At 71.0% G+C, this 54,095-nt stretch carries 47 protein-coding genes and 2 pseudogenes; 27 read left to right on the plus strand and 22 right to left on the minus strand.

Annotation, left to right across the window (positions count from 1 at the left end; translation table 11 throughout):
• Positions 1-208 precede the first annotated feature (208 nt).
• On the minus strand, positions 209-1,285 hold the full coding sequence (locus Q8S40_RS03465) for a DUF2125 domain-containing protein (RefSeq protein ID WP_305669293.1): 1,077 nt from the start codon (positions 1,283-1,285) through the stop codon (positions 209-211).
• A gap of 40 nt (positions 1,286-1,325) precedes the next feature.
• Here Q8S40_RS03465 and Q8S40_RS03470 point away from each other — a divergent pair, with 40 nt between their 5' ends.
• A complete protein-coding gene (locus Q8S40_RS03470; RefSeq protein ID WP_304810102.1) occupies positions 1,326-1,931 on the plus strand; it encodes a gamma-glutamylcyclotransferase in 606 nt (201 codons plus the stop codon).
• A 298-nt stretch (positions 1,932-2,229) separates the two neighbouring features.
• Here Q8S40_RS03470 and Q8S40_RS03475 read toward each other — a convergent pair whose 3' ends face one another.
• The 4 genes from Q8S40_RS03475 to Q8S40_RS03490 are packed head-to-tail and all read right to left on the minus strand — an operon-like array spanning position 2,230 to position 5,342.
• Positions 2,230-2,949 (minus strand): 1-acyl-sn-glycerol-3-phosphate acyltransferase, encoded by a 720-nt coding sequence (locus Q8S40_RS03475; protein WP_304810100.1) that lies wholly within the window; start codon positions 2,947-2,949, stop codon positions 2,230-2,232.
• Complete coding sequence (locus Q8S40_RS03480) at positions 2,946-3,569, minus strand: YdcF family protein (protein ID WP_304810098.1); 624 nt, start codon at positions 3,567-3,569, stop codon at positions 2,946-2,948. Before Q8S40_RS03480 ends, Q8S40_RS03475 begins: the two co-directional genes overlap by 4 nt.
• On the minus strand, positions 3,566-4,432 hold the full coding sequence (locus Q8S40_RS03485; RefSeq protein WP_305669294.1) for an ABC transporter permease: 867 nt from the start codon (positions 4,430-4,432) through the stop codon (positions 3,566-3,568). The genes Q8S40_RS03480 and Q8S40_RS03485 overlap by 4 nt, the downstream gene beginning before the upstream one ends.
• Positions 4,425-5,342: a cell division ATP-binding protein FtsE gene (locus Q8S40_RS03490; RefSeq protein ID WP_371136795.1), complete on the minus strand. Its 918-nt coding sequence runs from the start codon at positions 5,340-5,342 to the stop codon at positions 4,425-4,427. The genes Q8S40_RS03485 and Q8S40_RS03490 overlap by 8 nt, the downstream gene beginning before the upstream one ends.
• Positions 5,343-5,459: 117 nt before the next feature.
• On the opposite strand from Q8S40_RS03490, the pseudogene Q8S40_RS25135 reads away from it, so the two are divergent.
• Together Q8S40_RS25135 and Q8S40_RS03495 are read left to right on the plus strand one after the other, a co-directional pair.
• Positions 5,460-5,558: pseudogene (locus Q8S40_RS25135) on the plus strand (zinc-ribbon domain-containing protein); the annotation flags it as partial.
• A gap of 144 nt (positions 5,559-5,702) precedes the next feature.
• Positions 5,703-5,939, plus strand: a complete 237-nt coding sequence (locus tag Q8S40_RS03495; protein ID WP_305669295.1) for a hypothetical protein — start codon at positions 5,703-5,705, stop codon at positions 5,937-5,939.
• Positions 5,940-5,994: 55 nt separating this feature from the next.
• On the opposite strand, the gene Q8S40_RS03500 is transcribed toward Q8S40_RS03495, so the two are convergent.
• From Q8S40_RS03500 to Q8S40_RS03520, 5 genes are all read right to left on the minus strand, one after another.
• Positions 5,995-7,629 carry a diguanylate cyclase gene (locus Q8S40_RS03500; RefSeq protein ID WP_305669296.1) on the minus strand — a complete coding sequence of 545 codons (1,635 nt, stop codon included), beginning with the start codon at positions 7,627-7,629 and terminating at the stop codon, positions 5,995-5,997.
• 235 nt (positions 7,630-7,864) lie between these two features.
• Entirely contained in the window at positions 7,865-9,463 is a 1,599-nt protein-coding gene (locus tag Q8S40_RS03505; RefSeq protein WP_304810090.1) for an ABC transporter substrate-binding protein, read from the minus strand.
• A gap of 26 nt (positions 9,464-9,489) precedes the next feature.
• Complete coding sequence (locus Q8S40_RS03510) at positions 9,490-10,308, minus strand: polysaccharide deacetylase (RefSeq protein ID WP_305669297.1); 819 nt, start codon at positions 10,306-10,308, stop codon at positions 9,490-9,492.
• 22 nt (positions 10,309-10,330) lie between these two features.
• Positions 10,331-11,068, minus strand: coding sequence for an SDR family NAD(P)-dependent oxidoreductase (locus Q8S40_RS03515; protein ID WP_305669298.1), 738 nt, complete (start codon positions 11,066-11,068; stop codon positions 10,331-10,333).
• On the minus strand, positions 11,061-11,825 hold the full coding sequence (locus tag Q8S40_RS03520; protein WP_305669299.1) for an SDR family NAD(P)-dependent oxidoreductase: 765 nt from the start codon (positions 11,823-11,825) through the stop codon (positions 11,061-11,063). The genes Q8S40_RS03515 and Q8S40_RS03520 overlap by 8 nt, the downstream gene beginning before the upstream one ends.
• A gap of 99 nt (positions 11,826-11,924) precedes the next feature.
• Between Q8S40_RS03520 and Q8S40_RS03525 the strand changes: the two genes are divergently transcribed.
• The 3 genes from Q8S40_RS03525 (at position 11,925) to Q8S40_RS03535 (ending at position 14,060) form a co-directional block, all read left to right on the plus strand.
• On the plus strand, positions 11,925-12,287 hold the full coding sequence (locus tag Q8S40_RS03525) for an OB-fold domain-containing protein (protein WP_305669300.1): 363 nt from the start codon (positions 11,925-11,927) through the stop codon (positions 12,285-12,287).
• Positions 12,284-13,429, plus strand: coding sequence for a thiolase family protein (locus Q8S40_RS03530; RefSeq protein ID WP_305669301.1), 1,146 nt, complete (start codon positions 12,284-12,286; stop codon positions 13,427-13,429). The genes Q8S40_RS03525 and Q8S40_RS03530 overlap by 4 nt, the downstream gene beginning before the upstream one ends.
• Positions 13,430-13,490: 61 nt before the next feature.
• The gene (locus tag Q8S40_RS03535) at positions 13,491-14,060 is read left to right on the plus strand and encodes a hypothetical protein (protein ID WP_305669302.1); all 570 of its coding nucleotides are present in this window, start codon (positions 13,491-13,493) and stop codon (positions 14,058-14,060) included.
• A 3-nt stretch (positions 14,061-14,063) separates the two neighbouring features.
• On the opposite strand, the gene hemN is transcribed toward Q8S40_RS03535, so the two are convergent.
• Entirely contained in the window at positions 14,064-15,404 is a 1,341-nt protein-coding gene (gene hemN, locus Q8S40_RS03540; protein ID WP_305669303.1) for an oxygen-independent coproporphyrinogen III oxidase, read from the minus strand.
• A gap of 45 nt (positions 15,405-15,449) precedes the next feature.
• Positions 15,450-16,937, minus strand: coding sequence for a phospholipase D-like domain-containing protein (locus Q8S40_RS03545; protein WP_305669304.1), 1,488 nt, complete (start codon positions 16,935-16,937; stop codon positions 15,450-15,452).
• A 268-nt stretch (positions 16,938-17,205) separates the two neighbouring features.
• On the opposite strand from Q8S40_RS03545, the gene Q8S40_RS03550 reads away from it, so the two are divergent.
• The 5 genes from Q8S40_RS03550 to Q8S40_RS03570 all read left to right on the plus strand — a co-directional run bounded on the left by Q8S40_RS03550 (position 17,206) and on the right by Q8S40_RS03570 (position 22,649).
• The gene (locus Q8S40_RS03550; protein ID WP_305669305.1) at positions 17,206-18,519 is read left to right on the plus strand and encodes an NAD(P)/FAD-dependent oxidoreductase; all 1,314 of its coding nucleotides are present in this window, start codon (positions 17,206-17,208) and stop codon (positions 18,517-18,519) included.
• Positions 18,520-18,537: 18 nt separating this feature from the next.
• A complete protein-coding gene (locus Q8S40_RS03555; RefSeq protein ID WP_305669306.1) occupies positions 18,538-18,903 on the plus strand; it encodes a DUF5368 family protein in 366 nt (121 codons plus the stop codon).
• A gap of 90 nt (positions 18,904-18,993) precedes the next feature.
• Positions 18,994-20,070, plus strand: a complete 1,077-nt coding sequence (locus Q8S40_RS03560) for a tartrate dehydrogenase (protein ID WP_305669307.1) — start codon at positions 18,994-18,996, stop codon at positions 20,068-20,070.
• Between the two features lie 226 nt (positions 20,071-20,296).
• Complete coding sequence (locus Q8S40_RS03565; protein WP_305669308.1) at positions 20,297-21,778, plus strand: SulP family inorganic anion transporter; 1,482 nt, start codon at positions 20,297-20,299, stop codon at positions 21,776-21,778.
• Between the two features lie 16 nt (positions 21,779-21,794).
• On the plus strand, positions 21,795-22,649 hold the full coding sequence (locus Q8S40_RS03570) for a universal stress protein (protein ID WP_305669309.1): 855 nt from the start codon (positions 21,795-21,797) through the stop codon (positions 22,647-22,649).
• A gap of 49 nt (positions 22,650-22,698) precedes the next feature.
• Here the strand turns inward: Q8S40_RS03570 and Q8S40_RS03575 are convergent, their stop codons facing one another.
• Together Q8S40_RS03575 and Q8S40_RS03580 are read right to left on the minus strand one after the other, a co-directional pair.
• Positions 22,699-24,015: an NtaA/DmoA family FMN-dependent monooxygenase gene (locus Q8S40_RS03575; protein ID WP_305669310.1), complete on the minus strand. Its 1,317-nt coding sequence runs from the start codon at positions 24,013-24,015 to the stop codon at positions 22,699-22,701.
• A 34-nt stretch (positions 24,016-24,049) separates the two neighbouring features.
• Positions 24,050-25,354: an LLM class flavin-dependent oxidoreductase gene (locus Q8S40_RS03580; RefSeq protein WP_305669311.1), complete on the minus strand. Its 1,305-nt coding sequence runs from the start codon at positions 25,352-25,354 to the stop codon at positions 24,050-24,052.
• Positions 25,355-25,556: 202 nt separating this feature from the next.
• Here Q8S40_RS03580 and Q8S40_RS03585 point away from each other — a divergent pair, with 202 nt between their 5' ends.
• Positions 25,557-26,801, plus strand: a complete 1,245-nt coding sequence (locus tag Q8S40_RS03585; protein WP_305669312.1) for an FAD-binding oxidoreductase — start codon at positions 25,557-25,559, stop codon at positions 26,799-26,801.
• Between the two features lie 139 nt (positions 26,802-26,940).
• On the opposite strand, the gene Q8S40_RS03590 is transcribed toward Q8S40_RS03585, so the two are convergent.
• The 3 genes from Q8S40_RS03590 to Q8S40_RS03600 are packed head-to-tail and all read right to left on the minus strand — an operon-like array spanning position 26,941 to position 30,996.
• The gene (locus Q8S40_RS03590; protein WP_305669313.1) at positions 26,941-28,524 is read right to left on the minus strand and encodes an ABC transporter substrate-binding protein; all 1,584 of its coding nucleotides are present in this window, start codon (positions 28,522-28,524) and stop codon (positions 26,941-26,943) included.
• 16 nt (positions 28,525-28,540) lie between these two features.
• On the minus strand, positions 28,541-30,064 hold the full coding sequence (locus Q8S40_RS03595; protein ID WP_305669314.1) for a serine hydrolase: 1,524 nt from the start codon (positions 30,062-30,064) through the stop codon (positions 28,541-28,543).
• 53 nt (positions 30,065-30,117) lie between these two features.
• A complete protein-coding gene (locus Q8S40_RS03600) occupies positions 30,118-30,996 on the minus strand; it encodes an SDR family NAD(P)-dependent oxidoreductase (RefSeq protein WP_305669315.1) in 879 nt (292 codons plus the stop codon).
• A gap of 23 nt (positions 30,997-31,019) precedes the next feature.
• Between Q8S40_RS03600 and Q8S40_RS03605 the strand changes: the two genes are divergently transcribed.
• The 13 genes from Q8S40_RS03605 to mnhG all read left to right on the plus strand — a co-directional run bounded on the left by Q8S40_RS03605 (position 31,020) and on the right by mnhG (position 44,601).
• Positions 31,020-31,811, plus strand: a complete 792-nt coding sequence (locus Q8S40_RS03605; RefSeq protein WP_305669316.1) for an IclR family transcriptional regulator — start codon at positions 31,020-31,022, stop codon at positions 31,809-31,811.
• A gap of 105 nt (positions 31,812-31,916) precedes the next feature.
• A complete protein-coding gene (locus Q8S40_RS03610; protein WP_305669317.1) occupies positions 31,917-33,116 on the plus strand; it encodes a CaiB/BaiF CoA-transferase family protein in 1,200 nt (399 codons plus the stop codon).
• A gap of 13 nt (positions 33,117-33,129) precedes the next feature.
• Positions 33,130-33,915, plus strand: a complete 786-nt coding sequence (locus tag Q8S40_RS03615; protein WP_305669318.1) for an enoyl-CoA hydratase — start codon at positions 33,130-33,132, stop codon at positions 33,913-33,915.
• Positions 33,915-34,796 (plus strand): alpha/beta fold hydrolase, encoded by an 882-nt coding sequence (locus tag Q8S40_RS03620; protein ID WP_305669319.1) that lies wholly within the window; start codon positions 33,915-33,917, stop codon positions 34,794-34,796. Before Q8S40_RS03615 ends, Q8S40_RS03620 begins: the two co-directional genes overlap by 1 nt.
• A gap of 48 nt (positions 34,797-34,844) precedes the next feature.
• Positions 34,845-36,416 carry an ABC transporter substrate-binding protein gene (locus Q8S40_RS03625; protein ID WP_305669320.1) on the plus strand — a complete coding sequence of 524 codons (1,572 nt, stop codon included), beginning with the start codon at positions 34,845-34,847 and terminating at the stop codon, positions 36,414-36,416.
• Entirely contained in the window at positions 36,413-37,852 is a 1,440-nt protein-coding gene (locus Q8S40_RS03630) for an amidase (protein WP_304810032.1), read from the plus strand. Before Q8S40_RS03625 ends, Q8S40_RS03630 begins: the two co-directional genes overlap by 4 nt.
• Positions 37,853-38,024: 172 nt before the next feature.
• Positions 38,025-38,504 (plus strand): PTS sugar transporter subunit IIA, encoded by a 480-nt coding sequence (locus tag Q8S40_RS03635; protein WP_304810030.1) that lies wholly within the window; start codon positions 38,025-38,027, stop codon positions 38,502-38,504.
• A 9-nt stretch (positions 38,505-38,513) separates the two neighbouring features.
• Complete coding sequence (locus Q8S40_RS03640; protein ID WP_305669321.1) at positions 38,514-41,498, plus strand: monovalent cation/H+ antiporter subunit A; 2,985 nt, start codon at positions 38,514-38,516, stop codon at positions 41,496-41,498.
• On the plus strand, positions 41,498-41,842 hold the full coding sequence (locus Q8S40_RS03645; protein ID WP_304810027.1) for a Na+/H+ antiporter subunit C: 345 nt from the start codon (positions 41,498-41,500) through the stop codon (positions 41,840-41,842). The genes Q8S40_RS03640 and Q8S40_RS03645 overlap by 1 nt, the downstream gene beginning before the upstream one ends.
• Positions 41,839-43,446: a monovalent cation/H+ antiporter subunit D gene (locus tag Q8S40_RS03650; RefSeq protein WP_304810024.1), complete on the plus strand. Its 1,608-nt coding sequence runs from the start codon at positions 41,839-41,841 to the stop codon at positions 43,444-43,446. The genes Q8S40_RS03645 and Q8S40_RS03650 overlap by 4 nt, the downstream gene beginning before the upstream one ends.
• Complete coding sequence (locus tag Q8S40_RS03655; RefSeq protein ID WP_305669322.1) at positions 43,443-43,961, plus strand: Na+/H+ antiporter subunit E; 519 nt, start codon at positions 43,443-43,445, stop codon at positions 43,959-43,961. The genes Q8S40_RS03650 and Q8S40_RS03655 overlap by 4 nt, the downstream gene beginning before the upstream one ends.
• A complete protein-coding gene (locus Q8S40_RS03660; RefSeq protein WP_305669323.1) occupies positions 43,958-44,239 on the plus strand; it encodes a K+/H+ antiporter subunit F in 282 nt (93 codons plus the stop codon). The genes Q8S40_RS03655 and Q8S40_RS03660 overlap by 4 nt, the downstream gene beginning before the upstream one ends.
• Positions 44,239-44,601: a monovalent cation/H(+) antiporter subunit G gene (mnhG, locus tag Q8S40_RS03665; RefSeq protein WP_305669324.1), complete on the plus strand. Its 363-nt coding sequence runs from the start codon at positions 44,239-44,241 to the stop codon at positions 44,599-44,601. The genes Q8S40_RS03660 and mnhG overlap by 1 nt, the downstream gene beginning before the upstream one ends.
• Before the next feature lie 116 nt (positions 44,602-44,717).
• Here the strand turns inward: mnhG and Q8S40_RS03670 are convergent, their stop codons facing one another.
• The gene (locus Q8S40_RS03670; protein WP_305669325.1) at positions 44,718-47,450 is read right to left on the minus strand and encodes an HAD-IC family P-type ATPase; all 2,733 of its coding nucleotides are present in this window, start codon (positions 47,448-47,450) and stop codon (positions 44,718-44,720) included.
• A gap of 94 nt (positions 47,451-47,544) precedes the next feature.
• Here Q8S40_RS03670 and Q8S40_RS03675 point away from each other — a divergent pair, with 94 nt between their 5' ends.
• On the plus strand, positions 47,545-49,821 hold the full coding sequence (locus Q8S40_RS03675) for a xanthine dehydrogenase family protein molybdopterin-binding subunit (protein WP_305669326.1): 2,277 nt from the start codon (positions 47,545-47,547) through the stop codon (positions 49,819-49,821).
• Positions 49,822-49,830: 9 nt separating this feature from the next.
• On the opposite strand, the gene Q8S40_RS03680 is transcribed toward Q8S40_RS03675, so the two are convergent.
• From Q8S40_RS03680 to Q8S40_RS03690, 3 genes are all read right to left on the minus strand, one after another.
• Positions 49,831-50,514: an endonuclease V gene (locus tag Q8S40_RS03680; RefSeq protein WP_305669327.1), complete on the minus strand. Its 684-nt coding sequence runs from the start codon at positions 50,512-50,514 to the stop codon at positions 49,831-49,833.
• A gap of 48 nt (positions 50,515-50,562) precedes the next feature.
• On the minus strand, positions 50,563-51,534 hold the full coding sequence (locus tag Q8S40_RS03685; RefSeq protein WP_305669328.1) for a metal ABC transporter solute-binding protein, Zn/Mn family: 972 nt from the start codon (positions 51,532-51,534) through the stop codon (positions 50,563-50,565).
• Positions 51,535-51,632: 98 nt separating this feature from the next.
• Positions 51,633-52,385 carry a hypothetical protein gene (locus Q8S40_RS03690; RefSeq protein ID WP_305669329.1) on the minus strand — a complete coding sequence of 251 codons (753 nt, stop codon included), beginning with the start codon at positions 52,383-52,385 and terminating at the stop codon, positions 51,633-51,635.
• Positions 52,386-52,502: 117 nt separating this feature from the next.
• Here Q8S40_RS03690 and pip point away from each other — a divergent pair, with 117 nt between their 5' ends.
• Positions 52,503-53,453 carry a prolyl aminopeptidase gene (gene pip / locus Q8S40_RS03695; protein ID WP_305669330.1) on the plus strand — a complete coding sequence of 317 codons (951 nt, stop codon included), beginning with the start codon at positions 52,503-52,505 and terminating at the stop codon, positions 53,451-53,453.
• Between the two features lie 6 nt (positions 53,454-53,459).
• Here pip and Q8S40_RS03700 read toward each other — a convergent pair.
• A pseudogene (locus Q8S40_RS03700) lies at positions 53,460-54,095 on the minus strand (hypothetical protein); the annotation flags it as partial.

The raw sequence follows: 54,095 nt of genomic DNA on the forward strand, positions 1-54,095 counted from the left end.
GGCCGCGGGCCAGGGCGGTCAGGGTCATACGGGACATTTCGGGCATCATTTCCGTGGGGAGGACCGATCATCGTTCCACTGCGAAACGAAACCTAAGGGTGAGTTGAAGGCATCTCCAGATCGCGGAATCTATTTCCGCGATAGGCGATGCCAGGGGGGGGCATTGCCAGGGGGGCATTGCCAGGGGGGGCGTTGCCAGCGGGCGTTCTCAGCGCGGCGCGGCGCTGGCCACCGGCCAGTCCCAGGCCGGGAAGCGCAGCACCGGGATGCGGGCGATCGCCAGGGTGCGGTCCTCCACCGTCACCGGCACCTCGATCTCGGTGCCGCCGCCGGGGGCGGGGCGGGACATCAGCGGCAGCATGATGCGCGCGGTGCCGGCGGCGCGCCGCCCGACCACGCCGGCATCCGTCAGCGCCTGAAGCGCCTCCGCCGCGCCGGTGACGCGGAGTGTGCCGGCGCCCATCGGCTGAAGCGCCTCATCCAGCGCCAGGGTGGCCGCCGCGGCGACCTCCGCCGGGCCCCAGCGCAGTGCCACCTGGCGCAATTCCAGCGATCCGCCGGCATCGCGCCAGGCTTCCGCCCGCCGGGCCGGCTCGCGGCCGGGCGGCACCGGGCCGCTCAGGGACAACTCCGCCAGCAGCGCCTCGATCCGGCGGCCGAAGCCCCGCGTGGCATCCGCGGCGGCGGGCAGGTCGATCGCCTCCGCCGCCAAGTCGAGCGTGATCGCCGGCTCATCCTCCGTGGCGGTGGAGGAACTGGCGACGGCAAGCCGGGCGCGGGCCACCTCCATCGGTCCGGCCGGGCCGGCCAGGCGCAGCCGCTCTGCCAGCAGCACGGCCTCCCGCGGCGGGGTGTCCGGCTCCAGCGGCACCAGGGCCACCAGTTCATCCGCCGCGAAGCGCCATTCGCCGCCGGCCAGGCGCAGGCGCTGGGCTCCGGGCATCTCGACGCGCAGGCGATTGAGCCGCGGCAGGGTGACGCGCAGCACCACGCGTTCCGCATCCAGCGCCAGGCCGCCCGGCAGCGTGGCGCCGCCGCCTTCCAGCCGCACCGTGCCCAGGGTCAGCGTGGCGGAGAAGGGCCAGCCGCCGCGCACCGGTGCGGCATGGTCCACCCGCCAACCCTGCGCGCGCCGGATCTCGACCCAGGTGGCGAGCCCAGATTCAAGCTGCTGGGCCATGGTCCGCCACAACAGGGTGTGCCCGGCGCCCAGGGCGAACAGCAGCAGCAGCGCGCCGAATGCGAGCCGGGGGCCGAGGGGGCGGCCACGCCGCGGGGTCTTCATTTCCATTCTGGGTGAGGGTATAGCCGGTTCCGGTCTTCCCGTGCAGGCACCCCCGATTTTCCCCACCGCCGATCCGCCGCCGCTGCATGATGGGGCGCTCTGGGTCTTCGGCTATGGGTCCTTGATCTGGCGGCCCGGCTTCGACCATGCCGGCTGCCACCCCGCCCTGCTGGGCGGCTATCATCGCCGCTTCTGCCTGTGGTCGCACCGCTACCGCGGCACGCCGGAGGCTCCGGGCCTGGTGCTCGGGCTGGACCGCGGCGGCGCCTGCCGGGGCGTGGTGTTCCGGGTGCCGGCGGCCGCGGCGGCCGAGGTGCTGCACTATCTGGACGAGCGTGAACTGCCGGACGGGGCGGAGGTGGTCTATCACCGCCGCGTGCTGCGGGTGCGGCGGCTGGATGCGCCGGACAGCCCGGCGGTGCCGGCCGTGACCTATGTCGCCAATCGTGGCTGCCGGCTTTACGTGCGGGGCCTGGCCGATGCGGTGGCGGCGCGGGCCATCGCGCAGGGCGTCGGCCAGATGGGCCCGAACCGCGACTACCTGCTGAATACGCTGCGCCACCTGGCCGAAATGGGGGTGCGGGACCGGGGCCTCGCGCGCCTGGCTGCCCTTCTGCCCGAGGCAGCGGATCTTGTTCCGTTATGACAACAGGCCGTCCGGAACATGCCGCCCCGCGGCCGCTGCGCCAAGTTTAATCCACCGCGCCTTTGGCGCCTAAGTCCTTGTCCGGCTTTGCGAAGCGGCCCCCGGACCCGGGTGAACCCTGCATTCGGCGTCGAACGGATAGATGAGGGAAATCAATGCGTTGCGCGAAGGCCGTTGCGGCTTATTTGACGTATGATCAATGGTTTGGTCGGATTTAGGAACGCCTCGTATCAGAACCGCCCTTCGGCCTGGGGACAACCGGGACTGTCAACCCACAGATTTATCCACAGGGTCGGAGTCAGCCGAATTGTGGCTCGGCCATCAATCGATCCGTGGTTTCTTCGATCTGGCTTTGCAGGGATTCGAGCATCCGCGCCCGGTTCAGGCCCGCCGGCAGCGGCGGCAGGATGGCGATGCGGATCACGCCCGGCCGCTTCAGGAAATGCCGGCGGCCCCAGACCCGGCCGCTATCGGTGGCCACCGGCACCACCGGCGCCCCGGTGCCGGCGGCAATCGCCACCACCCCGGGCTGGTAGGCCACGCGCTGGCCCACCGGGGTGCGCGTGCCTTCCGGAAAGATCACCACCTGGGCCCCCGCGGCCACCGCGGCGGTGGCGGCCCGCAGCATGCCACGCAGCGCCGGGCCGCCGCCCTCGCGGTCCACCGGGATCATCCCGGCATTGCGGGCGTGCCAGCCATAGACCGGAATCGCCAGCAATTCCTTCTTCATCACATAGGCCGGCTTTTCCAGCAGGCTCAGCCAGATGATGGTGTCGAAGGCCGATTGATGCTTGGCCGCGATCACCACGCCGCCGGGCGGCAGGTTCTCCCACCCCCGCACCTCCACCCGCACGCCGACGCTGATGCGCAGCGCCAGGATGACGAGTTGTGCCCAAAGCCGGGTCACCCGCAGCGCCGCGCCGCTCGGCAGCAGCAGGGTCGGGATGGCGATGATGCCGACCACGGCGGTGATGCCGAAGAACAGCAGGTTGAATACCAGGGACCGTAGCCAGATCATCGCAGCGCCCGCTCCTTCGCCGGCAGGAAACGCGTCAGCCCGGCGGCTGCGGCCACATACTTCAGATACTCGCCGGACAGCAGGGTCCATCGGCGCAATCCGGACAATGCGCGGCCATCGGGGCTGCCATCCGCGCGCAGCCCTGGCGGCACCACCGGATGAGGCACCACCTCCAGCCCCGGCGCCGCGCGGCGCAATTCCAGCAGCGCCCGCGGCATGTGGTAGCCCGCCGTCACCAGGCGGACGGAGCCGATGCCACGGCCGCGCGCATAGGCCGCCACCTCCACCGCATTGCCCAGCGTGGTCGCCGCCGCCCAGCCAAGGGTGACGCGGCCGGTGAGCGCCGCCGGGTCCCGCCCATGCGCGCGGGCCAGTTCGGGCAGGGTCAGGCGGGCATGCGCGCCGGAGACCAGCAGTCGCGGCGCCGCACCCTGTTCCAGCAGCCGCAGGGCGGTCTCCACCCGGTCGGCGCCGCCGGTCAGCACCACCACCGCCTCGGTCGGCCGCACCGGGTCCTCCACCGCGGCGGTGGCGCCGGCCAGGAAGCGCAGGAATCCCCAGCCGAGCAGCAGCAGCCCGGCCAGGCCAAGCCCGCCGATCAGGACCAGCAGGCGCTTCACGGCAATTGGTGCAGCCAGCGCCGCACGGTGGCCTGCGCGGTGGCCCAGCCAACCAGATAGGCCACCGGCGGCAAGGCCAGCAGCCCCGCCCAGGGCAGCCCGGCCAGGCTGTGCAGGCGGCTTTCCGCGCCCACCCAGGGGCCGGCGAGGTCCACCAGCAGCGCCAGCGCCGGCACCGATATGCCGGCACCGACCAGCGCCCCGGTCGCCGCCAGCAGGCCAACCCGCCGAGCGAAGCGGCCGGCGATATCGCCATCCCGCGCGCCGAGGCCGTGCAGCACCTCGATCGCGTTGCGCCGCGCTGACAGCCCGGCGCGGGTGGCCACCGCCACCACCGCGGCGGCCACCACCGCCACCAGCAGCAGGACGCCCAGCGCGATGGCCTGCAGGCTGCGCGCCAGCGCCGCCAGCCGCTGCACCCACAGCCCATGCGCCTCCACCATCGCGCCCGGCACCACATTGGCCAGCCGGTCGCCGATCAGCACCGGGTCGGTGCGCTGGTCCCGCAGCCGCAGCTCGATGACGCCGGGCATGGCGATGGCGGGGCTTTCGCCGAGCCAGGGGCGCAGCAGCGCGGCCAGCCGTTCCGGCTCCATCGCCTCGGCTTCGGCCACTTCCGGCATCTGCCGCAGCGCCGCCACCGCGCGGTCCAGCCGCACCGCATCGGCATCGGGAATCTGCACCGTGACCGCCGCGGCGGCGCCGCGCTGCCAGCGCTCGGCCAGCGTCGCCGCGCCCTGCGCCCCGGCCAAAGCGAGCGCCGCGAGCAGCGCCATGGCGGCGACCAGGCCGGGCAGCAGCAACCCGGACAGCGCCCGGCGCAGCCCCAGCGGGTCCCGGGAGTAACGGCGGCGCCTAGCCATGCGGCGGCGGTCCCCGGCGAGGGTCCCGCGGGCGGACGATGTAGGGCGGCGGGCGGTTGGCGTGGCGCGGCGGCTCGGGGAACTCGGCCGGGTCGGAATACGGCTCCGGCGGGGTTTCCGCGGGATAGGTATCCTCGGCCGGCGGGTCATCGGCCTGCGGCGCCTCCGGCCAGGCGCCGGGATGCCCCTCCGGATCATAGCCTGCGGCCGAGTCGACCCCGCGCGCACTGTCCACGTCATGCAGCCGCCCATCGTGCAGCAGCAGGGACGGCGCCGGGAAGCGGGAGACGAGGTCCTCGTCATGGGTGGCCACCACCACCGTGGTGCCGAGCCGGTTCATCTCCCGCAGCAGGGCCAGCAGGCGGCGGGCCTGGTGGTTGTCGAGGTTCCCGGTCGGCTCATCCGCCACCAGCAGGGCAGGGCGGTGCACCACGGCGCGGGCGATGGCGATGCGCTGCTGCTCGCCGCCCGAAAGCTCCGGCGGCAGCGCCTCCGCCCGCTCCGCCAGGCCGACCCAGCGCAGCATCTCCGTCACATCGGCGCGCAGCGAGGCCTCCGGCCGCCCGGCCAGGCGCAGCGGCAGCGCCACATTGTCGAAGGCGGACAGATAGGGCAGCAGGCGGAAATCCTGGAACACCACGCCGATGCGCCGCCGTACCGGCGCCAGCGCGGCACGCCGGGCATTGGCGGTCCGCAGGCCCAGCACCTCCACCTCGCCGCGCGTCGGGCGCAGCGCCAGGTGCATCAGGCGCAGCACCGAGGATTTGCCCGCCCCGGAGGGGCCGAGCAGCCAGGTGAAGGACCCCTGGGGCAGGGCGAAGGTCACATCGACCAGCGCCTCCGGCCCCCATGATCCGGTATGTGGGCCACCGCCGGGGTAGCGGAGGCCGACCGCCTCGAAGCGCACCATGCGCCCTGTCTGCCACGCAGCGGGCGTGGCGCCAAATGATGCTGCCGTGGCGATGCATCATTCGGCGCCGGATGGTGGCTGGACGCGGGGCGCGCGGCGCCGCAAAACTGCGACGACATGCGAATTTCCTGCCCAAAATGCAGCGCCGAATATGATGTGCCGGACCAGGCGCTGGCCGCCGGACCGCGGATGCTGCGCTGCGCCCGCTGCGGCCACAGCTTCCGGGCCGCGTTACCGGAGCCGCCGGCGGACGCACCGGCGCCCGGCCCCGCCCCCAGATTGCGCCCCGAGTCGCGGATAAATGCCCCGGCCGGGCCGACCGCCGGGGCGGTGGCGCCCGAGGTCCTGCCCCCGCCGCCGATGTCCCCCCCGCCGCCTCCTCCATCGCGCACCCCGCCACCGCCGCCCGGGGCCGCGGCGGAGGACCGGCTGGGTCATGCCCCCACCAGCCCGCCGGACCGTTTCGCGGTGGCCGGATGGGTGCTGACGGTGCTGGTGCTGGGGCTGGCGGCCTATGCCGGCTACGCCTTCCGCGCCGAGATCATGGCAGCCTGGCCGCCCGCGCAGCGGCTTTATGCGCTGCTCGGGCTGGCCTAGTGACCGTTTGAAAACGCCAACGGGTCCTTAGCCGCCGGCATTCTCGAACGATTGTTCAGCGCGACAGGTTGCTGGCGCGCATTTCCTTCGGCACCTCGCTCACCATCCGAAGTTCCACCCGGTTGCGCCCCTTGGCCTTGGCCAGGAACACCGCCGCATCGGCCCGCTGCAACAATTCCTCGGCCGAGCTATCGCCCGGCAGCAGGCCGGTGACGCCGAGGCTGGCAGTCAGCCGCGCCGGCACCTCGTCCCCGTTCAGCATGAAACTGTGCCGGGCAATGGCGGCGCGCAGGGCCTCCGCGAGCGATGCGCCTTCCGCCGCACCGGCGCCGGGCAGGGCAATGGCGAAGATCTCCCCGCCCAGCCGGCCGAAGCTGGCGGGCCAACCCTCAAGCTGGTCGCGCCCGATCTGCGCCACGGCCTGAAGCGCGGCATCGCCGGCGGCGTGGCCGCGCATGTCGTTCAGCGGGCGGAAATGGTCCAGATCCATCACCACCAGCGCCAGCTTGCCGCCCTGCCGGCGCGCCTCGGCGAAGGATTCGCGCAGCCGGCACAGGAAATGGCCGCGATTGCCGATGCCGGTCAGGTCGTCCGTCTCTGCGCGGCGGCGCAGTTCCGCGGTGCGGGCGGCAACCTCCGCGGTCAGGCGGATGTTGCTCGCGGCCAGAAGCGTCTCCGCCTCCCGCCGCTCGCTCAGCAGGGCCATCAGCACCAGCGCGTTGGTCGCCATCAGCACGATCATCATGCCCACCGCCCGCAGCGGATTCGGCACCAGATCCGGCTGGAACGGGCCGAGCCCTGCCAGCGTGCCCACGGTGGCCACCACCGAGATCAGCGTCAGCAGGCTGTAGGCGGCGCGCAGCGAGATGCGGAGCGTGATCCAGGTGACGGGAATGGTCAGCAGCACCACCGCCTCCGGCTGCACCAGGGCGGCGGCCGGGGGCGGCAGGGCGAATACCAGGCCGGCGAGACCGGCCGCCGCCGCCAGCACCACGCTGTCGCTCGTGGCGGGGGCGGCCCGCGTGCCATCGTCCGGCATGCGCCGCGCGGGGGAGGCCGGGGTGCGCTCGATCCCCATCCACAGCAGCAGCGTCGGCGCGAAGAAGAACACGCCGCCCGCCTCGCACAGCGCCCAGCGGGAAAACGCCGAATAGGCGGCCTCCACCGGCAGGCCGCCGGCCACCAGCAGCCCCGCGGTGCCGCCCGCGGCGGTCAGCAGCGCCTGCAGCACGACGCAGCCGGCGACGAAGCCGAGCACGCCGCGCAGCCGGGTGAACAGGCCGGTCGGCGGCCGCAGCGCCCGCGTCAGCAGCGCACCGGCCAGCGGCCCGAGGCTGTTGGACAGCGAGATCAGCACGGAGGTTAGCAGGCTGGCATCCAGCAGCAGCCAGTTGACCGCGAAGGAACCGAGGAACAGCCCCGGCACCAGCCGCGCGCCGCCCAGCAGGCAGGCCACTGCGGCGATGCCCGCCGGCAGCCAGATCGGCGCCGGGAACAGCCCATATTGTGCGAAGAAGGTGCCGACCGCCGCCCCGAGCCCGGCATAGAGCAGGGCGGCCACCAGATTGCCCAGCAGCAGGCGGCCAGGCCCTGCCAGAAGCTCCGGTACGGCTGGCCGGGGCTTGCGCGACGCCAGGGGCGAGGCTGTGGCGGCACTGGGGCCAAGGCCGCCCTGGGCTGGGTATGGCATCGGGTCGGTGGATCTCACTCGTCGCTGGATGCGGGCAGGACGTCGAGCTGCGCCAGACCCGCCATGCATGACGGGTCCAAGGATCACGCACAGCGCAAATCAGACTGCCACCACCGGCCCTGCGCCGCAACATCCGGTTGTCCAGCGGATCGTAGCGCGACGGGCTGCGTGCATTGCGGCGTGCGCCGCAATGCCAGGCCGCACGCCGCGCCGGAAGACGGTCGCGCTGCGTGGATCAGCGCGCCGGCTTTTCGATGTTCCAGATCACCGGGAAGCCGAAATCGATCACGCCGCGCAGCTCCGCCCGCCAGACGGCCGGGCTGCGGAACTGGCCGGCGATCGGGAAGGTGGCATTCTCGAACGAGATCTTCTGCAACTGCGCCGCCAATTCGCGCCGCTTCGCCGGGTCGCCTTCTGCCTCGAACTGCGCCAGCACGGGGGACATCTCGTCCACGCAATAGCCCCAGGGCTGGTTGTCCGTGCAGTTGAAGCCGACACCCATGTTGGACAGCGGGTTCGCCAGGTCGAAGCCGGTATAGACCACCGGCACGATGTTCCAGCCGCCCTGGTCCAGCGGCTGGCGCTGCACCCAGCGCTGCGCGATGGAAGCCCAGTCGCTGGCCTGCACATCCAGGTTGAAGCCGGCGCGCTTCAGCCGGTCGATCATCACCAGGCCGTAGGGGTTCAGCAGCGGGCTGTCCGCCGGGTGCAGCAGCACCACGCGTTCATTGTTGTAGCCGGCCTGTTGCAGCAGGGCGCGCGCGGCATCGAGGCTCGGGCGCTGGATCAACTCGCTGCCGAGTGTGCTGGAATAGGGCGCGCCGCACATGAACAGGCTGGCGCAATCGGGCTGGCCGAGGCCTTCCCCGAAGCCGGCGCCGGCCAGCACCTCCGTCCGGTCCAGCGCCTGCTGCACGGCGCGGCGCATCAGCACGTTGTTGAAGGGCGGCAAATAGTGGTTGAGGCTGGCGCAATACATCAGCGTCGCCTGGCCACCGGCCTCGGCGATCTTCATCTGCCGGTTGGTGCGCAGGCGTGGCAGGTAGTCCACTGGCGCATATTCCAGGTAGTCCACCTCTCCGGTCTGCAGCGCGGCGACGCGCAGCCCCGGATCGGCCATCGTCGCCATCTCGACGCGGTCGAGCTTCACCACCTTGCCGCCGGCCAGCCCATCCGCCGGCTCATCCCGCGGCACGTAGTTCGCGTTGCGGGTGAAGCTGGCGCGCTCGCCCGGGATCCAGTTGGTGCGCTGGAAGATGAAGGGGCCGGAGCCCATGATCTCCTGCACCTGCTGCGAGGGCGGCGTGGCGCTGGCGATGCGTGCCGGCATGATGAAGGGCACGTGGACGGAGGGTTTTCCAAGTGCCTCCAGCACGCCACCGAAGGGCTTCGACAGTTTCAGCACGAAGTTGCGGGCATCCGTTGCCGTCAGGCTTTCGGTGGAGGCCATCAGGCGGCGGCCGATGGAATCGCGGCCGCCCCAGCGCTTGAGCGAGGCGACGCAATCCTCCGCCGTCACCGGGCTGCCGTCGTGGAAAGCCAGGCCGGGGCGCAGCGCGAAATTCCAGGTCAGGCCATCCGCGCTGATCTCCCAGCCCGACAGCATCTGCGGCTTGTACTCGCCGCGCCCGTTCATCGAAACCAGCGTGTCGAAGACGAGGTAGGCGAAATTGCGGGTGACGAAGCTGGGGCTGGAAATCGGGTCCAGGTTCTGCAGCCCGACATTGACGATGAAACGGAACGGCGCCGCCTGCGCCTGGGCGCGCGAGGATGCGCCGGCGGAGAGGATGGTGATGCCGGCGCCCGCAAGCGCCTGTCGGCGGGTGATCTGCATGGTGGTTTCTCCTCAGCGAATTTTGCTCAGCGCTTTTCCTGGGCGGCCCAGGCTTCGGCGATTTCGGTGCAGGTGGCGAACCAAACGTCATCGAAGCCGCGGATGAAGGCAATCATTTCCCGCAGCAGCGCGATACGGCTGGGGCGGCCCGACAATTGCGGGTGCATGACCAGGTTGTAGAAGCCGCCCCAGCGGTGGATTTCCTTGAATTCCTCCTGCCAGACCTCGCGGATGTGGCTGTTGGTCATGATCGGGCGCGGCGTCTTCACGCTGAACAGCACGAAGGGCGCGTCATCCAGGCTCCAGTGATAGGGCAGTTCCACCAGCTGCCGGCCGCCATCCGGATGCGGCAGGCGATAGGGATTCACATCGCCCATCATCGAGCTGTCATACAGGAAGCCGTGCTTGTCGAGCTGCCGCACCAGCTCATCCGTCGTCTCACCCGCCGGGGACCGGTAGCCCTTCGGCACCACGCCAAGCACGCGCTTCAGGCTGTCCAGGCCCTTCTCGATTTCCTCGATGTCCTTCTCCGGCGCATCCGGGTCCGGCCAGGCGTGGGAATAGCTGTGGTGGCCGACCTCATGCCCGCCCTTCAGGATCATCTCGGCACGGTCGGTGTGGTGTTCCACCGTCCAGCCGGGGATGAAGAAGGTGCCCTTCACGCCGGCATCCTCCAGCGTCTCCAGGATCTTCGGCACGCCGACCTTGGCGCCGTAGCTGCCCTGGCTGAGCGTGCCGGGGCGGCGGGCGTTGGAGGGGTCGCGCGACAGCCACAGCGTCTCCGCATCGAAGTCGAAGGTCAGCGCCACGGCGCAGCGCGCGCCGTTTGGCCATTTCACGCTCATATCCATCGCCTCTGCTTCTCCCTCAATCACGCGTTGCGTTGCGGGCTTCGAGCCAGCCGCCATCCACCGCCAGCACCTGCCCCGTCACGAAGGACGCATCCGCCGAGGCGAGGAAGGCGATCACGCTCGCCACCTCCGCCGGCGTGCCGGCCCGGCGCAGTGGCGCGGCCTGCACCATGCCACTTACATACCAGCTATCGCGCAGAAAGCCCTCGGTCATCGCCGTCTCGATGACGCCCGGCGCCACGGCATTCACGCGGATGCCCACCGGCCCGAGCTCCGCCGCCAGGGTCCGCGTCGCCTGGGCCACGCCGGCCTTGGCCACCGCATAGGCCATGGTGCCGGGGTGGCCGGCGATGCCGAAGATGGAGGCGACATTCACCACGCGCCCGCCCGGCCGCGGCAGATGCGGCAGCACATCCCGCGTCACGCGCAGCACCGCACCGAGATTCACATCGAGGAAACGCGCGATCAGCGCATCATCCGATTGATCCAGCCGGCGCGACCCGCCGATGCCGGCATTGTTCACCAGCAGGTCGATGCGCCCGAAGGCGGCCAGCGCGGCCTGCGCGATGCGCGTTCCGGCATCGGGTGCTGCCACATCCAGCATCAGTGACGCGGCGCCGAGTGCGGCCGCCGTGGCCGCCACCTCCTCATCCCGGTCCACCAGCAGCACATCCAGGCCATCGGCGCGCAGCCTTGCGGCGGTGGCAGCCCCGATGCCGCGCGCGGCGCCGGTGACGATCGCGGCGTCAGGCAAGCCGGCCACCATCGATCGGCAGTGCTGCGCCGTTGATGTAGCTGGCCGCATCGCTCAGCAGGAACAGCACCGCGGTCGTCACCTCATGCACCTCGCCGAAGCGGGCGGAGGGGTTCTTCGCGCGGAACATCGCCTCCACCCCCGCGGCGCGATCGCCGAGCTGCTCGAACACGCCGCGCAGCATCGGCGTCTCGATCTGGCCGGGGCAGACGGTGTTGGCGCGGATGCCCTGCATGGCGTGGCCGGTGGCGACGCTGCGCGTCATCAGCACCACCGCGCCCTTGCTGGCCGAATAGGTCGGGAACACCGCATTGCCGACGATGCCGGAACCCGATGCGATGGTCACCACCGCGCCGCCGCCCGCCGCCGCCATGCGCGGCAGCACCGCCTTCAGCGCCAGCCAGGTGCCCTTCACATTTACCGCGAAAACCTGGTCGAACTCGGCCTCCGTCACCTCCGGCAGCGGCCGTGTCGGGCCGAGCGTGCCGGCGGCGGTGACCAGCAGCGTCGCCGGGCCGATCGCATCCAGTGCCGCCGCGGCACGGTCGATATCCGCGGCGCTGGTCACATCGCCCACAACCACCTGCGCGCCGTCACATCGCGCGGCGGTTTCGGCCAGGCCTGCCGCATCGCGGTCGAACAGCACCAGCCGGGCGCCCTCCGCCGCCAGCGCCAGCGCGGCATCGCGGCCGAGGCCGGACGCGGCGCCGGTGACGAGGCCGACGCGGCCGATGAAGCGAAGCGGCGTGTCCGGCATGGCAAAGCGCACTCCTTGCGGCGTGCCGCCACGATCCGGCCAGTATCCCGCGCGGTCAAGGGGCGTCTATCCTGCGCGCCGCCATGGGAGTGAAACGGAGTGGACCTGCGCGAGCCTTCCCTCTATGCGCCCGCCGCCGCGGGTGACGGCGCCGTATTGCTGGCGCTGCGCGACCCGGCCAGCGGCGCGCTGAGCTTCCCCCGCTCCCTCTATGGCCCGCCGGGGCTGGAGGCGGTGGAACTCAGCGGCCAGGCCACGTTGCTGGCCTGCATCACGCTGCACCAGCCGGTGCTGCCGGGCGTGGTGCCGCCGCTGGTGGTGGCGCGGCTGCAACTCGCGGAGGGTCTGGTGGTGGATGGCGTGCTGGAGGGCACGGCGGAACCGCCGCCGGGCACGCCGATGCGCGCGGTCCTGGTGGCGGAGGATGGCGCGCTGGTCTGCCGCTTCCGGCCGGCCGCATGAGCGGCCTTGCAGGTCTGCGCCCGGTCCGCGTCGTCGGCATCGGCATGCATCGCTACCAATTCGCCAGCGACACGCCCTACATCACCCTCGGCCTGACGGCGCTGCGGGCGGCGCTGGAGGATGCCGGGCTGGGCTGGCCGGATATCGGGGCCGCGATGGTCGGCACCGCCGGCCTCGGCATGGCCGCCGGGCGCGTGATGCTGCGGCACATGGGCGCCACGGGCATCGAGGTGATGCAGGTGGAGAACGCCTCCGCCTCCGGCTCCTCCGCCTTTCGCATGGCCTGCCTGCTGGTGGGCAGCGGGCAGCGCGACATCGTGCTGGCGATGGGCGTGGACAAGCACGGCACATCGCAGCGCGCGGTGGACAAGGACGGGCTGGCGCGGCTGTCACCGACCGATCACAGCCCGCTGGTGGAATTCGCGCTGCTCGCCCGGCTGTGGCGGGACCGCCACGGGCTGCGGCCGGAGGATATGGCGCGCGTCGCGGTGAAGAATCACGGCAACGCCGCGCGCAATCCCTTCGCCCAGTTCCGCAAGCCGCGCAGCCTGGAACAGGTATTGGCCTCCGCCCCCGTCGCCGGCGACCTCACCGCGCTGCAATGCTGCCCACGAGGGGAAGGTGCGGCCGCCGTCATCGTCGCTAGCGAGGATGCGATCGCGCGGCTGAAGCTGGACCGGCGCCGCGCCATTCGCGTGCTGTCCTCCACCGCCAGCAGCGAGACCGCCGTGGCGCCTGGCGACTTCGCCATGCTGGAGATGGTGCGGCAATCCGGGCTGGAGACGTTGCGCCAGGCCGGCATCGGCGCGGAGGAGCTGGACATCGTCGAGTTGCATGACGCCTTCAGCATCGAGGAGATCGTCTATGCCGAGGCGCTCGGCCTCTGCCCGGTTGGCGAAGCGGCCGCGCGGCTGCGCGATGGCGCGTGGGAGATTGGCGGACGCTGCGCGGTGAACCCCTCCGGCGGGTTGATCGGCATGGGCCACCCGATCGGGCCCACCGGCATCGGTCAGGTGGCCGAGATCGTGCGGCAATTGCGCGGTGAGGCCACGGGCCGGCAGCAGCCGGGCGCACGCACCGCCATGGCGCATATGATCGGCCTCGGCGCCGTCGCGGTCGGCCATGTGTTGCAGCGGGAATGACCCGTGCCTCCGCTCGCGTGCTGCGCTAGACTGCAGCCTATTGCCTTGAGGGAGTGGAAGAATGAACCAGGAATTCCTCGACGATCGCCGCCGCGCGCTGGAGGAAGCCTTTTTCGCACGGGAGACCGAGGCCTGGCGCCAGCGCCAGCGCGCGGAAGCCGCGGCGGCCTCGCGGCGGGAGGGTCTGCAGGCCGCCTCCGGCATCACCGATACGGCGCTGCTGGACCGCCTGGCATCACAGGGGCTGGAAGCCTCCACCCTGGCGGCGCTGTCGCTGGTGCCGCTGGTGATGGTGGGCTGGGCCGATGGCTCGCTGGATGAGAAGGAACGCGCGGCGCTGCTGCGTGCCGCGTCCGAATCCGGCCTCGGCGCAGACAGCCCGGCGCAGCATTCGCTGACGCAATGGCTGTCCGCGCCACCGCCGCCGGCACTGCTGGAGACCTGGTCCGACTATATCCGCGCCAGCACCGCCGGCATGGATGCGGCGGCGCGGCAGGCGCTGAAATCCGGCCTGCTGGACCGTGCGCGTGGCGTGGCGGAAGCCGCGGGTGGCTTCCTCGGCCTCGGTGCGCGCATTTCGCCGGCCGAGCAGGCGATGCTGGCGAAGTTGGAACGCGCCTTCGAGGCGTAGCCGCTACACCGCGGTGGAATGCCGCCCGGCGCGCGCCAGATGCGCGTCGAAGGCGGCGGCGGCGAGGCGGAGGAAGGGCGCACCCTCCGCCGTCATCGCCACCACGCCATCCTCCAGCGTCAGGATGCCGGCATCCCTCAGCGGCACGAGTTCATCCCAGGCGCTGGCGAGCAGGCAGGGCGGCGGGCGGACGCGAAAATCGCACATCAGCCGCTCGATCACCGCCCCGCGTGCGCGATCTTCCGCCGTGATGGCCAGGCCGCGCGCGATGGGTAGCACGCCGGCGGCCACGCTGCGCCGCCAGGCGCCGGTCTCCAGTTCGTTCTGCACGAAGCCCTGCGGCAGGCGGCCGATGGAGGAAGCGCCAAGGCCCAGCAGCGCATCCGCCACATCGGTCGTGTAGCCCTGGAAATTGCGGCGCAGCGTGCCGGCGCGCGCGGCCTGCGCCATCGGGTCCTGCGGGCGGGTGAAGTGATCCAGCCCGATGGCGGCATAGCCCAGCGACTCCAGCAGCGCGCGCGCCATGCGCGCCTGCTCCAGCCGTTCCGGCACGCCGGGCAATGCGGTTTCGTCAATCAGGCGCTGGTGCTTCTTCATCCAGGGCACATGCGCGTAGCCGAACAGCGCGATGCGATCCGGCGCCAGCCCATGCGCCAGGTGGATGCTGTGCGCGAGCCCCGCCACGCCCTGCAGCGGCAGGCCGTGGATCAGGTCGAAATTGATCGCGGCGATGCCGGCCTCACGCAGGAAGTCGACGCTCGCCTGCACCAGCTCGTAGGGCTGCACGCGGCCGATGGCGTGCTGCACCGCCGGGTTGAAATCCTGCACGCCGAGGCTGGCGCGCGTCACGCCCAGCTGCGCCAGCTTGCGCGCCAACCCGCGCGTCAGGCTGCGCGGGTCGAGCTCGATCGCGTGTTCGGCCAGGCCGGACAGGTCGAAATGCCAGGCGAGGGCGGCCATCACGCGTTCCAGCCCGGCCGCCCCCAGCATGCTCGGCGTGCCGCCGCCCCAATGCAGGTGCGTGACGCGCCGCGCCGGCGTGGCGGCCGCGAGCAGGTGGATCTCGGCCAGCAGGGATTCGACATAGGCGTCGAGCGGCGCCTGCTGCCGCGTCACCTTGGTGTGGCAGCCGCAATAGGCGCACATCGCCGCGCAATAGGGTACGTGCAGATACAGTGAGACCGTCGCCGCCGGGTCCTGCGCCGCCAGCGAGGCGGTGTAGTCGGCGGGGCCGATGCCGGCATGGAAGTGCGGGGCGGTGGGGTAGGAGGTGTAGCGCGGCACGGATCGCTCGGCCAAGGCGAGGCGGGTGGTGTCCAGCGCGGGCGGGAGGGTGCTGCTCATGCCAGGCAGCCTAGGCAGGCTGGCGGCAAGGCACCTTGATATGGGTCAAGCGCTCGGCCGCGCCCGGCGCAGGCGGCCGAAGCGGCGGAACAGGCCGCGCTTGGCGATCGCCTCGAACATTTCCTCGGGGCCTTCCGGGTCCAGCACCTCATGGTCCGCGAGCCAGGCCTCCACGGCCGTCAGGTCCGGCGTCTCATAGGGCACCAGGCTGCGGCCCGGGCCGCGCAATCCCTCGATGGTGGCGATCAGGGACCCGGTCTCCGAGAGCCGCGCCGCGACGGTTTCCGGCGTCACGCCCAGATGCTCGGCCAGCAATCCGGTCCGCGCCGCGGCGATGATGTCGCGAATCTCCGGCTGGCCCGGCGCGGCGGCATCGATCACCACATCGCATTCGGTATCCAGCCGCAGCGACCGGTTGTTCATGTTGGAGGAGCCGACGCGCAGCACGCGGTCATCCACCACCATGATCTTCGCATGCACATAGATCGGCTGTCCGCCCGCCGTCTGCGGATGATAGATGCGGAAGCGGCCGTGCGGGTCGAGGCGGCGCAGCGCCTCCCGCAGCCTGGCGCGGGCGGAATCCATGGCGATCGGCTCCAGCCAGCCCTGCGCGCTCAGTGGGTTCACCAGCACGATCTCCGGCCCCTCCGGCTCGGCCAGTCGACGGGCGATCGCCTCCGCGATGCGGCGGGAGGCGAAATACTGGCTTTCCGCATAGATCATGCGGCGGGCGGAGGCGATGAGGTCGAGATACAGGCGCTCCACCTCCAGTATCGCGGGCCGGTCCGGCATTTCCGGCTGGCTGCGGGCGATGCCGACCGCGACGTTGCGGAACTGCGCCGGCAGGGCGTCCGGCCAGCAATCGCCGCGGCGGTCGACGGGGGCGAGGGTGCCGCCGCCGGCCTGCTCCCATCGGTCCCGCGCCAATTCGCCGAGCGCCGCCGCCGCGGGGCCTTCCAGCGCGGTGGTCGCATCGTGCCAGGGCTTGTGCGGTGCGCCTCCGGGGCGGACCCGGCGCGGGTCCTCATCCGGGTGGTCGCTCGTGTCCCAGCGATCCGCGGTCATGTCGATGCCGCCGCAGAAGGCCAGGCAATCGTCGATGACGGCGATCTTCTGGTGATGCGAGGCAGCGGGCGGGTGCGCGCCGTCCAGCCGCGCGGTGATGCGCGGATGCATCTTCCAGCGCAGCAGGGTGATTAGGGTCGATCCGCGGAACATCGCCTTCAGCGCGCCCAGATCCCAGTGCAGCAGGCAGATCTCGAGGCTCGGCCGGCGCTTGACCAGCCACAGGATGAAGTCACCGAGGCTGCGCGGCGCATCGGGCGAAGGCTCGCCCGGGATCAGCTCGATACGGGCATCGAAATCCCAGCCGATCAGCATGATGCGGAGCTGCGCCTTCAGCATGGCGCTGCGCGCGGCGCGGAAATAATTCGCCGCGTCAATGATCACGGTGGCCCGGCTGGCCTGTTCGATGCGCCAGCAATTGGTGCCGGGCTGCAGGGTGGCGTGGGCGGGGTCCTGGGAAGCCTCCATGGGGTCCACTGGATCGGGCGGCGCGCTTGCGTCAAGGCGCCGGGGTGTAACGGGGCGGTGCGCGTCCAGCGCGTCGCGACCGCGCGGGTTCCCTCTCCCGGCCGATTTTCGGTGGATTCCCGGCGCTTCCAGCCCGCTGGCGACGGGCCTGCCGGGCGCGGCAGGCGATCCAGCGCCGGATTGATCTGGCGCAAGATTCCTCCAAAAAGTTCATATATTCGTATGTGTGAATAAAACAACCTGGCTTGCGCCGGCAGGAGGAAACCCGATGGCCCTACCCCCAAGCACCCTGAACCGGCGCAGCCTGCTGGCTGCCGCCGCCGCCCTCGGCCTGGCGCCTGCGGTGCCGGCCTCCGGCCAGGCACCGTTGCGCACCCCGGCCCGCATCCTCATCATCGGCGCCGGCGCCGCGGGGCTGGCCGCGGCTTCCCGCCTGGTGCAGCGGCTGGATGGCGCGGAAATCACGCTGATCGACCGGCGGCGGGAGCATTTGTACCAGCCCGGGCTGACCCTGGTCGCGGCCGGGTTGAAGGATGCGGGCTATGTTCTGTCTGCCACGCGCGACTACATCTCGGGCCGCGTCACGCTGATCGAGGACGTCGCGGCGGAGATCGACCCGGTCGGCCGCAGCGTCACCACCGAGGGCGGCCGGCGGGTTGCCTATGACTACCTGATCGTCGCCACCGGCCTGCATCTGGACTACGCGGCCATCGAGGGCATGGATGTGGCACGTATCGGCCGCGATGGGCTGGGCAGCGTCTATGCCGGGGCGGAGCAGGCGGCGGCGACCTGGCGGGCGATGTCGGATTTCGCCGACCGGGGCGGCACGGGGCTGTTCCTGCGGCCGGCGACGGAGATGAAATGCGCCGGCGCGCCGCTGAAATACGCCTTCCTGACCGATGACATCCTGCGCCGCCGCGGCAACCGCGGGAAGGCCGAGCTGGTCTACAACGCGCATAACCGCGCGCTGTTCTCCGTACCCATCGTCTCCGAGAAGCTGCGGATGCTGTATGCGGATCGCGGCATCCGGGTGAACCACGAGCATGTGCTGCGCGCGATCGACCCGGGCCGGCGGATTGCCACCTTCCGCACGCCGCAGGGCGACCAGGAACTCGGCTACGACTTCATCAATGTGGTGCCGCCGATGCGCGCGCCGGCGGTGGTCCGCAATTCACCGCTCGCCTGGCAGACCGGCCCTTTCGCCGCTGATGGCTGGGCGGAGGTGGATCGTGGGACGCTGCGCCATGCCCGCTTCCCGGAGGTGTTCTGCGTGGGCGACGTCGCCGGCGTGCCGAAAGGCAAGACGGCGGCCAGCGTGAAATGGCAGGTGCCGGTGGCGGTGGACCATCTGATCGCCACGATCGAGGGACGTGAAAGCCCGGCCCGCTACAATGGCTATACCTCCTGCCCGATGATCACGCGCATCGGCCGGGCGATGCTGGTGGAGTTCGACTACAACGACAATCTGGTGCCGTCCTTCCCCGGCGTGATCGCGCCGCTGGAGGAGCTGTGGATCACCTGGATCATCAAGGAAGTCGGGCTGAAGCCGACCTACCTCGCCATGCTGCGCGGCCGGGCCTGAGGGAAGGGGAGAGGGACCATGCAGGATTTCGAGATCTGGATGTTCATCGCCGTGTTCCAGGAGATGCTGGGCTGGGCGATCTGGCCGATTGCCGCGCTTTGCGTGGCGGCGACCCTGGCGCTTGGCATGGTGCTGCTGCGCGACCGCCGCCTGGTGGCACCGCGTCTGCTGCGGGCCGAGTTGCTGGGCCTGCTGGGTGGCCTGGCCGCGGTGGCGGCAATGTTCGCCATCACCAGTTCCTGGCCCGGCGACATGGGCGGGCCGATCGACTGGCTGCTGGCGATCGGCATCTTCGTCGCGGGCGGTCTTGGCACCGCCATCGCCGCCTATGCGGTGGCCGGCCTGTTCGCGAGGCGGGGCACCGTTACGACCCCCGGGGTTTGACCTTGGCCCCGCGCGCCGCCTAGCTTGCGCCCCCCATGCCCGGGCCGCCCCGGCCGGCGGCATCGGTGCAGGACGGATCGGGACATCTTCATGCGAAACTACCGGATCGCCGCGATGGGCGGCGATGGCATCGGCCCCGAGGTGATCGCCGCGGGCGTCGAGGCGCTGCGCGTCTGCGTCGAGCGCGATGGCGGCTTCACGCTGGACTTCACCGATTTCGACTGGGGATCCGACTACTACCGCAAGCATGGCGTGATGATGCCGGCGGATGGCGCCGACCAGCTTCGCAAATTCGACGCCATCCTGTTCGGCGCCGTCGGCGCGCCGGATATCCCGGACCATGTCACGTTGTGGGGCCTGCGCCTCGCCATCTGCCAGCCGCTCGACCAATACGCCAATGTGCGGCCCACCCGCGTGCTGCCCGGCATCACCAGCCCGCTCCGCAACGTCACCGGCCCCGAGCTGGATTGGGTGATCGTGCGGGAGAATTCGGAGGGTGAGTATTCCGGCGTCGGCGGCCGCGCGCATCGCGGGCTGCCGATCGAGGTGGCGCAGGATGTCTCCATCATGACCCGCGCGGGCGTGCAGCGGATCATGCGCTACGCCTTCCGCCTGGCGCAGGGCCGCCCGCGCAAGCTGCTGACGGTGGTGACGAAATCCAACGCGCAGCGCCACGCCATGGTGATGTGGGACGAGATCGCGGCCGAGGTCGCGGCCGAATTCCCCGATGTCACCTGGGACAAGATGCTGGTCGATGCGATGACCATGCGGATGGTGATCAAGCCCGGCACCATCGACACCATCGTCGCCTCCAACCTGCACGCGGATATCCTGTCCGACCTCGCGGCCGCGCTGGCCGGTTCGCTCGGCATCGCGCCGACCGCGAACATCAACCCGGAACGCGATGCGCCTTCGATGTTCGAGCCGATCCACGGTTCCGCCTTCGACATCACCGGCAAGGGCATCGCCAACCCCATCGCCACCTTCTGGACCGCGGCGATGATGCTGGAGCATCTGGGGGAGAAGCCGGCCGCGGAGCGGCTGATGCGCGCGGTGGAGCGGGTGACGGCCGACCCGGCGCTGCACACGCCCGACCTCGGCGGCAAGGCGACCACGCGGCAGGTGACGGATGCGGTCTGCGCGGCGCTGCGCGCGGCGAACGACTAGCCGGGGGCGAGAAACCCGGCAAAAGGCGGTTGTGCGCCGCAGCGAAACTCTGTTACAGGCGACGCATGACATCGAACGCGCCGCCCTGACCCTGGAGTGACGTGTGCCAACCACGGCACACGACGCCATGCGTACGGCTTTCGCCGTGGCCGCGCTTTTTCTCGCATGCCCTGTTTCGGTCCCGGCTGAACACGCCGCTTGGCGGGCATCGCCTCCGGAGTACTTCATGAATTTTTCCCAGCTTCGGGCCGAATGGTTCCCGAATATTCGCGCCGATATCCTGGCCGGCACGGTCGTGGCGCTCGCGCTGATTCCGGAAGCGATTGCCTTCTCCATCATCGCCGGGGTCGATCCGAAGGTCGGGCTCTATGCCTCCTTCTGCATCGCGGTGGTCATTGCCTTCGCCGGCGGCCGGCCTGCCATGATCTCCGCGGCCACCGGCGCCATGGCGCTGGTGATGGTGACGCTGGTGCGCGACCACGGCCTGCAATACCTGCTGGCCGCCACCATCCTGTGCGGCGTGCTCCAGATGATCGCGGGCGCGCTGAAACTCGGCGTGCTGATGCGCTACGTCTCACGCTCCGTCATGACCGGCTTCGTCAATGCGCTCGCCATCCTGATCTTCCTGGCGCAGTTGCCGGAGCTGATCGGCGTCACCTGGGTGACCTATGTGATCGTCGCCGCGGGGCTTGCCATCATCTACCTGCTGCCGCTGCTGACCAAGGCGGTCCCCTCGCCGCTGGTCGCCATCGTGCTGCTGACGGCAGTGGCGATCTGGTTCGGCCTCGATGTCCGCACCGTGGGCGACATGGGCGAGTTGCCCGCGGACCTGCCGATGTTCCTGCTGCCGGACATCCCCCTGACGCTCGAGACTCTGTGGATCATCCTGCCGACCTCGCTGACGCTCACGGTGGTGGGCCTGTTGGAATCGCTGATGACGGCGCAGATCGTCGATGACCTGACGGATACCGGCTCCAACAAGATCCGCGAGAGCTACGGCCAGGGCGTGGCCAACATCGTCTCCGGCTGCTTCGGCGGCATGGCGGGCTGCGCGATGATCGGGCAGTCCGTCATCAACGTGAAATCCGGTGGCCGCGGCCGGCTGTCCACGCTGTGGGCCGGGCTGTTCCTGCTGTTCCTGATCCTGGTGCTGGGCGACCTGGTGCGGCAGATTCCGATGGGCGCGCTGGTGGCGGTGATGATCATGGTCTCGATCGGCACCTTCTCCTGGAAGTCGCTGTCGGATCTGCGGGTGCATCCGAAAAGCTCCTCCATCGTCATGCTGGCCACTGTCGCCGTGACGGTCGCGACGCATGACCTGGCGCAGGGCGTTCTGGTGGGCGTGCTGCTGTCGGGCATCTTCTTCGCCCGCAAGGTCGCCAACATCTTCCGCATCCGGTCGGAGCTGTCGGCGGACGGCATGCAGCGCACCTATACCGTCACCGGCCAGATCTTCTTCGCCTCCGCGGAGAGCTTCGGCGACGCCTTCGACCTGAAGGAGGCAGTCGAGCGGGTGGTGATCGACGTCTCCGGCGCCCATATCTGGGACCTGACGGCGGTTGCGGCCTTGGACCGTGTGGTGCTGAAGTTCCGCCGCGAGGGGACGGAAGTGACACTTCTGGGCCTGAACGAAGCGAGCGCCACGCTGGTGGACAAGCTCGGCACGCATGACAAGCCGGGCGCCTCCGACGCACCCGCGCTGCATTGAGGGAACGGACACGGCCATGGCGCGAATTCTTGCCTGCACGGATGGCTCGGTCTACGCCGAGAGCATCCTCGACCACGCCGCCTGGGCTTCCGCCCGCATGGGCGGCGCCTCCGTCCGCGTCCTGCACGTGCTGGACCGGGCGACGGCGGATGCGCCGGTGGACCGTAGCGGTGCGCTGGGGGTGAATGCCTCGGAGGAATTGCTGCGCGAATTGGCGGAGCTGGACGCAGCGCGCGGCAAGGTTTCGCTGCGCCGCGCCCGCGCCCTGTTGACGGCGGCGGAAGCGCGGCTGAAGGCGGCCGGCGTGGCGGAGGTCTCCACGGTGCAGCGGCATGGCGCGCTGGTGGATACCGTCGTCGAGTTCGAGAACGAGGCCGACCTGCTGGTGGTCGGCAAGCGGGGGGAGGCGGCGAATTTTGCCGTCGGCCATCTCGGCGCCAACCTCGAACGCGTGCTGCGCTCCAGCAGCCTGCCGGTGCTGGTCGCCTCCCGCGCCTTCAAGCCGATCACACGCTTTGCCATCGCCTATGATGGCGGCCGTTCCGGCCAGTTGGCCGTGGCCTATGCGGCCGGCACAGCCTCGCTCGATGGGCTGGAGTGCCACCTGGTGACGGTGGCGGCGGATGAGGCGGCGGGGCGCGCGCTGCTGGCGGAACCGGCGAAGCAGATGCAGGCCGCCGGCAAGACCGCCACGCTGGTCGTGCTGCGGGGCGATGCCGAGACGGCTATCGCCGAGCATGTCGCCAGCGCCGGCATCGACCTGCTGGTGATGGGCGCCTATGGACATGGCCGGCTGCGCAACATGATCGTCGGCAGCACCACCACGGCGCTGCTGCGCAGCTGCAAGATTCCGGTGCTGGTCTTCCGCTGAGGGTTGCGGCGGCGCCCGGGGACTGGCCCGCGGCGCCGCCCGCCCCGCCTCAGAACTCCAGCAGATTGTCCCGGAACTGGGCGTGGGCGTAGGCGCGCCGGGCCAGGCCGCGCGCCTGCAGGGCGGGCACCAGCCCATCGGCGATCTCGGCCACGCTACGCCGGCTGACATCACCCAGCGACAGCAGGAAGCCATCACCACCCGCCTCCTGCATCGCTTCCGCCATCTGCGAGGCCACCGCATCCGGCGTGCCGGTCAGCTCCACCGAACCCGGGTTGCCGCGATAGGCCAGCATCGCCTGCCGCAGGCTGCGCTTGCCGGCGACGCGCTTGAAATCGTCCAGCGATTGCTGATGGCCATTGGTGTGCAGCTCGAGCTGGTCCACCGGCGTGTCGAGGTCGTAGCGGCCGAAATCGATATTCGTGATCTTGCCGAAATGCGCGAGGAACTGCGGCACCTGCGCCTCGGCCCGCGCCAGGCGCTGGCGGCGGCGCAGCTCGGCTTCCTCCATGGTCTCGCCCAGCGTGGGCGCGACCAGGAACAGGATCTTCACGTGATCCGGGTTGCGGCCCTGCGCCACGGCATGGGCGCGCACATCGTCCCGGTAGGCGCGCATCGCGGCCACGCCCTTGACGCTGGCCACCACCGTATCCGCATGCAGCGCCGCGAAGCGCTTGCCGCGTGCGCTGCCGCCGGCCTGGGCGATGACGGGGCGGCCTTGCACGCAGGGGCCTGAATTCAGCGGGCCGCGGGTGCTGAACCACTTGCCCTGGAAATCCGCCGCATGGACCTTGGTGTGGTCCACCAGCACGCCGCTTTCGGTGTCCGCCAGGATCGCGCCGGGCTCCCAGCTATCCCACAGCGCATTGACGGCGCCCATGTATTCATCGGCCATGTCGTAGCGCAGATCATGTTCCGGCATCCCCGGCATGCCGTAGTTCATCGCGGCGTAGTCGCTGCTGCCGGTCACCATGTTCCAGCCGATGCGGCCTGCCGAAACCTGGTCCAGCGTCGCCACCAGGCGCGCCAGCAGATAGGGCGGATAGGCGAAGGTGGACAGCGTCGGCACGATGCCGATGCGCTGCGTCGCCGCGGCCATCAGCGTTGCGATCACGCTCGGGTCCTGGCGCGGCACGGCGAGCCCGTTGGCCAGGTAGATCTCGCGCGATCCGCCGTAGCTTTCCCCGACATAGGAACTGTCCTCGATCAGCACATAGTCGAAGCAGGCGCGTTCCAGCGCGCGGGCGATGTCGCAGAACAGCTCCGGCACCCGCCAGTCGCGGCCGATCGCGCCGGTCCAGGGCTCGCCCCAGGCCTGCACGGAAGACCCCTGGAGGAACCAGCCGAGATGGAACGGTTGCGTCATGGGCAAGGCCTTCTGCGTGGGGAGGAAGGGCGGTTCAGGCCGCGGCGAGGTTCTCGCGCAGGGTGCGACCGGCATAGGCGGTGCGGAACAGGCCGCGGCGTTGCAGTTCCGGCACCACGAGGCGGCCGAAATCCTCGAACATGCGGGGGAAGACGGTGGGGAACACCACGAAGCCATCGCAGGCGCCGGAGGTGAACCATTCCTCCATCTCGTCCGCGATGCTCTGCGCCGTGCCGACCAGCAGGTTGCGCGGGCGGGCGGCGGCCTCGGCGAAGCTGATGTTCTCCTTCCGCATCAGGGCGAGCACGCGGTCCTGCGATCCGGTGATGCCCTGGTTGCCCTGCGCCGCGGCCACCGCCTCCGCCGTCCGGTGCCGTGACAGATCGGCGCCGAGCAGGGCGGAGTGCAACATGGTCTGCGCCTCCGGCTCGATCAGCGATTGCAGATAGGCGGCCTTCTCCCGCGCGATGGAGGGTGTTTCGCCCAGCACCACGGCGCAGCCGGGCAGCACCCGGCACTCATCGGGCGCGCGGCCGCGTGCCTGCATGCGGGCGTGGATGTCGCGGCGGAAGGCAATGGCATCCGCCTTGCTGTGCGGCGTGCAGAACACCGCCTCCGCCCAGCGCGCCGCGAATTCCCGCCCGCGATCCGAGGCCCCGGCCTGCAGGAACACCGGCCTTCCCTGCGGCGTGCGCGGAATGCTGAGCGGGCCGCGCGTGCTGACCGTCCGGCCCTGGTAATTGGCGTAGCGCACCTTTGCCGGGTCGATGAACACGCCGGCCGCCTGATCCATCACGAAGGCATCCTCGTCCCAGCACTCCCACAGCGCGCTGCACGCCTCCAGCACCTCATCCGCATGGTCGTAGCGATCCTCCTTCGCCGGGATGCCCTGCATGCCGAGGTTGCGCGCCTCGAGATCGGTGGCGGAGGTGACGATGTTCCACGCCGCGCGCCCGCCGCTCAGCATGTCGAGCGAGGCCAGGCTGCGCGCCAAATGGTAGGGGTGCAGGAAGGTGGTGGACAGCGTGGCGCCCAGGCCGAGATGCCGCGTGACGCGGCCCATCAGCGGCAGCACCATCATCGGGTCGAGGTAGCTGATCTGCCCGCCCTTGCGCAGATAGGCGTCGAAATTGCCGCCGTGAATATCCGGCAGGCCGAGCAGATCGGCGAAGAAGCAGGCGTCGAAGCAGGCTTCCTCCAAAACGCGGGCGATGTGCTCGTAGCGTTCGGGGGTGAAGATGTCGTGCAGCGCGGCCTCGGGGTGCCGCCAGCCGCCGGGGTGGTTCGCGGTCGGGCCCGTCTTGAGATAGGCGACCAGATGCATCCGCCGCTGCGTCACGGTGCGTGGCAATCCTCATCAAAGGTAGCGCGGGCGGCGGAACGGAGCATGCAACCTCCACAAGCGGCGGGCGGTCGGCCGTAGGATTGTTCTGGCGCTTGGCGCCACCATGGCGGGGCTGCCCTTGCCGCGCAAGGCGGGGCTACCGCACCGCAGCGTTTCAAAGCAGTGTGATGGCGTGACGTGGAGGGATGGGATTCGGATGTCGGGATCGGTGCTGGTGCTGGGGGCTGGCATGGTGGGCGTCTCGGTCGCGCTGCATCTGCAACGGCGCGGGCGGGACGTGGTGCTGGTGGACCGGCAGGAGCCGGGCGAGGGGGCCAGCTTCGGCAATGGCGGGCTGATCCAGCGGGAGGCGGTGTTCCCGCACCCCTTCCCGCGCAAGCTGTCCGAAATCCTGCGGATTGCGCGCAACCGGTCGGTGGACGCGGTGTACCACCCGACGGCGCTGCCGGGCCTGGCCGCGCCGCTACTGCGCTACTGGTGGCATTCCTCGCCGGAGCGCTACGCACAGGCCGCCGCCGCCCATGCGGCGCTGATCGCGACTTGCCTCGATGAGCATCTGGCCCTGGCGCGCGGTACGGCGGCGATGGCGCTGCTGCGGCCGATCGGCTGGATGCGCCTTTATGCCACGCCCGAAAGCATGCAAGCGGCATTGGCGGAGGCGGAGCGTGCGCAGCGCCAGCATGGGGTGAATTTCGCCGCCCTGGACAGCGCCGCGCTGGCGGCGGCGGAGCCGCATCTGCTGCTGCCGCGCGAAGGCGCGATCCATTGGACCGACCCGCTTTCGGTCAGCGACCCGCAGGCGCTGACATTGGCCTATGCCGCGCTGTTCAACGAGGCAGGTGGCAGCTTCACGCGTGGCGATGCGGCCACGCTGGAACGCCACGGCGCCGGCTGGCGCGTGACCACGCCGCAGGGGGCGGTGGAGGCTGCGGAGGTGGTGGTCGCGCTCGGTGCCGGGGCAGGGGCGCTGACGCAGCGCTTCGGCTATGCGCCGCCGCTATTCGGCAAGCGCGGCTACCACATGCACTACCGGCTGCGCGGTAATGCGGTGCTGAACCGGCCCGTGCTCGATACGCAGAGCGGCTTCCTGCTGGCACCGATGCGCGCCGGCGTGCGGCTGACCACCGGCGCAGAATTCGCCGTGGCCGATGCCGCGCCGACGCCCGTGCAACTCGCCCGCGCCGAGCCGCTGGCGCAGCGCCTGCTGCCGCTCGGTGAACGCGTCGATGCCAAGCCGTGGATGGGCGTGCGGCCCTGCACGCCGGATATGCTGCCGGTGATCGGCAAGCTGCCCGGCCAGGCTGGCGCCTGGTGCGCCTTCGGCCACGCGCATCAGGGCCTGACGCTGGGGCCGACCACCGGAAGGCTGCTGGCAGAGATGATGACCGGGGAGGCGCCCTTCCTGCCGCCCGAGCCGTACCGGCCCGAGCGGTTCGGGTAAGTAAGCGCCATTGAGCGCGACCTGCGCCCGCCGCTTATGCGTCGCGCCGAAGGCGCGCCTTCGGCGCGACGTAGCCAAGCCCGCGGATGCGGGTGCCGGCGATTGGGGGCGGATCAGTTACGATCCGCTTGAACCGATCTCAGTTCTTCTCGATGTTCCAGAACACCATGACCGGCGCATTCAGCACGCCCTGCACATTGGCGCGCCGCGCATAGGGCTGGTCCACCTGGCCGAGCACGCGATAGGGCTGCATCTCCGCCAGCCGCCGGTGCAGCGCCTCCAGCGCCGCATCGCGCGGCGGGCCTTCCGCGGAATCGAGGAAGGCGGTGCGCAGGCGCTCGGCTTCCTCGTCGCAGGGCCAGCCGGACCAGTTGCGGCCGTCGCAGGCCATGTTGGTGCCGATATTGGTCAGCGGATGCTGCATGGTGGCGCCGGAGGCATAGGTGACGAACAGGTTCCAGCCGCCCTGGTCCGGCGGGTCCTTGCGCGGCTGGCGGGAGACGACCGTGCCCCAGTCATTCACCTGCAGGTCGATATTCATGCCGATCTGCCGCAGGTTCGAGGCGACGACCTCCGCCATCCGGCCGATCGGCGCGATGTCGGTGCTGGTGATGAAGACGATGCGTTCGCCGCGATAGCCGGATTCCTGCAGCAGCGAACGCGCGCGTTCCAGGTTCGGCGTGCGGAGGCCGTCTGTGCCCGCCTCGGTGCCGAGCGGCGTGCCGCAAATGAAATAGGCCTGGCAGCGCCGCCACCATTGCTCATCGCCCCAGCCGCCGGCCATCACCTCACCCTGGTCGGTCGCCAGCGCGAGCGCCATGCGGGCGCGTGGGTCGTTGAAGGGTGGGTGCAGGCTGTTCGGCCGCAGCATGCCCTGGTTGCCCAGCGCGTTCAGCCGTTCCACGCGCACATCGCGCCGGCGCGACACCACAGGCAGCAGGTCCAGCGCCGGCTGTTCCCAGATATCCACCTCACCGGTCTGCAAGGCCGCCGCCGCCGTCGCGGCATCCGGCATGATGTGCCATTCGACGCGATCGAGCTTCACCACGCGCCCGCCGGCCAGGCCACTGGGCGGCTCCGCGCGCGGCACGTAATCCGCATTGCGGTCATAGACCACGCGCTGGCCGGACAGCCACTGGTCGCGGTTGAAGCGGAAGGGGCCGGAGCCGATGGTGGCGGTGATCGGCCGCGACGGATCGCTGCTGGCATCGGCCTCCCGCATGATGGCCGGGATCTGCCCGACGGCGGAGCCGAGCGCCTGGGCGACGAAGCCATGCGGGCGCGTCAGCCGCATCTCGAAGGTCTTGTCGTCCACCGCATCGAGCGAGGCGACGCGCGCGCCGAGATGGCTGCCCACCACGTCGCGTGCCATCCAGCGGCGCAGGCTGGCGATCACGTCGCGCGTCGAGACCGGCTGGCCATCATGGAAGCGCAGACCGTCGCGCAGCGTGAAGCGCCAGACCAGGCCGTCATCGCTGGTGGTGAAGGACTGCAGCATCTGCGGATGCGGCCGCAATTCGGAATCCCAGGCGAACAGCGTCTCATAGATCATCAACCCATGCATGCGGGTGATGACGACGGAGACGGCGACGGGATCGAGCGTGCGGAGATCCGCATGCGGCACCACTCGCAACACGCGGGCCGGGTCCTGCGCCTGGGCCGTGGTGGCGCCGAGCAGCAGCGCAGCCGCGGCCACGGCGCCCTTGAGGATCGAGGTGGTCATGCGCGTGCTCCGCTTGTCAGACACGATGAAACACAAGCACGCGGCTGCGATTGGTGACAAGCCGCAGCACGCCAGGCGCTTCCAGCCGCAGGCAGGCACGGCTCGGCCAGGGCGCGGCGCCAATCGGCATCAGCGCGCGCGTGGCATCCAGCGGGGTCAGCACCGCCTGGCGATGCAGCGGGCCGGCGCCCGTGGCGCAACGACCTGTGCCATCCGGCGCGATGGTAATGAGCAATTCGGCATGCTGTGCCGCGGCCCGCCAGGTGCCGGCGAATTCCGCCGAAAGTGGCGCAGGCTGCGCCGGATGAAATTGCCGTGACGCATGGCCGATCTCGCCGCGGATGCCAGCGCCATCCCGCCGCAGGCTGATCGGCAGGTAGGGCGAGAGCGAAATCGCCTCGCCCGGCTGCGCGCCGGCATACAGCGCCTCCGTCGCGCCAAGGAAGGTCAGCGCGCCGGCGCGGTGTTCGATCCAGGCGGGGCCGGTGTCCTCGACGAACAGACCCTCGGGCAGCAGCGCGGGCGCGCGCGCCGGCAACTCCAGGCCGAGCAGCGCCCCCATCACGCGCAGCGCCGGCAGCATCGGCTCCGTCTCCTCCCGGTTCGAGAGCAGGATCACGCCGGCGCCGCTGTCGGGGTCGATCAGGAAGTGGTTCTTGTGGCCGGGCAGGCTGCCGCCATGGCCGATCAGGCGGTGGCCGCCGATCTCGGCCAGGGCGAGGCCCAGCCCGTAGAAGGTGGGGCGCCCATCCGCCAGCGGCGCCGGCGCCGCCAGCCGGGCCAGCACATCCCCCGCCGGGCCTTCGCCGCGCAGCAGCGCGCGCAGCCAGGTGGCGAGGTCGCGCGCGCTGCCGGTGAGCGCGCCGGAAGCCGAGAGCGCCATGCCGTAGCTGCCGGCGTGCCAGCCCTCCTGCGGCGCGGACCGCCAATAGCCATCCGCGAGGCCGGGCAGCGGCCGGTCCCAGGCGGCGGGAAAGCGGAAGCCGGTGCCGAGCGCCGCGTTCAGCGCGCCCTCCACCCATTCACCAAAGACTGCGCCCTGCCGCGCCATGACCTGTTCCACCAGCCGGTAGCCGGTGTTGCTGTAGGACACCTCCGTCCCCGGCGGCGTGTCCAGCCCCGGCAGCGTGGCGGTGAAGGCATCCAGCGCGGCATTGTCGAGCGCGGTGGTGTAGGGCACGCCGCACAGGCCGTAGCATTGCATCAGATCGGGCAGGCCGCCCGTCATGCCCAGCGCGCGCCAGGCCGGCACGCCGGCCAGCGCCTCCGGCAACCCCGGCAGCAGCGCACCGAGCGACGCCGAGACATCCAGCCCGTGATTCAGCGCGAAGGCGCAGAAGACATGCTTGGTGAGGGAGGCGTAGCGCGTCGGTGTCGCCGCGGTGAAGGGAATGCCATGCGCCAGGCTGGCGAGGCCGCCGGCGAACTCGCCACGGATGCCGTCCCGGTCGAACAGCAGCACGGCGCCGCCGGGCTGGTCGGCGGGCCAGGCCTGCGTGATCGCCTTGGCCTCGGCGGCGGCCTTTGTCCAATCCGGCATCCTGCTCTCCCCCATGCGTGCGGCCGCAGGGTGGCGCCAACCGGCGCGGTCCTTCAAGGCAGGTAGGCGCCGCCGCTGATATGCAGGGACTGCCCGGTGATGAAGCGGCTGGCCGGCAGGCAGAGATGCAGCACCATCGCCGCAACCTCCTCCACCTGCCCCTCGCCACCCGTCAGCACCCGCGCGCCGCCTGCCGGGGAGGGGGGCTCGCCCGCCGTTGCGCTGCGTGGCCCGCCGATCTTGCCGGGCACCACGCAGTTGACGGTGATGCCCTGGCCGCCGAATTCCACCGCCAGCGCCTTGGTCAGCCCGACCAGCCCGGCCTTGGCGGTGCTGACATGCGCGCGCTGATGCGCGCCGATATGGCCGGTGACGCCGCCCATGTTGATGATTCGCCCGGCGCCGGCCGCGACCATGTGCGGCAGCGCGGCGCGGGAGCAGAGGAAGGCGCCATCGAGGATGATGGAAACCACGCGCCGCCATTCCGCCAGCTCCATCTCCAGGAAGGGGGCGAGGGCGCGATCGGCGGCGTTGTTCACCAGGATGTCCAGCCGGCCGAATTCGGCGACCGTCCTGGCCACCATCGCCGCGACCTGTTCCTCCGCCGTCACATCCGCCTGGACGGCCAAGGCGCGGCCGCCGGCGGCGCGGATTTCCGCGGCCACCGCCTCGACTTCGGCCATGTTGGTGCGGGTGTTGACCACCACGGCGGCCCCGGCACCGGCCAGCGCCAGCGCCGTGGCGCGCCCGTTGCGGCGCGCGGCGCCGGTGACCAGGGCCACTTTTCCGGCCAGCAGACCCTCGTGCATCGCCATCGCCCGCTCCTCCCGCCCGGCCTCGGTGCCGGCCGGGCTGGGATAGCATCGGGCAGGCACCGCGCGCAGGCCGGTGCTTTCCGGTTGTTCCGCGCAGCGGAATCCGGTGGGATGCATCCGGGATGGCGGAAGGGGGTTTCATGGCATCGGCACAGCAAGCCCCGGCCGAGGCGGGCGCCAATGTGGTGGGCCGCACCGTGGCGCTGCTGCGTGGCTTCGCGGAGGCCGGGCAGAGCGTGTCCATCAAGGAATTGTCCACCCGTCTCGGCCTGCCGCCGAGCACGCTGCACCGCCTGCTGGAGCAGCTTCTGGCCGCCGGCATGGTGGAACGCGCCCCGCGCCGGCGCTACCGCGTAAGCGCCGAATTCAGCCGCATCGGCGCGCTGGCCGCCCGCAAGACCGGCGTGCTGGAACTCGCCCGCCCGGTGCTGGAGGAGGTGGCGCGGGAGACCACGGAGACCTGCCTGCTGGGCATGCTGCTGCCGCAGACGCTGAGCATGATGTTCATCGACAAGGCGACCTCGCCCCTGCCGTTGCCCTATGAGGTGCGGATGCACCGCGCGCGGTCGCTGCTATGGGGTGCCACCGGGCTCGGCATGCTGGCCTGGCTCGACCCTGCCCAGGTGGAGCGCATCCTGCAGCGCGGCGAGGCCTCGCCGGTCGATGGCCAGGCGCCGCCGGAGCCGGGCCGCCTGGCGGCGCGCCTCGCAGAGATTCGGGCGCGCGGCTATGCGATGACGCGGGGCGAGCAGACCCAGGGCGCGGTGGGCATGGCCGCGCCGGTCTTCGGCGCCCGCAACCAGGTGGTGGCGGATCTCTGCCTGACCCTGCCGCAGCCGCGTTTCGGCCCGGATGACGAGGCACGCTTCGCCGGGCTGCTGACGCAGCGCGCCGCCTATCTGTCCCGCATGATGGGCCACCTGCCCGGATGAGGCGCAGGGCCGGATTCCGCTGGGCGGAATCCCGCGCCAACGCGGCGTTGCGACCGGCGCTCGCCCCGCCCTAGCCTTCGCATTGTCCTGTTGATGGAGTGCCCGATGCCCGAGCCGCGCCTGCCGCTGTCCCGTTTCCGGGTGCTGGACCTCACCGCCCATCGCGCCGGCCCGACCTGCGCGCGGCAACTGGCGGATTGGGGCGCCGATGTCATCAAGATCGAGCCGCCGGCGGCGCTGGATGACGAGCCGGGCGGCGGGCTGATCGGCAAGCGGCATGGCTCGGATTTCCAGAACCTGCACCGCAACAAGCGCAGCCTGACGCTCAACCTGAAGCAGGCCGAGGGCAAGGCCATCTTCTTCAAGCTGGTCGAGACCGCCGATGTGGTGCTGGAGAATTACCGCTCCGACGTGAAGACCCGCCTCGGCGTGGATTACGAGGCCTGCCGCAAGGTCAATCCGCGCATCGTCTATGGCTCCATCGCCGGCTTCGGCCAGGACGGCCCCTATGCGACGCGGCCGGGTGTGGACCAGATCGCGCAGGGGATGGGCGGGCTGATGTCCATCACCGGGCTGCCGGGGCAGGGGCCGGTGCGCGTCGGCATCCCGATCGCGGACCTCACCTCCGGCCATTTCCTGGCGCAGGGCGTGCTGATCGCGCTGCTGGACCGGGAACATACCGGCGTCGGGCAGTGGGTGCATACCTCGCTGCTGGAAGCGCAGATCGCCATGCTGGATTTCCAGGGCAGCCGCTGGCTGATGGACAAGGAAGTGCCCGCCCAGGCCGGCAACGACCACCCGACCAGCACGCCGACCGGCGTGTTCCCGACCACCGACGGCACGGTGAACATCGCCGCCGCCGGAGACCGGCTGTACCGCCGGCTATGCGAGGCGCTGGGCCGGCCGGACCTGATCGCGCATCCGGATTTCAATGATACCGGCAAGCGCCGCAAGAACCGCGTGGCGCTGAACCAGGCGATTGCCGAGATCACCGCGAAGATGTCGAGCGCCGAGGTGGTGGCGCTGCTGACCAAGGCGGGCGTGCCGAGCGGGCCGATCTACAGCATCGACCAGACCTTCGGCGATCCGCAGGTGCAGCATCTCGGCATCGCGAAGCAGGTGGAACATGCGAGCCTCGGCACGCTTGGCGTGGTGGGCCAGCCGATCAACCTTTCCGCCGCGCCGCAGCCCGCGACGTTGCGGATGCCGACGCCGGAACTGGGCGAGCACAGTGAAGCGCTGTTGACGGAACTGGGCTACGACGCCGACGCCATCGCCCAGCTTCGCACGCAGAACGTGATCTGAGGGAGTGCCGGCGATGACGGGACGCATGCTGTCCGAGAAGACGGGCGGGATCGGCTGGATGACCTTCAGCAATCCCACCAAGCGCAACGCGATGTCGCTGGAGATGTGGGGCGCCATGGAGGCGATCCTGCTGGATTTCCAGGCCGACCCTGCGATCCGCGTCGTGGTGATGCAGGGCGAGGGCGACAAGGCTTTCGTCTCCGGCGCCGATATCTCGCAGTTCGAGAAGAACCGCAGCGATGCCGCCGCCGCCGCCGCCTATTCCGCCGTGTCGGACAGTGCGCGCGCCGCGCTGAACGCGCTCGACAAGCCGCTGATCGCGCTGATCCGCGGCTTCTGCATGGGCGGCGGGCTGGGCATCGCCATGGCGGCGGATCTTCGCTTCGCGGCATCCGATGCGAAGTTCGGCATTCCCGCCGCCAATCTCGGCATCGCCTATGCACATGACAGCCTGCGGCGGTTGGTCGGGCTGGTGGGGCCGGCGGCGGCGAAGGACATCCTGTTCTCAGCCCGCAGGCTGGAGGCGGAGGAGGCGCTGCGCCTCGGCCTGATCAACCGCATCTGCGCGCCCGAGACGCTGGAGGCGGAGGTGCGCGCCTATGCCGAGGCCGTTGCGCAGAAGGCGCCGCTGTCGGTGCGCGCCTCCAAGGCCATCGTGAATGAGCTGATGAAGCCCGAAAGCGCGCAGGACGCCGCGATGATGCGCGGCCATGTCGAGACCTGCTTCAACAGCGCCGACTACACCGAGGGCCGCCGCGCCTTCATGGAAAAGCGCACCCCCGTGTTCCAGGGAAGCTGATGGCGCCGATTCCGCCCGACATGGCCGCACTCGGCGCCACGCCGGCGGCGATCGAGGCGCATGTCGAAGGGTTGGCGCGGCGCGTCGAGACACCCTGCGGCGAGGGCGGCCTGGTCTGGCGCAGCTGGGGTGCCGGTAAATCGCATCGGGGCAGGCCGCTGGTGCTGCTGCATGGCGGCTATGGCGGCTGGAGCCACTGGATCCGCAACGTGCTGCCGCTGTCGCGCGACCGCCAGGTGCTGGCGGTGGATCTGCCGGGCCTCGGTGAATCCGCCATGCCGCCGGCGCCGGAGGATCCGCAGGCGATGGCCGCCATCGTGGTGGCGGGGCTGCACCGCCTGCTGCCGGACGGCGGGGAAATCGACCTGGTGGGATTCTCCTTCGGCGGCGTGCTGGGCGGGCCGGTGGCGGTGCAGCTGGGCGGCCGGCTGCGGCGCTTCGTCATCGTCGGCTCCAACGGGCTCGGCCTGGCGCGCGCACCGATGGCGCCGATGGGGTCCTGGCGCCGCCAGCCGGACCGCGCCGCGCGGCTCGCCGTGCACCAGCGGACGCTGGAGGTGCTGATGTTCGCCGATGCCGCGCGCATCGACCCGCTGGCGCTGCATCTGCAGGAACGCAATGCGGAAGCCGGACGCGTCCGCAGCCCGGAGATCAGCCGCACGGACATCCTGGCCCGCAGCCTGCCCCCCCTGCGCGGACGGCTCGCCGCGATCTGGGGCGGCGAGGACAATATCGGCCGCGGCGCCATCGCCGCGCGGCGCGATGTGCTGCGCGCAGCCGACCCGGAGATCCCCTTCCACACCATCCCCGGCGCCGGGCACTGGGTGAGCTACGAGGCGGCGGAGGCGTTCAACACCACGCTGGCTGAAATGCTCGGCTGAACCACCAATGGCCAGCCCCCGCTGGCGCAACGTAAAGGAGAGATCGCGATGGCCATCCCGACCCGCCTTGCAGCCTGCGGCTTTGCGCTGCTGCTCTCCGCCACGCCGCTGCATGCCGCCGAGCTTCGCATCGGCCTGGCCGCGCCGCCGACCTCGCTCGATCCGCATTTCCACAACAACGGCGTCAACAATTCCCAGGCGCGCCATGTCTTCGATTCCCTGACGCATCAGGACGCCAACCAGCAGATCACGCCGGGGCTCGCGGAAAGCTGGCGGCTGGTGGATGACACGACCTGGGAATTCAAGCTGCGCCAGGGTGTCACCTTCCACGACGGCTCGCCCTTCACCGCCGATGATGTCGCCTTCTCATTGGAACGCGCACCCAGGGTGCCGGGCAGCCCGAGCTCCTTCGGCACCTTCACCAAGCAGATCAAGAGCTGGACCATCGTCGATCCGCACACCATCCGCCTGCACACGGATGGTCCTTCGCCGCTGCTGGCGATCGACCTCAGCTCGGTTGCCATCATCTCCCGCAAGCATGGCGAAACGGCGACCACGGCGGATTACCAGGCGGTGCGCGCGGCGATCGGTACCGGCCCCTACCGGCTGGTGGAACACCGCCCGAGCGACCGCATGATCTATGAGCGCAACCCGAATTACTGGGGCGGCGTGGAGCCGTGGGAACGGGTGACCTTCCGCATCATCACGCTCGGCCCGGCGCGTGTCGCTGCCATGCTCTCCGGCGATGTGGACATGATCAACGAGGTGCCGAGCACCGACATGGAAAGGCTGCGGCGGCAATCCAACATCCGGCTGTGGTCGGGTGCCACCAACCGCATGACCTTCCTGTCCGTCGATGTGCACAACGCCGTGCCGATCCCGGGCAATGCCAGCGACAATGCCGGCAACCCGCTGCCGCGCAACCCGATGCAGGATCTGCGCGTGCGCCAGGCGCTGTCACTGGCCATTGATCGCGACATCATCGTCGACCGGGTGAATGAGGGGGAGGCGGTGCGCGCCAACCAGCTCGTGCCCGAGGGCTTTTTCGGCTACAACCCCGCCATCCAGCCGGAGACGCCGGACCCCGCCCGCGCCCGCCGCCTGCTGGCGGAAGCCGGCTATCCGGAGGGTTTCCGGATAGTGCTGCACACCAGCAACGACCGCATCGTGAACGCCACGCGCACCGTGCAGGCGGTGGCGCAGATGTGGGGCCGCATCGGCATCCGCGTGGCGGTGGAGGCGATGCCGCACACCGTCTATTCCGGCCGTACCGCGCGCAACGAGCTGTCGCACATGCTGCATAGCTGGGGCGCCGGGACGGGGGAGGCGGCGGGCACCTTCGTCGGCATCGTGCATACGCGCGGCGGCGCCTATGGCGGCTCCAACCGCGGCCGCTTTTCGGACCCGCAGGTGGATGCGGCGATCCGCCAGGCGCTGGTGACGGTGGATGACGACCGCCGCCGCGCCATCCTGCAGGAGACGATGGTGAAGGTGATGGACAGCCGCGCCATCCTGCCGCTGGTCTTCTGGGTCTCCACCTGGGCGACGACGCCCGACCTTGTCTACACGCCGCAGGCCAACCAGGCGACGCTCGCCACAGCCACACGGCGCGCGCAGTGAGTACCTCGCTTTGCGACCTGCCGGCGGTGGAGCTCCGCCGGCTGATCGGTACGCGCCGCATCTCCCCGGTGGAGCTGCTGCAGGATTGCCTGCGGCGGATCGAGGCGGTGAACCCCGCGGTGAATGCCGTGGTCGCGCTGGATGCCGAGGGCGGCATGCGCGCGGCGCGGGAGGCCGAGGCGCAGGTGATGCGCGGCGACAAGCTCGGCGCGCTGCACGGGCTGCCGATCGGCATCAAGGATCTGAACGACACGGCGGGGCTTCGCACCACCTATGGCTCGCCGATGTTCCGTGACCATGTGCCGGAACGCGATGAGCGCATGGTGGCGGCGCTGCGCGGCGCGGGCGGCATCATCCTGGCCAAGACGAACACGCCGGAATTCGGCACCGGCGGCAACACCATCAATGATGTGTACGGCGCCACCGGCAATGCCTTCGACCCGGCGCTGTCCTGCGCCGGATCCTCCGGCGGATCGGGCGTGGCGCTGGCGACCTCGATGCTGCCGCTCTGCACCGGCTCCGACACCGGCGGGTCGCTGCGCAAGCCGGCGGCGTGGTCCGGCGTGGTGGGGTTCCGGCCGACCCCGGGGCTGGTCGCCTCCGAACGCCGGCGGCTCGGCTGGTCGGTGCTGTCCGTGCAGGGGCCGATGGGGCGCAACGTGGCGGATACCGCGCTGCTGCTCGGCGCCATGGCGAGCAGCGACAGCCGCGACCCCATGGCCGGGCCGCAGGCCGATTCCCTGGCACTGCGGCGGCCGCTGGATTTGTCCTCCCTGCGGGTGGCGATCTCCGCCGATCTCGGCTTCGCCCCGGTGGCGCCCAGCATCCGCCGGATATTCCGGGCGCGCATGGATGCGGTGGCGGGCGCCTTCGCGGCCTGCGTGGAGGAAGACCCGGACATGGCGGGCATCGACCGCGCCTATCGCGTGATCCGCTGCACCAATTTCCTGGCTGCCTTCCGCAAATACCATGAGCGTGATCCGCAATTGCTGGGCGGCAATACCCGCAGCAATTACGAGGAGGGGCTGCGCTACAGCCTGTCCGACCTGGCGGAGGCGCATGCGGAACAGACGCGCATCTACCGGGCCTTTCAGGATTTCTTCACCCGCCACGACCTGCTGCTGCTGCCCTGCCAGGCGCTGACGCCCTTCCCCAAGCAGCTTCCCTACCCGACGGAGATGGAGGGCATGCCGCTGGAGGGTTATTTCGCCACCTCCGGCATCACCTACGGCATCTCCATGACTGGCCACCCCGCCATCTGCATCCCCTGCGGACGGGATGAGAAGGGCATGCCCTTCGGCCTGCAGGTGGTCGGCCCGCGCGGCGCGGATGGCTTCACGCTGGATGCGGCGCAGGCGCTGGAGGCGCATTTCGCCGGCCTGCCGGACCTCGCCCGGCCGATCCCGGACCTGGCGCGGCTGGCTGGCGGGGGGTGAGGGGCGCGGTGCCTGGCCGATCCTGAGGGTATCGATCCCGGGGCCGTAGCCCGGGCCCAGTCCCCGCGCGCCGTTGCGGTCGCGGAGGCTTGCGCGACGTTCCGGCTTGCGCGACCCGGGCCGGGTGCGCCATGGCAGGGCTGCGACGGCGCAGGACAGGAATTGGGGCAGGATGGTGACCACGCAGCAGATCTCGGCCGCCGACGTGCTGCTCGATCTGGACGCCGGCAGCAAGCGCCGGGTGCTGGAGGCGCTGTCCGCCGAGGCCGCCCGGCGCAGCGGCCGCCCGCCGGAAGACATCCTGGCCGCGTTGCAGGCGCGGGAGGCGCTGGGCTCCACCGCGCTCGGACGCGGCGTGGCGCTGCCGCATGCGCGGCTGGAGGGGGACCACCCCCCGCTGATGCTGTTCGCCCGCCTGGCCAGGCCCATCGACTACGAGGCGCGGGACGAGGAACCGGTGGACCTGGTGATCCTGGTGCTGTGGCCGGAAGCGGCGCCGGAGGGTTTCCTGCCCACCTTGGCCGCCACCTGCCGGCCGCTGCGCGCGCCTGCTGCCCTGCGCCGCCTGCGGGCCGCGACCTCGGCTGAGGAGGTGGTGGCGGTGCTGACGCGCTACGGCACGGCGGAAAGCGATTCCGAGGACGATCGGTGAGCTTCCGGCATGCCTGACGCCCTGCTTCTGGTCTCCCTGGTCGGCCTGCCCTTCGCGGCTGCCCTCATCGCGGGCCTGCTGCCCTCTGCCTCCCGCAACCTGGCGGCGGGGCTGGCGGGCGGCGTGTCGCTGGTGTGCCTGGCGCTGGTCTGGGCGGCCTATCCCACCGTCTCGGCGGGGGGCGTGCTGCGGGCGGAATTCGCCTGGATGCCCACGCTCGGCCTGAACATGGTGTTGCGGATCGACGGCTTCGCCTGGCTGTTCACCGGGCTGATCAGCGGCATCGGCGCGCTGGTGGTGCTGTATGCGCGCTACTACATGTCGGCCGAGGACCCGGTGCCGCGCTTCTTCTCCTTCCTGCTCGCCTTCATGGGGGCGATGACGGGGGTGGTGATCTCGGGCAACCTGATCCAGCTCGCCTTCTTCTGGGAGCTGACCAGCCTCTTTTCCTTCCTGCTGATCGGCTATTGGCACCATAGCGCCGCGGCGCGGGATGGCGCGCGCATGGCGCTGACCATCACGGCCACCGGCGGCCTCGCGCTGTTCGGCGGCGTGCTGGTGCTGGGCCACATCGTCGGCAGCTACGACCTGGATGTGGTGCTGGCCTCCGGCGATCTGATCCGGGAGCATCCGCTGTACCTGGTCGCGCTGGTGCTGGTACTGCTCGGCGCGCTGACCAAAAGCGCGCAGTTCCCGTTCCATTTCTGGCTGCCGCACGCCATGGCGGCGCCGACGCCGGTTTCCGCCTATCTGCATTCGGCAACCCTGGTGAAGGCCGGCGTCTTCCTGATGGCGCGGCTCTGGCCGGTGCTGTCGGGGACCGATGAATGGTTCCTGCTGGTCGGCGGCGCCGGGCTGATCACCATGCTGATGGCCGCCTACATCGCCATCTTCCAGAACGACCTGAAGGGCCTGCTGGCCTATTCCACCATCAGCCATCTCGGGCTGATCACGCTGCTGCTGGGCCTGAACAGCGAATTGGCGCTGGTCGCCGCCGTGTTCCACATCATGAACCATGCGGCCTTCAAGGCCTCCCTGTTCATGGCGGCCGGCATCATCGACCATGAGACCGGCACGCGTGACATCCGCCGCCTGTCCGGCCTCAACCGTTCCATGCCCTTCACCGCCAGACTGGCGCTGGTGGCCGCCGCGGCGATGGCCGGCGTGCCGCTGCTGAACGGCTTCCTGTCCAAGGAGATGTTCTTCGCCGAGGCGCTGACGGCGGAGACGCAGATGCACGGGCTGCTCAACATCCTGCCCTTCGCCGCGATGCTGGCGAGCGCCTTCGCGGTCGCTTATTCGCTGCGCTTCATCCATGGCGCGTTCTTCGGCCCGGACCCTGTGGACCTGCCGCGCAAGCCGCATGAGCCGGAAACCTGGATGCGCTTCCCGGTCGAGATCCTGGTGCTGACCTGCATCGTGGTGGGTATCCTGCCGGCCGCGACGGTCGGGCCGTTCCTGGCGGTGGCCGTGCAATCCGTGCTGGGCGAAAACGTGCCCTATTACAGCCTGGCCGTCTGGCACGGCTTCAACCTGCCGCTGCTGATGAGCGTGGTGGCGCTGGCGCTGGGTGTCGCGCTGTACATGCTGCTGGCCACCCGGTTGCGGCGGGGGCTCGACTGGCCGCCGCTGTTCCGCGGGCTGGAGGCGCGGCGGATCTTCGACCGGGTGATGGTCTTCCTGTCCTGGCGCATGGCACGGCGGCTGGAGCTGATCTTCGGCACGAGGCGACTGCAACCGCAGCTCCGGCTGATCGTCGGCGCTGGCATCATCGCTGGCGCCGCGGCGATCTGGGCGGGCGGCATCGGGCCGGGCAATCTGGGCGCCAGCCCGGTGGACCCGGTGCTGGCGCTGGTCTGGGTGGTGGGCGCGGCGTGTGCCATCGGCGCCGCCTGGCAGGCCAAGTTCCACCGGCTGGCGGCGCTGATCCTGCTCGGCGGGGCCGGGCTGGTGGTCTGCGTCACCTTCGTCTGGTTCTCCGCCCCCGACCTCGCGCTCACGCAATTGACGGTGGAGGTGGTGACCACGGTGCTGCTGCTGCTCGGCCTGCGCTGGCTGCCGAAGCGCCTGCCGGATGCCAAGGGGGTGGCGGGCGGCGTGGAAGGCGGGACGGAGGTGATGACCCTCGGCCGCCGCATCCGCGACCTGGCGCTTGCGGTGGGGGCCGGCGGCGGGCTGGCGGCGCTGTCCTACGCCGTGATGGTCCGCACGCCGCCCGACCTGCTGGCGCTGGATTTCCTGGCGCGGGCCTATTCGGAGGGCGGCGGCACCAATGCGGTGAATGTCATCCTGGTGGATTTCCGCGGCTTCGACACGCTGGGCGAAATCTTCGTGGTCGCCGCCGTGGCGCTGACCACCTTCGCCCTGCTGCGCCGCTTCCGCCCGGCGGCGGATAGCGTGGAGGTGCCGGAACAACAGCGCGACCAGGGCGATGGCGCCGCGGGCGCCGTGATGACCGGCAACGGGGAGTGGCGACCGGGGTCCGATTGGCTGCTGCTGCCCTTCACGCTGACCCGGCTGCTGTTTCCAGTGATGCTGGTGGTCGCCGTGTTCCTGCTGCTGCGCGGGCATGATCTGGCGGGCGGCGGCTTCGCAGCCGGCATGGTCGTGGCGATCGCCATCATCCTGCAATACATGATCGGCGGCACGGATTGGACCGAGGACCGGCTGCGGCTACGGCCGCCGCTGTGGCTTGGCGGCGGGTTGCTGATTGCGGCGGGAACGGGGCTGGGCGCCTGGCTGTTCGGGCGGCCCTTCATGACCTCCTACTTCGCCTATGCCGAACTGCCGCTGATCGGCCAGGTGCCGACCGCGAGCGCGCTGATCTTCGATATCGGCGTGTTCATGCTGGTGGTGGGGGCGACGCTGCTGATGCTGGTGGCGCTGGCGCACCAATCCGTGCGCGCGCATCGCGCGGCGCCGCCGCGCGAGAAGCCGCCGGCCATGGCGCGGCGAGACCCGGCGCCGGTGGCGGCCGCGGCGGGAGAGGGCTGATGGAACTGATCCTGTCGCTGGGCATCGGCGTGCTGACCGGTTCGGGTGTGTGGCTGCTGCTGCGGCCGCGCACCTTTCAGGTCATCATCGGGCTGTGCCTGCTGTCCTACGCCGTGAACCTGTTCATCTTCTCCACCGGCGGGCTGCGCACCGGCGCCGCCGCCATCCTGCAACGTGGCGAGGCCGGCACGCTGGCGAATTACGCGGACCCGCTGCCGCAGGCGCTGACGCTGACCGCCATCGTCATCAGCTTCGCCACCACGGCGCTGCTGCTGGTGGTGCTGCTCGCCTCCCGCGGCCTGACCGGCACGGACCATGTCGATGGCCGGGAGCGTGACCGGTGATCGGCTGGATGGACCATCTGGTGATCGCGCCGATCGTGGTGCCGATGCTGGCCGGGGCTGCGATGATCCTGGCCGGGGACCGCCGGCGGCGGCTGGTGGTGGGCATTGGCGGCGTTTCCCTGGCGCTGATCATGGCGCTGGCCATCGCGCTGCTGCTGCGGGCCCAGGTGCCGGAGGTTCGCATCTACCGGCTGGGCGACTGGCCCACGCTGTTCGGCATCGTGCTGGTGACGGACCGGCTTTCGGCGCTGATGCTGGTGCTGACCGCCTGCCTGGGGCTGGCCGCCTTCCTGTTCTCGCTAGCAAAATGGCAGCGCGCCGGGGTGTATTTCCACCCGCTGTTCCAGTTCCAGCTGATGGGGCTGAACGGCGCCTTCCTGACCGGCGACCTGTTCAACCTTTTCGTCTTCTTCGAGGTGATGCTGGCGGCCTCCTACGGCATGGCGCTGCATGGCTCGGGCGTCGCGCGGGTGCGGGCGGGGCTGCACTACCTGACCATCAACCTCGTCGCATCGCTGCTGTTCCTGGTCGGTGTCTCCGTCGTCTATGGCATTGCCGGCACGCTCAACATGGCGGACCTCGCCGCGCGCATCCCGCTGGTGGCGGTGGAGGATCGCGGGCTGGTGGAGGCCGGGCTTGCCGTGATGGGGGTCGCCTTCCTCATCAAGGCGGCGATGTGGCCGCTCGGCTTCTGGCTGCCCGGCACCTATGCCGCCGCGGCCGCGCCGGCGGCGGCGATCCTGTCCATCCTCAGCAAGGTCGGCATCTACGCCATCCTGCGCGTCTGGCTGCTGCTGTTCGGGCCGGAAGCCGGGGCCTCGGCCGGCTTCGGCGCGGATTGGCTGCTGGTGGGCGGGCTGCTGACCATCGCCTTCGGCGGCATCGCCGTGCTGGCGACGCAGGATCTGCCGCGGCTGGCCGGCGCCAGCGTGCTGGTCTCCTCCGGCACGCTGCTGGCCGCCATCGGCACCGGACAGGCGGCGGTGACGGGCGGTGCCCTGTATTACCTGGCCGGCTCGGTGCTCGCGATCGGCGCGCTGTTCCTGCTGATCGAGCTGGCGGAGCGCGCGCGGGAGGTTGGCGCCGATGTGCTGGCCGTGACGCGGGAGGCGATGGGCCCCGGCGAGGAGGAGGAGGAGGCGGAGGCGGAGGAAACCGGCGTCGCCATCCCCGGCATCCTGGCGATCCTGGGCCTGAGCTTCATGGCCTGCGCGCTGCTGCTGGCCGGGCTGCCGCCGCTATCCGGCTTCCTGGCAAAATTCGCCATCCTGTCGCCGCTGCTCGGCACCGCGCCGGCGCCGATCCCGACCACGACCTGGCTCCTGATGGTGGCGCTGATCCTGTCCGGCCTGGCGACGCTGATCGCCATGGCACGGGCGGGCATCGCGGTGTTCTGGGTGGGCCAGGCCAGCCGGGTGCCGCGGGTGCGGGTGGTGGAACTGGCGCCCGTGCTGCTGTTGCTGGCGCTGAGCGGGGCGCTGACCCTGGGGGGCGGGCCGGCGCTGGCCTATATGCAGGCGACGGCGGACCAGCTGCACGCGCCGGGCGATTATCTGCGTGCCGTGCTGGGCGCGCGGGCCGTGCTGACGGGGGGCACGCCATGAGGCGCCTGCTGCCCTACCCGCTGCTGGCCGCGGCCCTGCTGCTGCTGTGGCTGCTGCTGCAGGAAAGCCTCTCGCCGGCCGCCTTCGTGCTCGGCTCCGTGCTGGCGGTGGCGTGCGGCTTCGTGTTCGTGGCGCTGCGGCTGCCGCGATCGGGCTCGCGTACGCTGGCGATGCGCTTCGCGCCCGGGCGGCTGATGGCGCTGGCCGCGCTGCTGCGGGATGTGGCGGTGGAGGTGCTGCGCTCCAACAACGCGGTGGCGCGCATCATCCTGCAACTGCCCGGCGCGCGCAGCGGACGGTCCGGCTTCGTGGTGATCCCGCTGGATATGCGCGACCCCTACGGCCTGGCGGCGCTGGCCTGCATCCTGACGGCAACCCCCGGCACGGTCTGGGTGGACTACAACGCCGCCCGCGGCACCATGCTGCTGCATGTGCTGGACATGATCGACGAGGAACAGTGGGTTCGCATCGTCAAGGACAAGTGGGAGCGTCAATTGATGAACCTGTTCGAATGAGCGCGACCCTGCTGGGCTGGGCGGTGCTGGCGGCGCAGATCATGCTGGCCGCGGCCATGGCCTGCCCGCTGTGGCGCGTGCTGCGCGGGCCGCGGGCGCAGGACCGGGTGCTGGCGCTGGACACGCTGTATGTGATCTCCGCCATGCTGCTGCTGGTCTTCGGCATCCGCACCGGCAGCACCCATTACTTCGAGGCGGCGCTGCTCATCACCCTGCTCGGCTTCGTCGCCACCGCGGCGCTGGCAAAGTTCCTGATGCGGGGCGAGGTGATCGAATGATGGCGGCCGCCGACCTGCCGCTCTGGGCGGCCGTGCCGGTCGCGCTGCTGCTGCTGCTGGGGTCCGGCCTGGCGCTGATCGGCTCCATCGGCCTGATGCGCCTGGGCGGGTTCTATGACCGGGTGCACGCCCCGGCCGTGGTCAGCACGCTGGGCATCGGCAGCGTCCTGCTGGGCTCGATGCTGTATTTCTCCGTGCTGCAGACACGCTTCGTGCTGCATGAGATCCTGATCGGCGCCTTCGTCGTGCTGACCACGCCCGTCACGCTGATGCTGCTGACCCGCGCCGCGCTGTACCGCGACCGGCGCGACGGCAGCGACGAGGTGCCGCCCCTGCCGGATCCTCCGCCGCGGGATGAGTGATAGCGGATCTCGCCGACCGCGGCCTACACCTGCCTGCGGCGTGACTGGGGCCTGCCTGCGGCATGACTGGGGAAGGATCGGCCACGATCCGCCGGGCATGGCATCGGCCGCCGCGCTCAACCGCCCGTCAGCCGCAGCCGCAGGCGCTTCTCCGCCTCCACCACCAGCAGCAGCACAACACCGGTGCCCAGCACCAGCGCCGATTCCGTGACGCCCAGCGCCGTGCTCTGGAAGGCATTCTGCAGCCAGGGCAGATAGGTGAAGGCCAGCTGGGCCAGCACGATGGTCGAAAGCCCCATCAGCACCGGCGGCGTGCCCAGCACGCCGCGCCAGGTCAGCGAGGTGCCATGCACGTAGCGGACGCTGAACAGATACGCGATGCCCATCACCACGATGGCGTTCACCACCATGGTCCGCGCCGTCTCGATCGGCAGGTCCCGGCTTTCGGCCCAGAAGAACACGCCGAAGGCGCCGCAGGCCATCAGGACCGAGGTGAGGATGATCTGCCAGACCAGCACCCGCGTCAGCAACGGCTCCCCGCGCGGCCGTGGCGGGCGGGCCATGGTGCCCGGCTCGGTCGGCTCGAAGGCCAGCACGGTGCCGAGTGCGACGCTGGAGACCATGTTCACCCACAGGATCTGCACCGGCGTGATCGGCAGCACCATGCCCGCGAGGATCGCCGCGATGATGGTCAGCGCCTGCCCGCCATTGGTCGGCAGCGTCCAGCCGATGACCTTGCGGATGTTGTCATAGACCGTGCGGCCTTCACGCACCGCATGGACGATGGAGGCGAAATTGTCGTCGGCCAGCACCATGTCCGCCGCCTGCTTCGCGGCCTCCGTGCCCTTGGCGCCCATGGCGACGCCGACATCGGCGCGCTTCAGCGCCGGCGCGTCGTTCACGCCATCCCCGGTCATCGCCACGGTATGGCCCTCGGCCTGCAGCGCCATCACCAGGCGCAGCTTGTGTTCCGGCGTGGTCCTGGCGAAGACCGTGACATGGCCCACGGCGCGGCGCAGCGCGGCCTCGTCCAGCGCCTCCACCTCCGCCCCGGTCAGCACTTCCGGCGCCTCGTCCAGGCCGAGCTGGCGGGCGATCTCACGCGCGGTGGCGGCATGGTCGCCGGTGATCATCACCACGCGGATGCCGGCGGCGCGTGCATCGCGCACCGCCGCCATCGCCTCCGGCCGCGGCGGGTCGATGAAGCCGATCAGGCCGAGCAGCCGCGGGCCGCCGGCCAGCGTCTCGGCCGAAAGCTGCACGGCGCCGGCGGGGGCGGCCAGGGCGGCGAAGCCCAGCACGCGCTGGCCTTCCGCCGCCAGCGCCTCGGCCTGCGACGCCCAGGCGGCGCGGTCGAAATCCGGCGCATCGGCGCATAGTTCGAGAATGCGCTCCGGCGCGCCCTTCAGCAGGATGAGGTCGCCGCCATCCGGGTCCGGGTGCAGCGTCGCCATGTAGCGGTGCTGGCTGTCGAACGGAATTTCGTCCCGGCGCGGGCTGTTGCTGCGCTCGGCCTCGGCGTCGAGGCCCGCCTTGCGCGCCAGCACCACCAGGGCGCCTTCCATCGGGTCGCCCTCCACCCGCCAGGCGCCCTCGACCTCGCGCAGCTCGGCATCGTTGCACAGCAGCGCGGCGCGCAGCAGGTCGCGCAGCGCGGGGTCCGAATCATGCCGCAGGCTTGCGCCATCGCGCAGGATGTCGCCGCCCGGCTCGTAGCCGACGCCGGTGACGGCGAGCGCGCCGCCCGGCAGCAGCAGCGTCGTCGCCACCATCTCGTTGCGCGTCAGCGTGCCGGTCTTGTCGGTGCAGATCACGCCCACGGCACCGAGGGTTTCCACCGCCGGAAGCTGCCGGATGATGGCCCGGCGGCCGGCCATGCGCTGCACGCCGATCGCCAGCGTGATGGTCATGATGGCCGGCAGGCCTTCCGGAATGGCGGAGACCGCCATGCCGACCACGGCCATGAAGGCCTCCGTCGCCGGTTGCCCGCGCAGCAGCGTGGCGAAGCCGAACAGCAGCGCCGCGGCGGCCAGGACGGCGCCGGAGACCTGGCGCGCGAAACGCGCCATCTGCCGCAGCAGCGGCGTCTGCAACTGGTCCACCGCGCCCAGCATCGTGCTGATGCGGCCGAGTTCCGTCGCCGCGCCGGTCGCCACCGCCACGCCCGCGCCGCTGCCGGCGGCCACCAGCGTGCCGGACCAGGCCATGGAACTGCGTTCGGCCAGTGCGGCGGAGGCCGGCGCGGCCTCGACACCCTTTTCCACCGGGACGGATTCGCCGGTCAGCGCGGCTTCCTCGATCCGCAGGCTGCGGGCGCGCAGCAGGCGGAGGTCGGCCGGCACGCGGTCCCCGGCCTCCAGCAGCACGATGTCGCCGGGCACGATCTCCATTGCCGGCACGCGCTGCCGGCGGCCATCGCGCTGGACCATGGCGCTGGGGTCGATCATGCCGCGAATGGCATCCATCGCGCGGGCCGCCTTGCCCTCCTGCACGAAGCCGATCATCGCGTTCAGCACGACGACGGCCAGGATGACGGCGGCATCCAGCGCGTGCCCCAGCGCCAGGGACAGCGCGGCGGCGGCCAGCAGCACATAGATCAGCACGTCGTGGAACTGCCGTAGGAAGCGCAGCAGCGGGCCGGGGCCCTTGGCTTCCGGCAGCCGGTTCGGGCCGTACCGTTCCAGCCGCGCCGCGGCCTCCGCCGCCTTCAGGCCTTCGGCATCGGTCTCCAGCGCAGCGAGCACGGATTCGGGCGCCGCGGCGTGCGGCTGGTCTCCGGAAGGTGCGGGGGGCGTGGTGGCGGCCAAAGGGTGACGCTCCTCGAACTCTGGACGGCGAACGGATCGCATGATGCGGCCTGCACCGCCAGCGCCACCGGATCCATGTCGCCGGCGGCGGCGGGGGCTTCTTGCCGCCGCGGGTGCCGCGCCATAAGCTTTGCACATGGCGTTCGATGTTCTTCCCGGCCTCGGCCAACCGCTGCGCCGGCTGGAGGATCCGCGGCTGCTGACCGGCGGCGGGCGCTTCACCACGGATATCGCCGCCCCCAGCGCGCTGCATGCCGTGTTCGTGCGATCCCCACACGCGCATGCGCGCATCCTCGGCGTGCAGGCCGCCGCCGCGCGGGCGCTGCCGGGCGTGGTGGCGGTGTTCACGGCCGCCGAGGTGGCCGGCCTCGGCCACAACCCCGCGGTAACGGAAATCCGCGACACCGCCGGCACCCGCCATATCGAGCCGCCGCGCCTGCCCATTCCGGCGGATCGCGTGCGCCATGTGGGTGAGATCGTCGCCATGGTGGTGGCCGAGTCCGCCCATGCGGCACGTGATGGGGCGGAGGCGGTGATGGTCGATTACGACCCGCTGCCCGCCGTGGTGCGCGGCGATGATGCGCTGGCCCCCGGCGCGCCGCTGCTGCATGCGGCGGCGCCGGGCAATCTGTGCTGCGACTGGCAGAAGGGCGATGCGGATGCCGTGGCGGCCGCCTTCGCCGGCGCGGCGCAGGTGGCCCGCGTGACCTACCGGTCGCCGCGCATCCTGGCCGGCTATCTGGAAACCCGTGCCGCCCTGGCGCAGTGGCAGGATGGGCGCGTCACGCTGACCACGCCATCGCAGGGCGTGCATCTGCTGCATCGCATGCTGTGCGACCACATCCTTCACTGGCCGCGGGAGAGGCTGCGCGTGGTGACGCCGGATGTCGGCGGCGGCTTCGGCCCGAAGCTGCCGCCCTATCCGGAACAGGCGCTGGCCTGCTTCGCCGCCTGGGACCTGCGCCGCGACGTGCGCTGGGTGCAAGACCGCAGCGAGCACCATCTGGCGGATACCCATGCGCGGGACCTGGTGGCGGAAGCCTCCCTGGCATTGGATGCCGAAGGCCGCTTTCTGGCGGTGCGGGTGGAGGGCGTGGCGAATTTCGGCGCCTATGTCTCCACCGTGAACCCCACCATCCCGACCGGCGGCATGGCGAAGGTGCTCGGCGGGCTTTACGACATTCCCGCCATGCACATCGCCCTGCGCTGCGCCTTCAGCAACACCGCCCCGGTGGATGCGGTGCGTGGCGCCGGCAAGCCGGAGGCACTGTTGCTGCTGGAGCGCGTGGTGGATGTGGCGGCGCGCGAATCCGGGCGCGACCCGGTGGCGCTGCGCCGGCTGAACCTGCTGCCGCGCGGCGCCTACCCGTATCGCACCGCGCTCGGCTATCGCTACGACAGCGGCGACCCGGCTTCGCTGCTGGATGCCGTGCTGGCATTGGGCGATGCGCCCGGCTTCGCGGCGCGGCGTGCGGATTCCGCCGCGCGCGGGCTGCGCCGGGGGCGCGGCGTGGCCTGCCATCTGCATGGCTCGGGCGGCTGGGGCGATGAGACCTCCCTCGTCGAGGTGCAGGCCGATGGCCGCATCACCGCGCGCACCGGCACGCAGAGCCAGGGGCAGGGCCATGCCACGGCCTATGCCCAGCTCCTCGCCGCCGCCTTCGGCGTGCCAGCCACGCAGATCGAGATCATCCAGGGCGACAGCGACCGCATTCCGCGCGGCGGCGGCACCGGCGGGTCCTCCTCCACCATCATCTCCGGCACCACCTTTGCCAGTGCCGCGCAGGCGGCGATCGAGAGCGGCCTGCCGATGGCGGCGGAGATGCTGGAAGCCGCGGTGGTCGACGTTGCCTGGCACAACGGCGCCTATGAAATCGCCGGCACCGATCGACGCGTGACACTGACCCAGGTCGCCGCGCGCCAGGGCGGGCTGCGCGGCCAGGCGGATTTCGCCGAGACGGTGGAAACCTGGCCCGCCGGCATCGCGATCTGCGAGGTGGAGGTGGACCCGGAGACCGGCCAGGTGGTGCTGGACCGCTTCGCCGCCGCCATCGATGCCGGCACTGTGGTCAACCCGGTGCTGCTGGCCGGCCAGTTGCAGGGCGGCTGGGCCGCCGGCATCGGCCAGGCGCTGTCGGAGGATGCGGTGTATGACGCCGACGGCCAGATGCTGGCCGCGACGCTGATGGACTACGCCATGCCGCGCGCGGCGGAACTGCCGGATTTCCGGCATGCGGTGCTGCCGGTGCCCTCGCCCAATAACAGCCTCGGCATCAAGGGCGTCGGCGAATTGCCGACCAATGGCGCCCCGGCGGCGCTGGCCAATGCGGTGGCGGATGCCTTGGATGGCGCGCATGTGGAACTGCCGATGACGCCGCAGCGCGTCTGGCGGGCGCTGCATCCGGCTTCCTGAGACGGCACGTCAGGGCGGATCGTGCCCCAGGCGGACCCGCGTTGCCGCGGCATGCGCCAGCCGCGTCGGCTCCGGCAAACGCCGGCCACGGCCGAGCGCCACCACCCAGGCCAGCGCGGTGGGCAGCGAGACGCGATGGCCGATGGAGACATAGACCGGGTTGGCACCGCGCCGGGTCCGCAGCGCGATGCCGATGATGCGCCCCTGCCAGACCAGCGGCGCCTGCGCGCCCGCCATATCGGGCAGGTCGCCCTGCACCGTGCCGACGAGGATGGATTTCGCCACGCCGATGGTCGGCACATCCAGTGTCACGCCCAGCAGGCAGGCGACGCCAAGGCTGCGCGGATGCGCCAGGCCATGCCCATCCACCAGGATCAGGTCCGGCCGCCGGGGCAGCTTCGCGAAAGCCTCGGCCAGCGGCGGCACTTCGCGGAAGCCGAGCAGCCCCGGCACATAGGGCAGGCCGCCGCTGCGCGTGGCGCCGGCCTCCCCGAGCGCGGCTAGGTTTTCCGCATCCAGCGCGACCATGGCGGCATGGACCGTGCGCGTCGGGTCGAAGCGCAGCGTACTGGCATCCGCCCCGGCCACCACGCGGACCGGCCCGATTTCGTCCTGCGGCACCACGCGGGCGGCGAGTTCGGGTTGCAGCAGGCGGGCGGCGGCGGCGGTGGCGGGAAAGTCGGCCAGATGCATGGGTGGCAATCTGGCAGGCGGCCCCGATGGGCGATAGGCGCCCTGGCCCTAGCTCGCCTGGCCGCGCATCGCTGGCACCAGCATGCCGACATTGTGCCGGAACATCGCCTCATAGCTCGGCGCCGGTCCCGAGGGCTCCGACAGCGCATCGGCGTAGAGCTTGCCCTGCACGCTCACCCCCGCTTCCCGCGCCAGGCGTTCCAGGGTGGCGGGGTTGCCCATGTTCTCCAGGAAGACGGCGGTGATGGATTCGGCGCGGATCTGGCGGATCAGCCGGGCGACCTCGGCGGCGCTGGGCTCGGCCTCGGTCGAGATGCCCTGCGGTGCGAGGAAGGTGATGCCATAGGCGGCGCCGAAATAGCCGAAGGCGTCGTGGCTGGTCACCACCTTGCGGCGGGCTTCCGGCACGGCGGCGATCTCGGTGCGGACCCAGGCATCCAGCGCCTCCAGCCGCGCGACATAGGCGGCGGCGCGGCTTTCGATCTGGGCGGCCTGGGCGGGCAGGGCGGCTTTCAGGGCGGTGGCGATGTTGCGCGCATACTGGATGCCGAAGCGCAGATCCTGCCAGGCATGCGGGTCCGGCACCTGGCGCGCGGTGCCGTGGCGATGGCCGTGGGAATGCCCGTGGCCATGCGAATGCCCATCCATCTGCAGCGGGGTGATGCCATCGGTGGCGGTGGCGACCGGGCCGCGATAGCCGGCTGCGCGGATCATCCGGTCGATCCAGCTGTCGAAGCCCAGCCCGTTGCGGACCACCAGCGCCGCGCCGCGCAGCGCCTGCGCGTCCGATGGCCGGGGTGCGAAGCTGTGCGCATCCACATTCGGCCCGGCCAGCGTCCGCAGCCGCACCGCATCACCGGCGATCTCGTCCACCATGTCGCCAAGGATGGAGAAGGAGGCAACGACCAGCGGCGGCGTCGCTTGGGCCCCGGTCGCTTGGGCCCCCGTTGCTTGGGCCCGCGTCGTTGCGGGGGCCGCCAGCAGCAGGGCGGGCAGGGAAAGAAGGGTGCGCCGGAGCATGGTGACGCTCATCCTTGCAATGTTATATTATAGCTTTATGCGGGCAGCCGCCTGGCGGCAAGTGCCAAGCGCGTGCGCCGGTCTTCCCGAAGATGCGGTCAGCCCCAGCCCAGCCAGCGGCGCAGCCGCACCCAAAGCCCCTCGCCGCGCGCCTCGATCCGCTGATGCGTCACATGCGGGCGGCGGGAGGGCGGCGGCAGGGCGGAGGCCACGGTGTGCCGCCCGGCATCCTGTGCCTGGATCAGCCGCCGCTCCAGCGCCACCACCTGCGCCACCGCCTCCGGCGGTTCGGTCAGCGCCAGCGCCTCGGCGGTCGCGCCGGCATCACCCCAGGCTTCGGCCCGGCGCAGCGCATCGATCACCCGCACGGTCTGTTCGGAATCGAGCGGCGGGCCGCTACGCCACAGCGCCACGGCATCCAGCCGCCAGGCGCGGGCGAATTCCCCCCGGCCAAGGTCATCCGCCACCCAGGCGGCATGCAGCGTGGCCTCGGCGGAGGCGTGCAGCGCGCCGGTTTCCTCCAGCACCAGCGCCCAGGCCAGGAAGCGCCGCGCCAGGGGTGGCGTGCCGGATTCCGCCAGCAGGGCGCGGAAGGGCGCCGCGCGCACCGCCTCCGCCGCCGCCGGATGGGCGCGGGTGATGTCGGGCGCGGCATAGCCACAGCCCGGGCATTGCTGCAGCCAGCGCGCCATGGTGGAGCGCACAGGCTCCCCCGGACGCAGATCAAGATCCGGGGCCTGTTCGGGCGGTGCCGGGCGGAAAGCGGGGTGCCGGCTTTCGGTTCCACAGACCCCGCAGCGCAGGGCGCCGGCGGTGGCGGAACGGGAGCCGGCCGAGGGGGTCTCGGCCATACCCCCAAACTAGGCACGAATGGGGCGCGGGCGAAGGGTCACTTTGTGGGAATCGGCATCAGGCTGCGTAACAAGGCTTCTGGACTCGGGGCGGCCACGCCCCTTAAAGGGGCCAGCATGCCCCGCGGCGACCTCTATCCCGATATCGCCCCCTTCGAGACCGGCCTGCTGCCGCTTTCGGCGGGCCACGTCATGTATTGGGAACAGGTGGGCAATCCGCGCGGCCAGCCGGCGCTGTTCCTGCATGGGGGCCCAGGCGCCGGCGCCGGGGCGATCCATCGCCGCTTCTTCGACCCGCAGCATTGGCGCGTGGTGATCTTCGACCAGCGCGGCGCCGGCCGGTCCCGCCCGCTGGGCGACCTGCGGGAGAATACGACCCCGCATCTGGTGGCGGATATCGAGGCGCTGCGCCGCTTCCTCGGTATTGAGAAATGGTTGCTGTTCGGCGGGTCCTGGGGCAGCACCCTGGCGCTGGCCTATGCCCAGGTGCATCCGGACCGGGTGACGGGCTGCGTGCTGCGCGGCGTGTTTCTCGGCCGGGCGGCGGAGGTGGAATGGTTTCTCTACGGCCTGCGCCGGGTCTTCCCCGATGCCTGGGCGGCGTTTGCCGAACATGTGGCACCGGAGGAACGCAGCGACCTGCTGAGCGCCTACCTCAAGCGCTTGTGCGACCCGGACCCGCTGGTGCACGGCCCGGCGGCGCGCGCCTGGAGCCAGTATGAAGGCTCCTGCTCCACCCTGATGCCGAGCCCGGAGACGGTGGCGAGCTTCGCGCAGGACCGCAGCGCGCTGGGGCTGGCGCGGATCGAGGCGCATTATTTCCGCCACGACCTGTTCCTGCCGCCCGAGGGGCTGCTGGGCAACATGGACCGCATCGCCCACATTCCCGCTGAGATCGTGCAGGGCCGCTACGACATGGTCTGCCCCTGCGACAGCGCCTTCGATCTGGCCGCCGCCTGGGCGCGGGCGCGGCTGACGGTGATCCCGGATGCCGGGCATTCGGCGCTGGAGCCGGGGGTGCGTACGGCGCTGGTGGCGGCGGTGGAGCGGTTCCGGCGGCGGGGCTGACCGCCCTCATTGCGCCAGCCGCAACACATCGATCTTCACCAGCCAGGCCAGCGTGCGAAAGCACCGCACGGCCTGGGCCGGCGGCAGGGCCGCCACCAGCGTGCCGGCCTGGGCCGGGCCGGCCTCCAGCCCCGCCAGCATCAGCTCGAACGCCTCCGCCCCCGGCAGCAGGTCCGGTCGCGCCGCACCGCCCGGGATGGCGGCGATCGCGCGCAGCCGCGCCAGCGCGGCTGCCGCATCGGCCAGCCCGGGCGCCAGGCAGAGCCGCGTTTCGGGCGTCAGGCGGCGGGTCGGAAAATCCGCGAACAGGCGGCTGGGGTCGGGGCGTCGCGGCACCAACTCCTCGCCGCGCAACGGGGCGGCCCGCTCGCCGCGCCCTGCCGCGCGCATCGCGGCCAGTTCCGCCCATAACGCCCGGTACTGGCCGATCACGACGGACCAGTCATAGATCGTCCGCGCGCGGCCCCCCGCCGCGGCGGAGAGACGGGCGCGCAGCCCGGCATCGCCGATCAGCGCGGCGAAGGCGGCCCCCGCCGCGGCCACATCCACCGCGGTGAACTGCGCGGCACCGGCGATGTAATGGTCGTAGCTGTCCTGCCCGGATTCATGCCGCGCCGCCAGATCTGCCATCGGTCCGGCCAT

The sequence above is a fragment of the Falsiroseomonas sp. genome (assembly GCF_030695085.1).
GTDB lineage: Bacteria > Pseudomonadota > Alphaproteobacteria > Acetobacterales > Acetobacteraceae > Falsiroseomonas.

Excerpts from the sequence above, each read along its gene's own strand:
- Q8S40_RS03465 (WP_305669293.1), bottom strand. The coding sequence starts at position 1,285 with ATGAAGACCCCGCGGCGTGGCCGCCCCCTCGGCCCCCGGCTCGCATTC.
- Q8S40_RS03475 (WP_304810100.1), bottom strand. The coding sequence starts at position 2,949 with ATGATCTGGCTACGGTCCCTGGTATTCAACCTGCTGTTCTTCGGCATC.
- Q8S40_RS03485 (WP_305669294.1), bottom strand. The coding sequence starts at position 4,432 with ATGGCTAGGCGCCGCCGTTACTCCCGGGACCCGCTGGGGCTGCGCCGG.
- Q8S40_RS03490 (WP_371136795.1), bottom strand. The coding sequence starts at position 5,342 with ATGGTGCGCTTCGAGGCGGTCGGCCTCCGCTACCCCGGCGGTGGCCCA.
- Q8S40_RS03495 (WP_305669295.1), top strand. The coding sequence starts at position 5,703 with ATGTCCCCCCCGCCGCCTCCTCCATCGCGCACCCCGCCACCGCCGCCC.
- Q8S40_RS03500 (WP_305669296.1), bottom strand. The coding sequence starts at position 7,629 with ATGCCATACCCAGCCCAGGGCGGCCTTGGCCCCAGTGCCGCCACAGCC.
- Q8S40_RS03505 (WP_304810090.1), bottom strand. The coding sequence starts at position 9,463 with ATGCAGATCACCCGCCGACAGGCGCTTGCGGGCGCCGGCATCACCATC.
- Q8S40_RS03510 (WP_305669297.1), bottom strand. The coding sequence starts at position 10,308 with ATGAGCGTGAAATGGCCAAACGGCGCGCGCTGCGCCGTGGCGCTGACC.
- Q8S40_RS03520 (WP_305669299.1), bottom strand. The coding sequence starts at position 11,825 with ATGCCGGACACGCCGCTTCGCTTCATCGGCCGCGTCGGCCTCGTCACC.
- Q8S40_RS03530 (WP_305669301.1), top strand. The coding sequence starts at position 12,284 with ATGAGCGGCCTTGCAGGTCTGCGCCCGGTCCGCGTCGTCGGCATCGGC.
- Q8S40_RS03535 (WP_305669302.1), top strand. The coding sequence starts at position 13,491 with ATGAACCAGGAATTCCTCGACGATCGCCGCCGCGCGCTGGAGGAAGCC.
- hemN (WP_305669303.1), bottom strand. The coding sequence starts at position 15,404 with ATGAGCAGCACCCTCCCGCCCGCGCTGGACACCACCCGCCTCGCCTTG.
- Q8S40_RS03545 (WP_305669304.1), bottom strand. The coding sequence starts at position 16,937 with ATGGAGGCTTCCCAGGACCCCGCCCACGCCACCCTGCAGCCCGGCACC.
- Q8S40_RS03550 (WP_305669305.1), top strand. The coding sequence starts at position 17,206 with ATGGCCCTACCCCCAAGCACCCTGAACCGGCGCAGCCTGCTGGCTGCC.
- Q8S40_RS03555 (WP_305669306.1), top strand. The coding sequence starts at position 18,538 with ATGCAGGATTTCGAGATCTGGATGTTCATCGCCGTGTTCCAGGAGATG.
- Q8S40_RS03560 (WP_305669307.1), top strand. The coding sequence starts at position 18,994 with ATGCGAAACTACCGGATCGCCGCGATGGGCGGCGATGGCATCGGCCCC.
- Q8S40_RS03565 (WP_305669308.1), top strand. The coding sequence starts at position 20,297 with ATGAATTTTTCCCAGCTTCGGGCCGAATGGTTCCCGAATATTCGCGCC.
- Q8S40_RS03570 (WP_305669309.1), top strand. The coding sequence starts at position 21,795 with ATGGCGCGAATTCTTGCCTGCACGGATGGCTCGGTCTACGCCGAGAGC.
- Q8S40_RS03575 (WP_305669310.1), bottom strand. The coding sequence starts at position 24,015 with ATGACGCAACCGTTCCATCTCGGCTGGTTCCTCCAGGGGTCTTCCGTG.
- Q8S40_RS03585 (WP_305669312.1), top strand. The coding sequence starts at position 25,557 with ATGTCGGGATCGGTGCTGGTGCTGGGGGCTGGCATGGTGGGCGTCTCG.
- Q8S40_RS03590 (WP_305669313.1), bottom strand. The coding sequence starts at position 28,524 with ATGACCACCTCGATCCTCAAGGGCGCCGTGGCCGCGGCTGCGCTGCTG.
- Q8S40_RS03595 (WP_305669314.1), bottom strand. The coding sequence starts at position 30,064 with ATGCCGGATTGGACAAAGGCCGCCGCCGAGGCCAAGGCGATCACGCAG.
- Q8S40_RS03600 (WP_305669315.1), bottom strand. The coding sequence starts at position 30,996 with ATGCATCCCACCGGATTCCGCTGCGCGGAACAACCGGAAAGCACCGGC.
- Q8S40_RS03605 (WP_305669316.1), top strand. The coding sequence starts at position 31,020 with ATGGCATCGGCACAGCAAGCCCCGGCCGAGGCGGGCGCCAATGTGGTG.
- Q8S40_RS03610 (WP_305669317.1), top strand. The coding sequence starts at position 31,917 with ATGCCCGAGCCGCGCCTGCCGCTGTCCCGTTTCCGGGTGCTGGACCTC.
- Q8S40_RS03615 (WP_305669318.1), top strand. The coding sequence starts at position 33,130 with ATGACGGGACGCATGCTGTCCGAGAAGACGGGCGGGATCGGCTGGATG.
- Q8S40_RS03620 (WP_305669319.1), top strand. The coding sequence starts at position 33,915 with ATGGCGCCGATTCCGCCCGACATGGCCGCACTCGGCGCCACGCCGGCG.
- Q8S40_RS03625 (WP_305669320.1), top strand. The coding sequence starts at position 34,845 with ATGGCCATCCCGACCCGCCTTGCAGCCTGCGGCTTTGCGCTGCTGCTC.
- Q8S40_RS03635 (WP_304810030.1), top strand. The coding sequence starts at position 38,025 with ATGGTGACCACGCAGCAGATCTCGGCCGCCGACGTGCTGCTCGATCTG.
- Q8S40_RS03640 (WP_305669321.1), top strand. The coding sequence starts at position 38,514 with ATGCCTGACGCCCTGCTTCTGGTCTCCCTGGTCGGCCTGCCCTTCGCG.
- Q8S40_RS03645 (WP_304810027.1), top strand. The coding sequence starts at position 41,498 with ATGGAACTGATCCTGTCGCTGGGCATCGGCGTGCTGACCGGTTCGGGT.
- Q8S40_RS03655 (WP_305669322.1), top strand. The coding sequence starts at position 43,443 with ATGAGGCGCCTGCTGCCCTACCCGCTGCTGGCCGCGGCCCTGCTGCTG.
- Q8S40_RS03660 (WP_305669323.1), top strand. The coding sequence starts at position 43,958 with ATGAGCGCGACCCTGCTGGGCTGGGCGGTGCTGGCGGCGCAGATCATG.
- mnhG (WP_305669324.1), top strand. The coding sequence starts at position 44,239 with ATGGCGGCCGCCGACCTGCCGCTCTGGGCGGCCGTGCCGGTCGCGCTG.
- Q8S40_RS03670 (WP_305669325.1), bottom strand. The coding sequence starts at position 47,450 with ATGCGATCCGTTCGCCGTCCAGAGTTCGAGGAGCGTCACCCTTTGGCC.
- Q8S40_RS03675 (WP_305669326.1), top strand. The coding sequence starts at position 47,545 with ATGGCGTTCGATGTTCTTCCCGGCCTCGGCCAACCGCTGCGCCGGCTG.
- Q8S40_RS03680 (WP_305669327.1), bottom strand. The coding sequence starts at position 50,514 with ATGCATCTGGCCGACTTTCCCGCCACCGCCGCCGCCGCCCGCCTGCTG.
- Q8S40_RS03685 (WP_305669328.1), bottom strand. The coding sequence starts at position 51,534 with ATGCTCCGGCGCACCCTTCTTTCCCTGCCCGCCCTGCTGCTGGCGGCC.
- Q8S40_RS03690 (WP_305669329.1), bottom strand. The coding sequence starts at position 52,385 with ATGGCCGAGACCCCCTCGGCCGGCTCCCGTTCCGCCACCGCCGGCGCC.
- pip (WP_305669330.1), top strand. The coding sequence starts at position 52,503 with ATGCCCCGCGGCGACCTCTATCCCGATATCGCCCCCTTCGAGACCGGC.